The following is a 55,077-nucleotide window of genomic DNA, read 5'->3' on the forward strand; positions in this document are numbered from 1 at the left end:
GTTGCCAACCTTCGGCGTGAAGTCGACCCGTATGACGTGTACCGTGATGCCAAGCTGGCTTGGAAGTTATCCCGCGCACAGTTGGCGGTGTTGCGAGAATTATGTGCTTGGCGCGAGCGTGAGGCGAGATCCCGTAACCTGCCACGTAACCGCGTGGTCCGAGAGCACTCACTCTGGCCGTTGGCCAAGACCCAGCCGGACAACCTCTCTGCGCTGGCGAAAATCGAAGAAATTCACCCTAAAACCGTGCGCCAGGACGGTGAGTTTTTGATCGACTTGATCAAGACGTCTGCCTGCCTGCCGCCAGAGCAATGGCCAAGCGCGCTGCCCGAACCATTGCCCATCGAGGCGTCCGCTGTGTTGAAGACATTGCGCTTGATCGGTCAGCAGTACGCCGAGCAATTGAACATGGCTCCTGAACTCATGTTGCGTAAAAAGACCCTCGAAGCCTTGCTGAAAAGCGGCTACCCCGACGGTCCCTATAAATTGCCAGAATCGCTGCGTGGCTGGCGTCGCGAACTCATGGGCCAAGCGTTGCTTGACAGCCTGGCCGCTGCTGGAGAACAGTCTTGAAACGTATTTGCTCTATATATAAAAGTCCGCGAAAAAACGAGATGTATTTGTATGTCCTTAAAAGCGACGCACTCAAGAAAGTGCCCGCAGATCTGCTGATCGCTTTTGGGCCGCCGATGCATACTTTCGACCTGGTGCTCAGCCCTGAACGCAAGCTGTCCCGCGAGGACATTGATCAAGTGCTCAATAACCTTGATACGCAGGGTTATCACCTGCAAATGCCTCCGGCGGAGGATGAGTACATCGAGCATCTACCTGAAGAGCTGCTGCGCCGTAACGACCCCCTGTAAGCGGCGCTGGGCCAGAGCGCCGAAACACCTTGCGCGTCTGAAGTTTTTTGAGTGCGCCCAGCAACGGGATTATTCCTGTTGGCGGTGCATGATTTGTTTTTATAGGTTTTGAGCCATGCGCGTTCTGATTGCTGAACACGATTACCCGGTTTACACCCAACTGCTGCGCCAATGGGCACCCGATATTGAAGTCATGAGCACTGGCGATGGTGCCGAGCTCTCCCGGATGGCCGAACAATGTCCGGTCTGGCTGGGCGCGCCCGACCTCTTGGCCACCTTGCTGCGGCAAGGGCATACCCCGCAATGGTTGCAATCGACTTGGGCCGGTATCACGCCGTTACTCGCTGAAGGTTTGCCGCAAGCGTACCGACTCACCCGTGCGGTGGGCATCTTCGGCCAAGTGATGGCGGAGTTTGTGCTGACCTATATGCTGGGTCATGAACGTGAGGTACTGGCGCGACTGGTCAGCCAGGTCGAGCGAAAATGGGACAGCCGCTTGAGCCACAGCCTGTCGGGGCGCAAAGCATTAATTGTTGGCGCGGGCGATATTGGCCTTAGCGTTGCGCATTTTTTGCTGCCGTTCGGCGTTGAGTTGTACGGTATTGCATCTACGTCGCGAACCCAATCACCTTTCATCGAAGTGGGCGGTTTGGCTGATTTAGAACGTCTGGTAGGCGAAGTCGATTACGTTATCAACTTGCTGCCTAATACACCTGAAACCCAAGACCTGTATGACGCGAAGCTGTTTGCGAAATTCAAGCCCAGTGGTTTGTTCATCAACGTAGGACGTGGGGTGGCGGTGGTCGATGCTGATTTGGTTGAGGCGCTTAAGGACGGGCATTTGGCCGGCGCGGTCATCGATGTCTGTCGTCAGGAGCCGTTGCCGCAGCGTCATCCGTTTTGGACCGCGTGGGGCTTGTTGTTGACCGGGCACAGCTCGGCACCGACCTCCCCGGCAGCAATGGTGCGGTTGTTTCTCGAAAACGTGAAAGCGTTTGAAGCGGGAGAGACTTTGCGCGGCGAAGTGGATTTTTCTCGCGGTTATTGAACGATTGTCTCCGTCGTCGGGATCTGCTCTGGCGAGCTCAAGGCAGATCCCGATTCTCATTACAGGCTGAAATTGCCTTTCGCTGCCAGTTCTGACACCAACCGGCGAGGGCTTGGGCTTTCCGAGCCTGGAGGTACTCAGCCAAGGTCGATTTGTCGCCGAGCTTGCCAACCGTTTAGGCTGGCCTGCAACGCCAGGTATCCCCACGCCGAACCGGTGTCGAAGGTATGCCACAACGCTGGGCCTTCTTCGGTGGCGCCCGGTGCAGTGAGAGGGGCCTAGGCCGGAAGGCAGCGTCGAATTGGCTCATAAAGTTACGTTGCGGTTGCCGATATAACAAGTCCGCCCTTACCGACAGTCGCAAGCGCTTGGCCCACGTCTCGCGTGCCACTAGACTGGCGGCCTTTTCACTCTTTAATGCTGATTGCCCAACCCATGGCCGCTAAAGTCGAACCCTTCTGGAAACGCAAAACCCTCGAACAACTCGATCAGGACGAGTGGGAGTCCCTGTGTGATGGCTGTGGCCTTTGCTGTCTGCAAAAACTTGAGGATGAAGACGATAACAGCGTTTACTACACGCGCATCGCTTGCAAGTTGCTGGACCTTAAAACCTGTCAATGCACTGATTACAGCAACCGTAGAGCGACGGTGCCCGATTGCATTCAGCTAACACCTGGGCAAGCCGACGAATTCAAATGGCTGCCGCCCACCTGCGGCTACCGTTTGGTCAGTGAAGGCAAAGACCTACCGCTTTGGCACCACTTGGTGTGCGGCGATCGTGACGCCGTGCACAGGGAGCGCATTTCTCAATCCGGACGCATGCTCAGCGAAAACAGCGTGTCTGAAGACGACTGGGAAGAGCACCTGATATTTCGCGCTGGTTGACAAAGCCTGATTTTACGAGGAGCAGTAAATCTGTGCGTCTTTCGCTACCGTTATCACTGATGTTGATGCTGGTTGCCGGCCCCGTATGGGCCGCGAAAAAAGTCGATTTGGACTATCACGTTAAATTGCTGCCCGGCAGTGATCAGGCGCAAGTGAGTCTGACACTCGCGCAAGGTTCTGCGGTGCGCAGCTTCGACTTCGATTTAGGAAATCAGGGCGTTTACAGTGATTTCAAGGCGGACGGCGAGTGGCAAGCTCAGAGTGGTCGGGGTATCTGGCATCCCGCGAGCGGTAAGGCCAGCCTGACCTATCGGGTGCGTATCAGCCATGCGCATGGTTCGGCCTTAACGTCTCAATCCAAGGCGATCAACTACGATACGCGCATGACTGCTAAATGGGCGTTAATGCGCGGCGAAGACCTGGTACCCCGCGCGCGACTGGATCAGCAGGACGGCGTCGAGTTGGTCTCACGCCTGGAGTTTGAATTGCCGGTGGGCTGGAAGAGCGTCGAAACACCATGGCCACGCATCGGCAAAAATAGATTTCGCATCGACAATGTTTCACGGCTGTTTGATCGCCCGACCGGCTGGATGTTAGCGGGTACCCTGGGCAGCCGTCGCACGCGCCTTGGTGATACTGAGGTGACCGTAACGGCGCCACAGGGGCAGGGCCTGCACCGCATGGACGTGCTGACACTGTTGACTTTTGTCTGGCCCCAAATGCAGGCAGTATTCGCCCGCAATCCGCAGAAATTGTTGGTAGTGGCCGCCGCCGATCAGATGGCACATGGTGCGGTTTCGGCTAACGATTCGATCTACCTCAATAGCAATCGGCCTGTGGTCAGCGAAACTGGCGCCAGCCCGCTGCTGCGAGAATTGGTTCATGTGTTTAATCGGCTTAGCAGCAGTCACCACAGCGAATGGATTAGCGAGGGCATCGCCGAGTATTACGCCATTGAAGTGATGCGACGTGCCGGAGGCATGAGCGATGAGCGTTACCAGAATGTCCAACTGGGCCTGGCTAAAGCAAGTGCCAATGTCACGACCTTGCGCGGCGACCGGATAGATACGGCCACCGCAGCCCGGGCTGTGCTGTTATTGCGTGAATTAGACGAAGAAATCCGTCAACAGACCCACAATGAAAAATCTTTGGATGATGTGTGCCGTGCCTTGATGCGCCTCAATACGGTCAGCACCAAAATATTCATCCAACTCAGCGAAAGCGTCATAGGCGAGCCCTCTAAAGTGCTGGCGAGCAAGCTGTTGCAATAGCAACGCGATCTGTCGTGTGAAATACCGCGTTGCGCCTCCGGCTCATATACCCGTAACGGGGCTTTTGAGTGAGTCATTGCCGGTCACTGTCGCGGTTTCGGTGGCGATCTCTGCTTTGGTCTTCAATTGCCCCAACTCTGCGCCGACTCGCTCTATACGCGCACGGACCTTGTTCATTTCGTCGCGATTCTTTTCAACAAGGTTTTTTGCACCGCAATAACCGGTTATCCCGCGGGCCAGTACTGCTCCGCCAATCGCTAATTCAATCAGGCCAAAAAAGCCGCCACGGCGCAGACCTTTGCCGACCATCAACATGCCACCGGCCAACGAACCAGCGCGCTCCAAACCATGGACGTTTTGTTGGGGATGGGTCTGGAACGGGGTCGAGTCTATGGGTTCAACAACGAGAATATCGCTCATGTGTGTTCTCCGTGATGAGATGAGTACGTTCCTTAAGCTGACTGCCCACGTACAAAACTGTTCAATCACAAGCGCCGTCACTGGTCGCCAAGCGGGTTCCAAACTTCGGACCAGAACGGGTGTTGTTGCCTTTGGCCATACGGTCATACAGCACGACGTTGACCGTTGCGGCCAGGTTCATACAGCCGTTGGTGGGGACGTAAATAACGTCTTCGCACCAATCACGGATGCTTTTATCCAGCGAGCCGTCTTCCGGGCCGAAGATATAGATAGCACGGTCAGGGTGGGTGTATTCAGGCAGCGAACGCGCGCCTTCGACCAGTTCCACGGCCACAGGTACGCAGCCCAAAGGAAGAATCTTTTTCAAGTCATCAATGCCGATCAGCGGAATATCCTGATGGACTTTCTTGGTGTCGGTGATGAAGTCACGAGCTCGCTCATAACGGGTGCCGGTGTAAAACACTGACGCTACGCCATAACAGCCAGCCGCGCGCATGACCGAGCCGACGTTCTCCGGCGACTTGGGGTTATATAAACCAATGCAGCTGTACCGTTGATTTGCCACGTGCCGGTGCTCTTAAAGGAAGGGCAGCGATTATACGGCACATTGGGAACCAGGACGCCGGGCGCTGAGTGATGGGTTATTCGTCTTTCTTCATTAATCCAGCCAAGGCGGCAAATGGATTGTGCATCGCCTTGGCGATCTTGGGGCTGCTAGTCGAGCCTTCCGAGAAGTACTGTTGATCGGTATAACGTGAGTGCTCATTATCGTGGCAGTACAAACACAACAGCTCCCAATTGGAGCCGTCCTGCGGGTTATGGTCGTGGTTATGATCGCGGTGATGGACGGTTAATTCGCTCAATCGCTTACCGGCGAACTCTCGGGCGCAACGGCCGCAAACGTGGGGGTACATTTTCAGCGCCTTGTCGCGATAACCCATCTCACGGTCACGCTGGGCGTCGGCCAAAATGCGGTCCAGTTTGGCGGTGTGGGAGGGTGGGTTTGCCGTGCTCATGATGTCACCTGTTCAAGTATGCACCTGCGTGCATGTTCTTTAATGGGTCTAAGTCTAGCGCTTTGCGACGCAGTCAGCCTTCCAGTTTTGATGCTGATAATCACTACGTGGCGTCGGCATGGCAATAATAGGTGTGAAGCTACGGCATGAACGCTGCCAGGCCACGTGTTTGAAAAGTCGTGTTTTGGGGGTTAATAAAACTAACAAAGGTCTGCACCGCGCGATTTTCGCTCTATGCGACCGATACGTTTATGGCAAACTTTGGCTCTGAGTCAGCTTGGCTCATACGATTGAGATCAGAGGTTGCCATGCAAACACTTACGATTAACGGGGTTCCGCATGAAGTGGACGTCCCTGCCCAGATGCCTTTGCTTTGGGTTTTGCGTGATGTGCTAGGGATGACGGGCACCAAGTACGGTTGTGGTATTGCCCAATGCGGCGTTTGCACGGTTCACCTTGATGGTCGGGCGGTACGCTCATGTGTATTGCCGGTCAGTGCTGCGGTAGGCCATGCCGTGACCACCATCGAAGCCGTCGAATTGATTCCGGTCGGCCAGCAGGTACAAAAAGCCTGGCTCGAGCATGAGGTGGTTCAGTGCGGTTATTGCCAATCGGGGCAGATCATGTCAGCGGTGGCGTTACTGCAAGCCAACCCTCACGCAGATGATGAGCAGATTGTCACGGCTATGGCCGGAAATCTTTGCCGCTGCGCGACCTATACGCGAATTCTCGCCGCCGTTAAAAGCGTCAGCCAAGCCTGAGGAATCGATAATGTCCAAAGTAAATCGACCTGCCTCGACGGTCTCGCGCCGTGGCTTGCTCAAAGGCGGTGCGCTCTCGCTGGGTGGGCTGGTCATCAGCACTTGGCTGCCGCCGTTGATGGCGCGCAGTGCTGCCGCTCAGGCCACCGATGCAGCACGCCTGGGTGATAACGCGGGCAAAGGCTACGGCGCTTTCGTGCGTGTTGGTCACGATGGCCGGGTTACCGTTATTTCGCCAAAAATCGAGATGGGCCAAGGCATCCATACCGGTATCTCGATGATGGTGGCCGAAGAGCTTGAGGTTGGGCTGGACAAAATCGACCTTGAAGAAGCTCCGCCTGACGCCGCGTTGTACACCGACACGGTCTTGCAGTTTCAGGCCACCGGAGGCTCGTCCTCAACCCGCTACACTTGGGAGCCTCTGCGTCGCGCGGGTGCGAGCGCACGTATTTTGCTGGTGCAGGCTGCGGCGATGCGCTGGAATGTTGCGCCGAGCCTGTGCCGCGCCGAAAACGGTCGAGTCATGGGTCCGAACGGACAGACCGCCGATTATGGCGATTTGGTCGACGCCGCGTCCGCACTGCCGCTGCCGCAGAGTGTACCGCTCAAAGCTGTCAGTGATTTCAAGTTGTTAGGCACCCCGGCGCGGCGCGTCGACACCCCGGACAAGGTCAATGGCAAAGCGCTGTTCACCATCGACCTGCAACGTCCTGACATGTCTATCGCTTCAACCCTGACTTGCCCAGTATTTGGTGGCACTCTGCGCAATGTCGATGACAGCGCGGCGCGAAAGGTACCGGGTGTGCGCGATGTCATTCGCCTGAGTAACGCGGTTGCGGTGACTGGCAGCAATTTTTGGGCGTGCCAACAAGGTCTTAAAGCGCTGGTGATCGATTGGGATCTGGGCGAAAACGCAACATTCGATTCCGCCCGGTTGGACAAAGCATTGCTTGACGCCAGCGCGAAGGATGGCGTCGTTGCCAAGCGCACAGGCGATATCGAAAGCACCTTGAAGTCTGCGCCTCATCACTTCGAAGCCGTTTACGAGCAGCCCTTTCTCTCCCATTCGCCGTTGGAACCGATGACCTGCGTCGCCCATGTGCGCGCCGATGCATGTGAGTTGTGGGTTGGTTGTCAGGCACCAGGTTTCGCCCAGGCCGGTGCTGCCAAGATCAGCGGTATGCCACTTGAAAAAGTCATTATCCACAACCAGTTAATTGGCGGTGCGTTTGGCCGTCGTTTGGAATCGGACTTCATTTTTCAAGCCGTAGATATCGCCCGCCAGCTGAGCTACCCGATCAAGTTGATCTGGAGCCGTGAAGAGGACATGACCCACGACCGTTATCGTCCGCATTACGTTGACCGCATAAATGCCGCGTTGGGATCGGATATGCGCCCCATAGGGTGGGAGCATCGCATTGCCGGCGCCTCGGTCATCGCCGCTTATCTCGGAAAATTACCCGCCAGTGGGGTTGACGCCGACGCGGTCGAAGTCGCTATCGACCCGCTTTATGAGCTTGCTCATTTGCAGGTGCGCTACATCCAAGAAGAGCCGAAAACCATTCCGGTGTCTTGGTGGCGGGGTGTCGGCCCGCTACGTAGCACCTATGCGGTTGAGTGCTTTATCGACGAATTGGCCCATAACGCCAAGGCTGACCCAATTGAGTATCGAATGGGTTTGATGCAAGGCCAGCCGCGTGCGCAGGCCGTGCTGAAACAGGTAGCCGAACTCGCCGACTGGAAGACCCCGCTGCCCGCCGGACAAGGGCGTGGGGTGGCGGTCAGTGCGGTGTTTGGCAGCTTCATCGCTACGGTTGTGGAGCTTGAAATGCAAGGCGAACATGGGTTTCGGATCAAGCGCCTGACGTCGGTCATCGATTGTGGCTTTGTCACCAATCCGACTTCGGTCTTGGCCCAAGTTGAAGGCGGCACTTTGTTTGGCCTGTCGGCGGCACTGTTTAACGAGATCCTCATTGAAAAGGGGCAGGTGGTGCAAAACAACTTTAACCAGTATCGGCAGATTCGCATTAGCGACGCGCCACCGGTCCAAGTGCGCTTGATAAAAAGCCTCGAAAGTCCCGGAGGCGTCGGTGAAACGGGCGCCGTTCCCGCTGCGCCAGCGTTGATGAACGCGCTGTATGCAGCCTCGCAAGTTCGAGTGCGACGCTTGCCCTTGAGCCGCGCCGGCTATTTCACCGTCTGAGGAGCTGCCATGAACGTTGTTAATTATGCGTTTGCTTTCGTGGCAGCCGGGTTGGCGTTTTCTGCCAACGCTGCCGATTCTGCATTGATCAGCAAAGGCGAATACCTTACTCGCGCCGCCGATTGTGTGGCGTGCCACGTGGTGCCAGGCGGTAAACCCTTCGCAGGCGGCCTTGGTTTTAAATTGCCCTTCGGAACGTTGTACTCACCCAATATCACACCCGACAAGGAAACCGGGATTGGTAATTGGACAGACGACGAGTTCGTCAGTGCGTTACAGCAGGGCGTTGGCAAGGATGGGGAGCACTACTATCCGGCTTTCCCATACACGTCCTACACGTTGATGCCTCGTGAAGATATCTTGGCCATCAAGGCGTACTTGTTCAGCTTGGCCCCCGTCCATCAACCGACTCAGGAAAACGACCTGTCGTTTCCGTTCAATCAGCGTTGGGGCATGTTCTTCTGGAACATGGTGTTTAACGCCAATGAGCGCTTCACGCCCGATGCCAAACAATCGGCAGAGTGGAATCGCGGTGCTTATTTGGTCCAAGGACCGGGACACTGCGGTGAATGCCACTCGCCCCGCAATCTGTTCCAGGCCGTAAGTTCCAGCCACTCGCTGGCCGGCAATCTACTGGGCAATTGGCAGGCTTACAACATCAGTTCGGACGTAAAAAGAGGTATTGGCGCCTGGCCCAATGAAGCGCTAATCAGCTACATGGCGCAAGGTTATGCACCTGGTTATGGCGGTGCAGGCGGTCCGATGGCGGATGTGGTCGAGCACAGCTTGCAGTACCTGAGCCCAGCGGATTTGAAAGCGATAGCGGTTTACCTCAAATCTACAACGGCCAGAGCGGAAGGCGTGGCGCGTCCAGCGATTGCGATCAAGGCGGCGTCGATGGACAGCAGTCACGGTCTGGGCCAGAAGATTTTCAGTGACGCGTGCTCGGCTTGCCACCGTTTAGACGGAACTGGAAATCAGACCCCTGTCGCAACCCTGTCAGGACTCAAAACAGTCAATGACCCTGCTGGCACTAACTTGGTCGCGACATTGTTAAGCGGGCATAACCCTACTAAATCGTCTGTCGATCAAAAAATGCCGGATTTTGCACGGGCCTACAGCGACGTCGAGCTGGCGGCAGTCAGCACTTATGTATTGCGCCGTTTCGGGCAAAACGATGCGCAGATCAAGCCGGCGGATGTAGCAAAAAGCAGGGAAAGCGCCTTGCACTGATGGCTTAAACGCCTGGGATACCGGTTTTCCGGTAGACCAGGCAAGCGGTTTAACCTTTGAGTTTTTCCGCAATCCAAATGGTGTGCCGCGTGCCTTTGTTCCCATGGGCAAAAACTTGCACTTCTTCGGCTTTGAAACCGGCTTTGCGTAGCTTGTCGGAAAACTTCGCATCAGCACTGGCCGACCAAACGGCGAGTATCCCTTTGGGACGTAACGCGTGGGCGCACGCACTTAGACCCCCGGACGAATACAGCCAGCTGTTGGCTTTTTGCGTCAGGCCTTCCGGGCCGTTATCGACGTCAAGCATGATGGCGTCGAAGCCGTTGGGTTCGCGCTTCAGTACCTGTGCAACATCCTCAATGACGATTTTTGCCCGAGGGTCGAGGAGGGGGTTTCCGGCTTTTTCACCCAGCGCTCCGCGATTCCACTCGACCACGCCCGGAACCAATTCTGCCACTACCACTTCCGAGTTTTTGCCTAAATGCTTAAGCGCGGATGCCAAGGTAAAACCCATGCCTAGGCCGCCGATCAGCACGCGAGGGAGTACGCGGTGCGTGACTTTTTTGCAGGGAATTTCTGCCAGGGCGTCCTCAGAGCCGTGCATGCGGGTGTTCATCAACTGGCCACCATCGCCGCCCTGAATCTTGATAACAAAATCCTCGCCGTACTCAAACAGGCATAAGGCACCGCCGTTATCGGGAATCGGAGTGGTGTCGAGTAGAACGAAACGTTTCATGGAGAACTCATCGAAAGGGTGATATTTCAGAGGGCAACTTTGTCGCGCAAGGAGTAGCCTGAGCCGGACTAAAATAAGGCAGACATCGGAGGCCATACATGAAGGGTTCTATTCTAACGGCGATTGTCCTGATGACGCTCTCGGTAACTGCTATTGGTGCAGATAATCTGCAAACAGCCCCTGGTGTACCTGAGCTTGGCTCGCCTGGCACCGCTACACCGACACCCTATCCGCAAGTCGCGCCGCCGAGCGTTCCCCGCACCGGCAGTAATGAGGGTAATCCACCGCTGTTGCCGAAAATAGATATTCCGGGGCCACCCAGAGACCAACCTTTGCCGGGGCTACAAGACGACGTATCCAGCAACTCGGAAAAAGTTGGCCCGCCCAAGAGCCCTTAACGATCACTCCTGATGCGAAACCAATTGCCCGTCCGCCACGCGCAGCCGCCGGGACAGTGCGACGGCGATCGAACGGATTATTTTTGCGGCGGTCTTCGGAGCTTCATTTAACATCTTGTCCAGCGAGTCTTTGCCCAGATTTATTTTGAAGAAAAGGACAAACTGCGCTGGCGCGCGGCGAACGAGTAGGCGCTTACAGGAATTTAAATACTATTCTAAACGGCCTAATACCTTGAACAAAAAGGCATATTCCAGCGCCACATCGCGCAGGCCTTGATAGCGCCCGCTCATACCGCCATGCCCGGCGTCCAGCTCCGTTTTCAACAGCAGCAGGTTGTCATCCGTCTTTGTTGCACGCAGTTTAGCTACCCACTTGGCCGCTTCCCAATACTGCACACGGCTATCGTTATAGCCGGCAATCACTAGGGTTGCTGGATAACATTGAGCGCGGATATTTTCATACGGTGCGTAGCCCTTGATGCGTGCGTACACGTCTGCATCTTGAGGATTACCCCATTCGTCGTACTCAGTAACGGTCAGCGGCAGATCGGGATCCAGCATGGTGTTGAGCACATCGACAAATGGTACTTCCGCGATGGCCGCTTTAAATAATTCAGGGCGTTGGTTGAGGACGGCCCCGATCAACAACCCGCCGGCGCTGCCACCGCTAATCATCAATTGTTCAGCACTTGTAAGGCCGTTGTCGATCAGGTGTTCAGCACAGGCAATGAAGTCGCCGAAGGTGTTTTGTTTGTGTTCCTGCTTGCCGCCGCGGTACCACGCTTCGCCTAACTCGCCACCGCCACGCACATGCGCGATGGCAAACGCGATGCCACGATCCAGCAGGCTCAAGCGTGAATGAGAAAACCACGGATCAAGGCTTTCGCCGTATGCGCCATACCCGTAAAGGTACAGCGGCGTCGCCTGATCGAGTAATTCGCGTTTGACAACCAGGCTGATCGGCACTTGCGTACCATCGTCTGCCGTCGCCCATAAACGTTTGCTGACGTAGGCCTCGGGGTCGAACGGACCGAGCACCGGGGTTTCTTTGAGCACCAATTGCTCGCCGCTGGCCAGGGTCAACTGACGGACCTGCGACGGACGGTTGAGCGATTGGTAGCGCAGGCGAATCTTGCCGCTGGTGAACTCCAGCGTGTCCTGCACGTGCAAACTGTAGGCCGCGTCGGGCAATTGCACGCGATAAGCAGGCTGATTTTGTGGGTGTACTTCGATAATCGGTAACCCGCCTTCGCGCAGGCTCAAGGTCACGCCTTGAGCGTTCAAGCTAACGCCCTCAAGCATCACCGTGTTGCTGTGAGCCACAACGGTTTTCCACTGGTCGCGGGACGGCACGCCGCTGATTTGCTCTGCGGCTTGATATAAGGCGAAGTTGATACCGTCCTGATTGCTACGAATCAGCCACACCCAAACACCATCAATTTGTCCATGGTCCGGAGAATAATCGTGCCCCTCGACGCGGGGTGCGAGGCACACAAATGCATGATCCGGTTTTTCCGCGTCCAGCACCCAGGCCTCGCTCGTGGTTTTGCTGTTAAGCGAAAGCACCAATTGCCGTTGCGAACTGCTGCGGTAACAGTGCAGAAAAAAGCGACCGTCTGGCTCGTTGAAGACTAAATCGGCCGAATTGCTGCCCAAGCGATGACGATATAGCTTGTGTGGACGATGAGTTTCGTCCAGTTCGCCGAAGAACAGCGTCTGGCTGTCGTTGGCCCACGTCATGCTGCCATCGCAATCTTCGAAGGGCAGGCTTGTCACCTGACCAGTGCTCAACTCTTTAACAAACAGCTGATACACCTCTTCGCCGCTGGTATCGAGGCTGTAGGCCAACCGTTGATGATCGGGGCTGATGCTGAACGTGCCCAACGAAAAAAAGCCACCGGCGGCCAACACATTAGGGTCCAGCAGCAAAGCTTGCTGGCCCTCATCGATGTTCAGTGAATCGTCGGCAGGGCGTGGGCATCGGTAATGGCGTGCGTATTCATCACCTTGGACGGTGCGGGTGTAATAAAGGAAGGGCCCCCAGGGCGAGGGCAGCGACAGATCGGTTTCAAGAATGCGCGCCTTGATTTCCTGGAACAGCGATTCGCGCAAGGCTTCCTGGTCAGCAAGTTCGGCCTGTTGGTAATCGTTTTCCGCCTTGAGGTAATCGAGTACCTCTTCGGTGTCGCGATTTTGCAGCCAAGCATAGGGATCGTCGCCCTGGTCCTTGCGAGCAATCGGTGAGTTGGAGCGATTAATGGATGAAGACATGCTGAGCTCTCTATAAGGACAATCGGCCCCGGAAAACGCGGGAAGGCCAAGGCTTGGCCGGTTCTTACCTTGACGACAGCGATTACTGACGTCAGGGAAGCCGGGATAACGAAAAGCCGTTATCATAAGCGCCTCTTTGCCTGGCTTACCATGAACGTCATGAACGAGAACGACTACCTGATCGCCTGGGGCTTTTACGCTTTCGCTGCAGTTGGCTGCCTTTTGGTAGTGTTCAAGATGACCGGTTGGATGTGGCGCTTTTTACGCGAACCTCTGCGCGTACTGGTTGCGGTGCTGTTGTTCAGCCCCACCATCGTTGATCCGGTGAAAGAACAGTTTGCGCCTGCCGTTGCAATCACGGCGTTGGACCTAGCGTTCAAGGTTGGCACAAATATTTGGCGCGCTGTCTCGGATTTGGCCATGTACGCCATCATCGCCGCAGGTCTTTATATCATTTACATACTGATTCGCTGGCCCATAGAAAGGCGCCGCCGGGCCAGCCAGCCTAAGGCTCCCACCGCAAACGCAGCTTCTTTGCCGACCGATGACGAACCTTTTGCTGCTGTCGACGATGACCGATTCGCTCGCAAACCCGCAGCACCTCCCAGCGCAAGCAGCCGTGTACGGGTTGAGCCGCGCCTGTAGATATCGCTTCGTTGGCACCGCGCCTGACCGCCTCAGGCGCACCCCGCAGTGCTAAACGTATTGAAGCGAGAGTGAGCATGTGTGAACTATTAGGCATGAGCGCCAACGTCCCAACCGATATCGTGTTCAGCTTCACCGGGCTGATGCAGCGCGGCGGCCGAACCGGTCCGCATCGAGACGGTTGGGGCATCGCCTTTTACGAAGGCCGTGGTTTGCGTCTGTTTCAAGACCCAGCCGCCAGCAGCGAATCGCAAGTTGCGCAACTGGTGCAGCGTTATCCGATCAAAAGTGAAGTCGTGATTGGCCATATTCGCCAGGCCAATGTCGGCAAGGTCTGCTTGGCCAATACCCATCCGTTTGCCCGTGAGTTGTGGGGCCGCAATTGGTGCTTCGCGCACAACGGTCAGTTGGCGGACTTCAAACCTCGCGCTACTTTCTATCGACCGGTGGGCGATACCGACAGCGAAGCGGCGTTCTGCGACCTGCTCAATCGGGTGCGTGAGGCGTTCCCGGAACCGGTCGAGATCGAACAGTTGCTTCCCTCGCTGGTCGACGCTTGTGCTGACTACCGCAACAAAGGCGTATTCAATTGCCTGCTCAGCGACGGTGATTGGTTATTCTGTTTCTGCTCCACCAAACTGGCTCATATTACCCGCCGGGCACCCTTCGGTCCGGCGCGATTGAAAGACGTCGATGTGATCGTCGATTTCCAGGCTGAAACTACCGCCAACGACGTTGTCACAGTTATGGCGACTGAACCGCTGACCGAGAATGAAACCTGGACGCGGTATGAGCCGGGAGAGTGGAATTTATGGCGTCGCGGTGAACGCGTAGCCCACGGCAAAGCCTGAAGGAGAAGGACCTATGCTGCGAAGCTATCTGCGATTAGTGCTGTTCACTGCGGGCTTGTTGATGGGGGTGCAAATCCCGGGTTTTATCAGCGACTATACCAAGCGTGTCGAAGCGCACCTGATCGAGGCGCAACAAGGCCTCAAGGGTTACACAGACACGGCACAGCACTTTTTCAACGGTGATCTACAGGCGTTAGTTGCGCACTATCGTGCCAGCGATGACCCGGTCTTTCGCAGTGATGCCGACAGTCTTAATCAATTGTTAATGCGCAATCAGGCACTAGATCAAGAGTGGCAGGCGATGCAAGCCCCGTGGTACGCCCGTGCGTGGCATGTGGCGACATCTGCCAACCCGGACATTCGTCGGGAAACGTTTAAAGCTTATACCTACCAGGTGCTATTGGTCCCGGAAGTGATTGCCTGGGGTATCGTTTGCGCTTTACTGCTGGCTCTGGTCGTAGAAAGCTTCTTCTTGCTGATCGGCTGGGTGATCTTCGGCGGACGGCGCAAAACGCCGGTGCTGGAGCGGGATAGGTAGAGTGCAATCTAACCCGCTGTAGGCGTCAACTGTTGGCGAGGCAGGCAACGCGGTATATCCAAATAGCTGCAGCGCTGCCTTTATCGCCCGCAAATTGGCTCCTGAAGTGATCTTGGTAGCCACCTGAAACGTTCACCGCACACTGGAGATTTCCTTTGGGTCGCCTGTTATTGAATTGTGACATCGGTGAAAGCTACGGCGCCTGGACTATGGGTCTGGACGCTGAGGTTATGCCGTTCATCGACTGTGCCAATATCGCTTGCGGCTTCCACGCCGGTGATCCGAGTGTCATGCGAAAAACCGTTAGCCTGGCGTTGTCTCATAACGTGACTATTGGCGCGCACCCGGCTTATCCCGATTTGGTAGGTTTTGGCCGGCGGTCGATGGCCTGCAGCGCAGCTGAGCTCGAGGATCTCCTGCATTATCAGATCGGCGCGTTGGACGGCATTTGCCGGGCGCAGGGCAGTCGTGTGCAGTACGTCAAACCGCATGGGGCGATGTACAACGACATGATGGCCAAACCCGAGCAGTTGCGTACCGTCATCCAAGCCATCGCGCGCTACGACGTCCAATTGCCGCTAATGCTCCTGTCCACTCGCGACAACAGTACCGCGCAAGCGGTGGGCGATGAGTTCGGTGTGACGTTGTGGTTCGAAACCTTTGCTGACCGGGCCTACGACAGCTCGGGCCATTTGGTATCACGGCAACTGCCGGGCGCCGTTCATCACGACCCTGAAACGATAATTGCCCAGGCACTTACTCTGGCGCACGGCCAGCCTCTGCGTGCCTCAGATGGCAGCGACCTGCTACTGACCTCCGACACCTTGTGTGTGCATGGCGACAACGCCAGCTCGGTGGCTGCGGTGAAACGTATTCGACAGGCGTTGGGTGAGCACCTGTTGTCATGAAAGTGCGGATCGAAGTGGCGGCTATCGACTGCCTCATGGTGAGGCTGTTCGATGTCATCGACGAAGCTAACATGCCGTGGATGCTCGCTGCTGCGGCACGTTTGCGCGAGCATTTTGCGAGCGATTTGATCGATCTGGTGCCGTCTTACACCACGCTGATGATCCATTACGACCTGACCCAACTGAACCCGAATCAAGCCAGCGAGTTGATACACGGCGCGCTGGCTCACTTGGCGCCAGACCCTCACGCCACTGGCACGCACCATGTGTTGCCCGTCTGGTACGACCTGAGCGTCGGGCCGGAACTGGGTCTGCTTGCAAAACGCAGCGGGTTGAACATTCGTGATGTCATCGCCTGTCACAGTCATCGCGAGTATCAAGTGTTTGCCTTAGGCTTCGCCCCGGGCTTCGCCTTCATGGGGTTGGTCGAGGAAATCATTGCCGCACCGCGTTTAAACACCCCGCGCAAACGCGTCGCAGCGGGCAGCGTTGGGATCGCTGAACGTCAGACGGCTGCTTACCCAGTGGTGTCGCCCGGTGGCTGGAACTTGATTGGCCGCACGCCTAGCCTGCTGTTTGATCGGCAGCGCGAGGGATATAGCCTGATGCGGCCTGGGGATAGGGTGAGCTTCTCGTCTATCGACCACGCTGAGTTTATTCGCTTGGGTGGCGACGACACGCCATTGACGGGCCAGGCATGAGCGCGTTGTTGATCGAAACCAGTACGCCGCTGTGCCTGCTGCAAGACGCCGGTCGTTTCGGCGTGCGGCATTTGGGCGTAACCCAGGGCGGGGCGGCGGATTGGGTTTCGATGTCATGGGCCAATAAGCTGCTGGGCAACCCGCTGGACGCCGCCGTGATCGAAGTGACCCTGGGTGGTTTGTCCTTGCTCGCCGAGGAGGATTGCTGCCTGGCGTTGGCGGGCGCCGATCTCGACGCCATGCTCGACAACCGGCCACTTAAGCCATGGCGCAGTTTTTTTATGGGCAAAGGCCAGCGATTACGCTTTAACCGGCCCATCGTCGGTGCCCGTGCCTATTTGGCGGCACCGGGTGGTTTCACGGCGCCAGCGGTGTTGGGCAGTTGCTCGACCGTGGTACGCGAAGAACTTGGCGGCCTTGACGGCTTGGGTAAGCCGCTGGGCAAAGGTGACCGGCTAAGCTACTCCGGCGCCGCTTTCGTGCTGCGAGTGTTACCCAGCCAACAGATTCCAGATTTTGGTGTGAACACCTTGTTAGACGTCGTACTGGGCGCTCAAATTGGTCAATTCAGCGGATTAAGCCTGTTCGACGCCTTCAACAGCGACTGGACCCTCGACACCCGCGCCGACCGCATGGGCATTCGCTTACTCGGGCCGGAGTTGACCTATCTGGGTGCGCCGATGATTTCCGAAGGCATTCCGCTGGGCGCCCTACAAATCCCCCCGGACGGCCAACCCATCGTCCTGCTCAACGACCGACAAACCATCGGCGGATATCCCCGACTGGGCGCGTTGACACCGTTGTCGTTGGCGAGATTGGCGCAATGCCTGCCGGGCAGCGTTATCCGATTAAAGCCAATAGTGCAAAACACCGCGCATAAGCAACATGTGCGCTATTTGCAGGTGTTTAGCGGGCCACATTAATCTTCCTCGACTGTTTGTACGAGGCGGACTTTATTTCCTTTAAGGCCGCCGATACCGCGGTCCTCATTACCCTGAGAGTACATAAACCAATGGCCGGGGTGGAGAAACGAAGGGCGTAGCGGTCGGCGTCCCCCGAGACCTTATAGTTTCTTAGATAAGGGACACCGCCTCGCGAACAAGTTCACTCCTGCAAGGGGTTTTCATTTCACTTTGCCAAAAACCGCATCCCTTCTTCCAGCCCGCGTAACGTCAGTGGATACATCTGATCGTCGATCAAGTCTCGGACGATGTTGGTCGATGTGCTGTAGGCCCAAGTGTCTTTCGGGTACGGATTGATCCAGATGAGCTTTTTGTATTTCTCTTTGAAGCGTTGCATCCAAGCGTAGCCGGGCTCTTCATTCCAGTGTTCGACGCTGCCGCCAGCCTGAGTGATTTCGTAGGGTGCCATGGCGGCGTCGCCGATGAAGATTACCTTGTAATCGGCGCCGTATTTGTTCAGCAGATCCTGGGTGGCAGTGGATTCAGAGCTGCGGCGCAAGTTGTTCTTCCACACTGATTCATAAATGAAGTTGTGAAAATAAAAGTACTCCAAGTGTTTGAACTCGGTCTTGCACGCGGAAAACAGTTCTTCACAGGTTTTGACGTGAGCGTCCATTGAGCCGCCGATGTCGAACAACAATAGCAACTTGATAGTGTTACGGCGTTCCGGGCGCATTTGTATGTTTAACAAACCGGCGTCGCGGGCGGTGTGATCGATGGTGCCGTCAATATCCAGCTCTTCAGCGGCACCCTGGCGGGCAAATTTGCGCAGGCGGCGCAGGGCGATCTTGATGTTTCGAGTACCCAGCTCAACCGAATCGTCGAGGTTTTTATATTCGCGTTGCTCCCAGACTTTCACCGCTTTGCCTTGGCGTGCGCCCGCGTTGCCGACCCGGATGCCTTCCGGGTTATACCCGCCTGAACCGAAAGGGCTAGTGCCGCCTGTGCCGATCCATTTATTGCCACCGGCGTGACGTTCTTTTTGCTCTTCCAGGCGTTTCTTAAACTCCTCGATCAGCTTGTCCAGGCCGCCCAAGGTCTGGATCTGTGCCCGTTCTTCTTCACTCAGCGAACGCTCGAACTCCTTGCGCAGCCAATCTTCCGGAATCAACGCTTTTAGATGATCGTCGAGTTTTTCCAGGCCGTTGAAATAGGCGCCGAACGCACGGTCGAACTTGTCGAAGTGACGTTCATCCTTGACCAGAATCGTGCGGGCGAGAAAGTAGAACTCGTCCATGTCAGCGAAGGTGACCCGCTGTTTAAGGGCGTTAATCAGGTCGAGCAGCTCACGGACCGAGACCGGCACTTTGGCTGCACGCATTTCATTAAACAGGTTGAGCAGCATGACTGTCGCCCTTGATGTCGTGTGTCTGAACGCTGAGCGGTTTGGGCAGCGTGGTTCAATTCAGCGGTTGCCGCGACGGCTCATGAAAGCCAAGCGTTCGAGCAATTGCACGTCTTGCTCGTTCTTGACCAGCGCACCCGCCAGCGGCGGAATCGCTTTGGTGGGATCACGCTCACGCAATACCGCTTCGCCAATGTTGTCGGCCATCAACAACTTCAGCCAATCGACCAGTTCCGAGGTTGACGGCTTTTTCTTCAAACCAGGAACTTTGCGCACGTCGAAGAACACGTCCAAGGCTTCGCTAACTAACTCTTTTTTGATATTCGGATAATGCACGTCGACGATTTTTTGCAACGTGACGCGATCCGGGAAGGCAATGTAATGAAAGAAGCAGCGGCGCAAGAACGCGTCTGGCAGTTCCTTTTCATTGTTGGAGGTAATGATGATGATCGGACGGATTTTCGCTTTGATCGTCTCGTCGATCTCATAAACATAGAACTCCATCTTGTCGAGTTCTTGCAGCAGGTCGTTAGGGAATTCGATATCGGCCTTGTCGATTTCATCAATCAGCAAAATGACCCGTTCTTCTGCCTCAAAGGCTTCCCACAATTTGCCTTTCTTCAAGTAATTGCGCACGTCGTGGACTTTATCCACACCCAACTGCGAATCGCGCAGTCGGCTCACCGCGTCGTACTCGTAGAGGCCTTGATGGGCTTTGGTGGTGGACTTGATGTGCCAAGTAATTAGCCGGGCACCAAACGATTCGGCCAGTTGCTCGGCCAACATGGTTTTGCCGGTGCCAGGTTCGCCTTTGACCAGCAGGGGGCGTTCCAGAGTGATGGCTGCGTTGACCGCAAGCTTCAGGTCGTCAGTGGCGACGTAGGCGCTGGTGCCTTCAAACTTCATCTTGGAATCCTCAAACGGAGTCGCCGCGAAGGGCGTAAATAGGGGCAGCTCAATGTGGGGACTATAACGCGCAGTTCGGGCGACTGTGAACGCAGACGCGGCATTCAGTCTCTGAATGCCGCGTCACATTTTGACTCAGCGCTATCAAGGGTTTTTACCGTTGTCGTAATGGGTATTGAATGCCTGGATAAAGCCATTGTGCAGGATCTGCAAAAACGCCTGAAATGCGCTGATGTTCTGGTTATGCACACTGCCACTGAGGTCAACGCGTGTTGCAAACTGATTTTTTTTCTGGTTTTTCAGCACTGCTTGGCTGGCGCCCACCACGGCTTCCCAAACGGAGCGGAAAAAACCCTTGTTTTGGTTCGCTACATCCTGCTGCCAGTTGAACACCTCAACATTGCGCAGCAACGGTTTGATATAGCCGCTGAGTTGCCCTTTGACTGCCTTTGCCTGGATCACAAGGTCGCCGTTGCCCGCGTTGAAATCGAATTTTCCATAGGCAGACGCAAAATCGTTAAGGCTTTTCAATTCGATTCCAGTAGCGCGTAGGCGGAAATCGAAGTCTTCGAAATTACTGAACGGATCAAACGTTGCTGCAGTGTCCAACGGCGCCTTGCCCATCAACAACGCTTTTCCTGAAAACCGAGCCTCTCGCTGGCCTTTGGCGTCCGCCACGTTGGTCAAGTTGTAAAAACTTGCATTGACTTTATCGGCTTCGATTTTGACTTTCGGGGTTGAGGTGAAATTGTTGAAAGTGATTTTACCGTCACTGATGCGAACTTCGTTGAGGGTGATTGGCAATAGCTTATTCAACTGGGCGCGCCAGTCAGTACCTTGACCGGTTTGGGACGCTTCCTTGTTGTCGCCGCCGTCAACGAAGTTAAGCTCGGGATTGACAAAGCGCACGCGGGCAACCACAGCATGGTCGTACCACAACGAATGCCAGCTCACAGCCAGATCAATGATCGGAATTTTTACGAACGGAACAGGAACCTTGCCTGAGACTTTAACGATGTCGAGCCCGTTGATTTTATAAGCGCCGCGCCACAATGCCAGATCGACGTCGGTAACCTGGCCCCGGTAATCGCCCATGTCGGCGAGTTTTTCGTTCAGGTAGTTGCGCACCACATAAGGCAAGGCGATTTGCACCGCAACTAGCAAGACGACGATGCCAACAACAGTCCACAGCGCGACGCTATATCGACGTTTCATGATGAAAGCCTCCGTTTCCTTAAAACTGTTGACTGCCCGGTTTCGCATCCGTTCGCTGCACTGGACGCACACAAGTTCGCAGCATAGGCTTTGCCCATTCGATATCGCGCATAAGGACACTGCCATGAGCCGCATCTACGCTGACAACGCCCATTCCATAGGTAACACGCCGCTGGTGCAGATCAACCGCATTGCACCACGCGGGGTCACAATCCTGGCTAAGATCGAAGGAAGAAACCCCGGCTATTCGGTGAAGTGTCGCATTGGCGCCAGCATGATTTGGGCCGCTGAAAGCAGTGGCAAACTCAAGCCAGGCATGACCATCGTTGAGCCGACGTCAGGTAATACTGGCATCGGCCTGGCATTCGTCGCCGCCGCACGGGGTTATAAGTTGGTGCTAACGATGCCCGCGTCAATGAGTATCGAGCGCCGCAAGGTGCTCAAGGCGCTAGGCGCAGAGTTGGTTCTGACTGAAGCCGCCAAAGGGATGAAGGGGGCCATTGCGAAAGCCGAAGAATTACTTGCCAGCGATCCGTCCAAATACTTCATGCCGGGGCAGTTCGATAATGCGGCCAATCCTGATATTCACGAAAAAACCACCGGGCCGGAAATCTGGAACGATACCGATGGTGCCATTGATGTACTGGTCGCAGGCGTCGGCACGGGTGGCACGATTACCGGTATCTCGCGCTACATCAAGCACACTGCGGGCAAGCCGATTTTGTCGGTGGCAGTGGAACCCCGCGTATCGCCGATCATTACCCAGGCGATGGCCGGGGAGGTTATCACCCCAAGCCCTCACAAGATCCAGGGCATTGGCGCTGGTTTTATACCTGGCAATCTTGATCTTTCCATTGTTGATAGGGTCGAACTTGTCACGGACGACGAATCCAAGGCCATGGCTTTACGTTTGATGCGAGAAGAAGGGATTTTGTGCGGTATTTCATGCGGCGCTGCCATGGCCGCGGCGGTGCGGATGGCCGAAACTCCAGAAATGCAGGGCAAAACCATCGTAGTGATTTTGCCGGACTCGGGTGAACGATATCTTTCGAGCATGCTGTTCAGCGACCTGTTCACCGATCAAGAAAACCAGCAATAACGGTTCGTTGCTTACAGGCCGCTTTTTACCTGGCTCCTGAAGGCATATCATGGCGGGCTTCGAATCCTCTTCAGTGCGCATTTCGCGAAGACGGAATGTGGAAGGCGACTGCCATGGCAGCGCCCTCGGGATCACTAATCAGAACAGTGCCGCGTAGTGCAGTTATTTGCCTATTTTTCAGGAGTGTTTCATGACCTTTTCTTTTGCTGCCAAGGCATCGATTTTGATGCTCTTCCTGGGGAGCACACTGTACGTACACCTGCGCGGTAAGGCCCGGTTGCCGTTGCTGCGTCAGTTCGTCAACCATTCTGCGCTGTTCGCTCCCTACAACGCCTTGATGTATCTGTTCTCCGGCGTGGCCTCCAAGCCCTATCTGGATCGCAGCCAGTTTCCTGAAATGGATCTGCTCAAGGACAACTGGGAAATCATCCGCGACGAAGCCATGCATTTGTTCGACGAAGGCTATATACGCGCTGCCGCCAAGGACAACGACGCTGGCTTCGGTTCGTTCTTCAAGAAAGGCTGGAAGCGTTTTTACCTCAAGTGGTACGACAAAGCCCTGCCGTCTGCCGAGTTGCTGTGCCCGAAGACGGTGGAGTTGGTTAACCGGATACCCAACGTCAAGGGGGCGATGTTTGCCCTGTTGCCGGGTGACAGTCACCTCAACCCGCACCGCGACCCGTTCGCCGGTTCGCTGCGTTATCACTTGGGTCTTTCAACCCCGAACTCCGATGACTGCCGCATCTATGTGGACGGTCAAATCTACGCATGGCGCGATGGTCAAGACGTGATGTTCGACGAGACCTACGTACATTGGGTCAAGAACCAGACAGCGCAGACCCGGGTAATTTTGTTCTGTGACGTTGAGCGGCCCTTAAAATCGAAGTTCATGACCCGCATTAATCGTTCGATAAGCGCGTTTTTGGGCCGTGCCACCGCGCCACAGAATCTGGACGATGAACGGGTAGGTGGGATCAATCAGGCTTATGCCTACAGCAAGCGGTTCAGCACCAGCTTCAGCGGTGGCGTGAAAAAGCTAAAACGCCGTTACCCTAAGGGCTACCGCCTTATGCGCCCTGTGCTGGCGATTGTTGTGTTCACCTTGCTGGGTTACTGGCTGTTTGGCTAAATAGCTGATTACACAACGCACCGAACGCTGGCAATGGTCGGCGGCGGTGCTCATCAGTCACCACCTACCCCATATTTTTTTCACACGACGCTTTGGCCTCACTGGCCACGATCACCCTGTTTGTCGTGCCCCAGCCCCGCCGTTGCCTTTCTGCTGGTACGTTTCTCTTTGGCGCTGGTATGGCCGTTCTGATTTCGCTGCCGGGGTTCAGATCAGCAAATAAAATCTCGTGGGAGCGAATTTATTCCCTAAGAAGGCGGGGCAGTCTCCCGCTTTCCAATCCGCTGACTAAGCTCAACTTTTTGGATGTTTGCCGAGGTCTTTTATGCCCCCAAAATGGCCAGCCGCTGATATCGCGCAGAAGATTCTCGATGGCTTCGATGATTATCGGGATCATTTCCGGCAAATCGCCGACGGTGCTCGGGTGCGTTTCGAGCAAGCGCAGTGGCAGGAAGCCCAGCACGCCTCGGCAGCGCGGATCAGCCTGTACGAAGAGAAGGTCAGCGAGACCGGTAAGCGCCTAAGCGCTCAATTTGACGCCGAGCACCTATTGGACGTGGCGTGCTGGCCGCTGGTCAAAAGCGCTTATATCGACCTGATTGATCTGCGGTTCGACGACGAGTTGGCCGAAACCTGGTTCAATTCGATATTTTGCGGCCTGTTCAGCCATGACCTGATCAGCGACGGCTGCATGTTCATCCACACCACGCGTCCGTCACTGCATCATCAGGGCAAAGCCGCGCAAACCCGCACCTACAGACCCGAAGGCGATTTGTTGAAGATGCTCTCGGCGGTTTTTGCCGAGTACAGGTTTGATGTTCCGTTTGCTGATTTGCCGGGGGACTTGCAGCGCCTGGAACGCCAATTGCGTGAGAATTTACCCGATTGGGTATGCAAAGACCCGAGGCTCAGTGTTGAGTTATTTTCTTCGATTCTGTACCGCAACAAAGGTGCGTACCTGGTTGGCCGAATTTTCACCCTCGACGAGCAATGGCCGCTGGTGATTCCGTTGTTGCACCCTGAAGGCCAAGGTATTCAGATTGATGCGCTGATTACTGACGAAGCGGATGTGTCGATCATCTTCTCGTTCACGCGTTCGTATTTCATGGTCGATGTGCCGGTTCCAGCCGAATTCGTCGGCTTTCTCAAACGTATTTTGCCCGGCAAGCACATCGCTGAGCTGTACACCTCAATCGGCTTCTATAAACACGGTAAATCCGAGTTTTACCGGGCCTTGATCAATCACTTGGCCAGCACCGACGACCGCTTCACCATCGCGCCCGGCGTGCGCGGTATGGTCATGAGTGTGTTTACGCTGCCGGGATTTAACACCGTATTCAAGATCATCAAAGACCGTTTCTCACCTTCGAAAAACGTAGATCGGGCGACTGTGATCGAAAAGTATCGGCTGGTCAAAACGGTTGATCGCGTAGGGCGCATGGCCGATACCCAAGAGTTCGCCGATTTCCGTTTCCCGCTGAGTAAGTTTGCCCCGGAATGTCTTGCTGAACTTTTGGACGTCGCGGCCGGGACGGTCGAGGTGGACGGCGATAGCGTGTTGATCCGCCACTGCTGGACCGAACGGCGGATGATCCCGCTAAACCTGTATTTGGAAAATGCCAACGACGCTCAGGTGCAGGAGGCACTAGAGGATTATGGGCTGGCGATCAAACAACTGGCGGCGGCGAACATTTTTCCCGGCGACATGCTGTTGAAAAACTTCGGGGTCACCCGCCATGGACGCGTGGTGTTTTATGACTACGACGAAATCTGCTTTTTGACCGAAGCCAACTTCCGCCGAATACCGGAGCCTCGTACCCCCGAGGACGAAATGTCGTCAGAGCCTTGGTACTCCATTGGCCCGCTGGACGTATTCCCGGAAGAGTTTCCGCCATTTCTGTTCGCCGACATGGGCCAGCGTCGGCTGTTCGCCAAATTGCATGGCGAACTGTACGACGCTGACTACTGGAAAAGCCTCCAGCAAGCGATTAGAGATGGGAAGGTCATTGACGTGTTTCCGTATCGACGCAAAGGACGGGCGAGTCTTTAGCCGAGGCGGCGATAAATGTTCCTACTGTTCTGTGGCTGCCGGAGTCGCGACGGCGTTTGCTAACGCTGCGTCTCCTTCCTGCATCAACTCAAACTCGCCGGTCGACTCAGCAGCGCCCGCAACGCCGCCGGCTTGACCGGTTTGGACAGGTAATCAAGGCCAGCTGCATGAATTTGCGCCACCAGTTCAGGGCGGCCGTCGGCGCTGATAACGACCCCTGGCACGGGTTCACCCAAGCGGGTACGCAACCAGGCCATCAGAGCGGTGCCGGTTTCGCCTTCGTCCAGGTGGTAATCAACCAACACCCACTGTGGGCGTAGGCCCTCGCTCAAGATCTTTTCACACTCGCTGCGGTTTCGGGCTGTGCGCACCTGACAACCCCAACGTGTCAGCAGGCTGTTCATGCCGATCAAAATGCTGTCTTCATTATCGACGCACAGTATGTGGGTACCGCTCAGCGGCTCGCCTTTCGGTGTGGCAGGCATCACGATCGCTGCCGATTGATTACTGGCAAGCGGCACCGTTACGCTAAACACGCTGCCTTTGCCTGGCCATGAACGGACTTGCAAGTCATGCCCCAATACTCGGCACAAACCGTCAGCAATTGCCAAGCCAAGGCCGAGGCCTTTTTCAGCGCGGGTCTGGTGGCTGTCCAGGCGCTTGAATTCTTCGAAAATGACTTGGCGTTTCTCCTCGGGAATACCCGGCCCCCGATCCCACACCTCGAGACACAGTTGTCCTTTTTTGCGACGCACGCCGAGCAATATCGGCCCTTGCGCATAGCGGAAGGCGTTGGTCAGGAAGTTCTGGAGAATCCGCCGTAATAACTTCATGTCGCTGTCGATCCGCAACTGGGTGCCGCGTAAACGGAATTTCACGCCTTGCTCTTTAGCCAAGGCCTTAAATTCGGCGCCCAAGGTGTCAAACAGCGCATTGAGTGGGAATGGCTGAAGCATGGGAGTGATTTTGCCGTTTTCCAGGCGGGACATGTCTAGCAGATCACTGATCAGGTCTTCCGCCGAACGCAGCGAGGTGTCCATATGCTGTATCAACTGCTGAGCGTCTTCGGAAATCCCTTCGTCCTGATGAGACAGCGCAGCAGAAAAAAGCCGTGCGGCGTTCAGCGGCTGCATCAAGTCATGGCTAACCGCAGCAAGAAAGCGGGTTTTTGATTGGTTGGCGGTCTCTGCGGTGCCCTTGGCTTCGGTGAGCGCGACGTTCAATTGCGACAGCTCATGGGTACGTTCGGCGACGCGCTGTTCCAGGCTTTCGTTGGCGGCCTTGAGCGCGTGCTCGGCGTCGCGAAACGCCGTAATGTCGGTGAAGCTCATGACGAAGCCGCCGCCCGGCATCGGGTTACCAATCAGCTCAATCACTCGTCCGCTGGGGAATAATCGTTCAGAGGTATGTGCCCGGCCTTGACGCATCCAGTGTAGGCGACGCGCCACGTGCACTTCCGCCTCACCCGGACCACACAGGCCACGTTCGGCGTTATGACGAATGATGTCGGCAATCGGTCGACCCACACTGATCAGCCCTTCCGGGTAATTGAACACTTCCAGATAGCGGTGATTCCAGGCCACCAGTTTCAATGATTGATCGACCACGCTGATGCCTTGGGTGATGTTTTCAATCGCGCCCTGCAATAGCGCTCGGTTGAATTGCAGCACTTCCGACGCTTCGTCAGCGATACGCACCACGTCTTCAAGCTGCATGTCGCGGCCTTCGATGGCGGCTTTAACCACAGCTCGGGTCGACGAAGCGCCGAGCACGCCCGCCAGTAGCCGTTCGGTATGGGCGATCCATTCTCCGTCGGCGTTTTGATTGGGGTTGAAGCCTTTGCCCTGACGGTAAGCGAAACGGATAAAACTTTGCCGGGCGCGTTCTTCACCGACGAAGCGCGCCGACAGTGTCAGCAAGTCTTCGATCTGCACCGCCAGCAATGAACGGCTGCGCGGACGTGCGCTGATTTCTTGACCGATAAATCGCCCGGCTTGCCAGTGTTCGGAAACCCGAGTGCGAGATAACACCGAGACCCAGGCAAACAACGTGAAGTTGCCCGCCAGCGACAGCACCACGGCTTGCGTCAGCGGAGTAATGGGTAAATTGAACGGGTTGCCGTGCAGCCACTCCAACCCCGGAAAAGTGCTCAGCGACCAGCCTAGACTGTTGGCCGCAATGGGTAACACTAAGGTGTAGAACCAGAGGAACGTCCCGGCCGCCAGTCCGGCGAATACCCCCCGGCGATTTGCCTGCTTCCAGTACAACGCGCCGAGCATGGCGGGCGCCAACTGGGTAATCGCAGCGAAAGCGACCTGGCCAATGGTGGCCAGACTTGCCGTCGAGCCGAGCAGTCGGTAGCAGACATACGCCAGTAGCAGAATGACCACGATACTCACGCGGCGCACTGACAGCATCCACTGGCGAAACACCTCGAATGGGCGTTCGGCGGTTTGTCGGCGCAGCAGCCAGGGCAGCAGCATGTCGTTGGAGACCATGGTCGACAGGGAGACACTGGCGACAATGACCATGCCGGTGGCCGCTGACGCGCCGCCGATGAACGCCAACAGCGCCAGCGCTGGATGGGCTTGGGCCAGCGGCAAACTGATCACGAAAGAGTCAGGCAATACCGAGCTAGGCAACAGCATTTGCCCGGCCAAGGCGATGGGCACCACGAACAACGCCGCTAAGGCAAGGTAGGCCGGGAACACCCATTTGGCCACGCGTAGATCTTGGGGCTCGGTATTCTCCACCACAATGACGTGAAACTGCCGGGGCAGGCAGATCATTGCCATCATCGCCACGCCAGTCTGGACCACCATAGATGGCCAATTGACGGTTTCTTTCCAGTATTCTTCCAGACGCGGTGCGAGCATCGCCTGATTGAATAGGTCATCAAACCCGTCATACAGGCCGAACGTGACAAAGGCCCCCACGGCAAGAAATGCAAACAGCTTGACCAGTGCTTCAAAGGCAATGGCCAGCACCATGCCGCGGTGGTGTTCGGTGACGTCCAGGCTGCGCGTACCGAACAAAATGGTAAATAAGGCGAGGACCAGCGAAACGATCAGCGCAGTATCTTGAGCGCGGACGCCAGTGGATTCAGCAACCGCGCCGGTGAGCAGGTTCACGCCCAGCACAATGCCTTTGAGCTGCAACGCGATGTAGGGCAGCACTCCCACCATGCAGATCAGTGCAACTACCACCGCGAGCGATTGCGATTTACCGTAGCGGGCGGCGATAAAGTCAGCGATGGAGGTAATGTTCTCCTGCTTGCTGATCATCACCATCTTTTGCAGCACCCAAGGCGCTAGCATCAGTAGCAATATCGGTCCGAGATAAATGGGCAGAAATGACCAGAGTTGTTCCGCTGCCTGGCCCACGGCGCCGAAAAACGTCCAGCTGGTGCAATACACCGCCAGTGACAAGCTGTATACCCACGCCCGCAGCCTAGGCGACAACGGCTTGCTACGCCGATCCCCATAGAAGGCGATGGCGAACATAATGGCCATGTAAGCAACAGCGACCGCAGCGATAAGTCCGCTGGACAACGACATGTAGAGCTCCAAATAACGCCAGCACTTCGAACAGCCCTGGCGGGGTAGTCTCGCATGATGCCGGGGCTTCGTCAGTGACTACTAAGGGTGCGGCAGGGTTTGGTGCCACGCGTGTAGATGTGCATATAGGTAAAACAGATCACCTATAGCTAAATTACCCGTTATATAGATAGATCGTTGCGTTATAAGCTTTCGTTACCGCATCAGAGGACAGGAGCTCACCATGACAACCCTTTACCCCGTTCGTCCACTCAGCCGATTGAACCACCCACGTGATGTCATTCGCCAGTTCACCCCTAACTGGTTTGGCGCGACCATGGGTACCGGTGTTCTCGCCCTGACTTTGGCTCAGCTGCCCGTACAGATCCCAGGCGTGCGCCTGATTGCCGAAGCATTGTGGCTATTCAATATGGGTCTGTTCTTGTTGTTCGGCGTGTTGTATGCAATGCGCTGGGGGCTGTTCTTTGATGAAGCACGGCGGGTATTTGGTCATTCAACCGTCTCTATGTTTTTCGGCACCATTCCCATGGGGCTGGCAACTATCATCAATGGCTTTCTGTTGTTCGGCCTACCGCGTTGGGGCAATGCGGTGATCTCGGTCGCCGACGTGCTGTGGTGGCTGGATGTCACAATGGCCGTGGCGTGTGGCGTACTGATCCCGTTCATGATGTTCACCCGGCAGGAACACAGCATCGACCAGATGACCGCCGTGTGGCTGCTGCCAGTGGTGGCTGCCGAAGTGGCTGCGGCCAGCGGGGGATTGCTGGCACCGCATCTGGCGGATGCATCGTCGCAGTTCAGCATGTTGATCACCAGCTACGTGCTGTGGGCGTTCTCGGTGCCGGTGGCGTTTAGTATTTTGACCATTTTGCTGTTGCGCATGGCGCTGCATAAATTGCCCCACGAAAGTATGGCCGCGTCGAGCTGGCTGGCGTTGGGTCCGATTGGGACTGGCGCGTTGGGCATGCTGGTGATGGGCGCCGACGCTCCGGCGATATTCGCGGCCAACGGTTTGCCAGGCCTCGGTGAAATAGCCGACGGCATTGGTCTGGTGGCTGGCATTGCGCTGTGGGGTTTCGGTCTGTGGTGGATGCTGATTGCTGTACTGATCACTGGTCGCTACCTGCGCACCGGCATTCCATTTAACTTGGGCTGGTGGGGCTTTACTTTTCCACTTGGGGTCTATGCCTTGGCCACGTTGAAGTTGGCAGCGCGGCTTGATCTTGCGTTCTTTTCCGTGGTGGGTACGTTGCTAGTGTTGTGCCTGGCAGTGTTGTGGTTGATCGTCATGACCCGCACCGTTCGCGGCGCTTATCGGGGCGAGTTATTCGTTTCGCCGTGCATTGCTGGGTTGAGTAAATAACAGTGGTATACGGTTACAGGAAATAGACGGCAACAGAATCAGACGCATCCTATCGACATCCATGTGTTTAGCGTTTTCAATGTCGGCCACTGAAAGCCGGATAAGGCGTCATGGGGTGCGGGGTCTATGAGTCAACAATCGCAATTCAATCTGCTAGGGAAACGGCGCTTCCTGCCGTTTTTCATCACTCAGTCCCTAGGGGCGTTTAACGACAATGTACTCAAGCAGTCGTTGATTCTCGCCATACTCTACAAGCTCACGATTGAGGGCGATCGTTCGATCTGGGTCAACTTGTGTGCGTTGCTGTTCATTCTGCCGTTCTTCCTGTTCTCGGCCTTGGCGGGGCAGTTTGGTGAAAAGTATCCCAAGGACGCGTTGATCCGCCTTATCAAACTAGGTGAAATCGCGATCATGCTGGTGGCGGCAACGGGCTTTATGCTTAATCACTTGTGGATGATGCTGTTATCGCTATTCGCCATGGGCACTCACTCGGCGTTGTTTGGGCCAGTGAAATACTCAATCCTGCCGCAACACTTGCATGAGAATGAACTGGTTGGCGGCAACGGGCTGGTGGAAATGGGCACCTTCTTGTCGATTTTGGCCGGGACTATCTGCGCCGGGATCATGATGTCTTCTGCGCAGTACGCACCCCTCGTTGCTACGGTACTGTTGGTGGTTGCCGGTTTGGGTTACATCGCCAGCCGTGGCATTCCGCGTGCGGTTGCGGCCTCTCCGGAAATACGCCTGAACTGGAATATTTTCAGTGAGTCCTGGGCCACCGTGCGCTTGGGTCTTGGGCAAACGCCTGCGGTATCGCGTTCAATTGTCGGTAACTCCTGGTTCTGGTTTGTGGGTGCGATTTATCTGACGCAGATCCCGGCTTATGCCAAAGAGTGGCTGTACGGCGATGAGACCGTGGTTACGCTGATTCTCGCTGTGTTTTCCATCGGTATTGCCTCGGGTTCGATGCTCTGCGAGCGCTTGTCCGGGCGCAAAGTCGAAATCGGTCTGGTGCCCTTTGGTTCCATGGGGATGACGGTGTTCGGGCTGTTGCTGTGGTGGCATTCAGGGGGATTCGCGCAGAACGTTCAAGTTAATGACTGGTTGGCGGTGTTGTCTTATGGCCAAGCGTGGTGGGTCTTGGCAGATGTGCTGGGTATTGGCATTTTTGGCGGCTTTTATATCGTGCCGCTGTACGCATTGATTCAGTCGCGCACCGTGGAGAAAGAGCGGTCACGCGTCATCGCGGCCAACAACATCCTTAACGCGCTGTTCATGGTGGTTTCGGCGATTGTCTCGATTGTGCTGCTCAGCGTGGTCAAGCTATCGATCCCGCAGCTGTTTTTGGTGGTGTCGCTAATGAACATCGCCGTGAATGTTTATATTTTCAAGATTGTTCCCGAGTTCAGCATGCGTTTTCTGATTTGGCTCCTCAGCCATTCCCTCTACCGCGTTGAACACCGCCATCTTGACCGGATTCCTGACGAGGGTGCTGCGCTGCTGGTGTGCAACCATGTGTCGTTCGTTGATGCGCTGTTGATCGGCGGGGCAGTACGACGGCCGATCCGCTTCGTGACTTACTACAAGATCTACAACCTGCCGGTACTGAACTTCATCTTCCGCACGGCCGGCGCCATCCCGATTGCCGGGCGCAACGAAGACCTGCTGATTTACGATCAAGCGTTCAAGAAAATCGCCGAATACCTGAAAAACGGTGAATTGGTGTGCATCTTCCCCGAAGGCAAACTGACGACGGATGGCGAACTCAATGAGTTCAAGGGTGGCCTGACGCGCGTGTTAGAAGATTCCCCGGTGCCGGTGATACCGCTGGCGTTGCAAGGGTTGTGGGGCAGTTTTTTCAGCCGCGACCCGAACAAGGGCGTACTTCATCGGCTGTGGTCGCGCATTACCTTGGTCGCCGGCCCCGCAGTGACCGGCGATGCCGCGTTACCTGCCAGTTTGCAAGCCCAAGTGGCGGCGTTGAGAGGAGCGGTCAGGTAGCCGCAAACGGCTCAAGTACTCAGCTTCAACCCCACCAATCCACACAGAATCAGCCCAACACTGACCAGACGAAACAGCGCCATGGACTCGCCAAACAAAATGATTCCCGCGATCACTGTGCCAATTGCGCCAACGCCAGTCCAGATGGCATAGGCGGTACCCAGCGGCAATTCTTTCATGGCGAGGCCCAGCAAGCTGAGGCTGATGATGATCGCTGTGACGGTGAGGGCCGTGGGAATCGGGCGGGAGAAACCGTCGGTGTACTTCAGGCCGACGGCCCAACCGACTTCAAACAGACCGGCAAAAACCAAAATGATCCAAGACATGATGACCTCCAGCGTGAGGTCGTCCTCGGATGGGTTTTTCTGATGTAACGGTCAGGTCGTCCTGACTGTGGGCAGTATTTTGCACATTCTCGGCCCAAGGGCAAGCTTGCAAGCAGCCGGCCAGCACGTTGGCATCTACAGAGTGTTGGCCGCTTCCCGATCCGCCTTCTCACTCATGCGCCGGAAGTAAGTAGAAAGCAGCGCCCCGGAAATATTGTGCCAAACACTGAACAAGGCGCTTGGCACAGCAGCCAATGGCGTGAAGTGTGCGCTGGCCAGTGCGGCGCCGAGCCCGGAATTTTGCATGCCGACTTCCAGCGACAAGGATTTGCGTTGAGCCAAAGGCAGCTTGAACAACCTGCCAGTGAAGTAGCCCAGCACGAAGCCGAAGCTGTTGTGCAGGATGACCACGGCCATGATCAGCAACCCGGATTCAGCGATTTTCGCTTGGCTCGCGGCGACCACGGCGGCGACGATCATGACGATGCTGACCACAGACACCAGCGGCAATACCTCTTCTGCAGCTTTCACCCGTGGGCCGAGTACGCGTTGTGCAACGACGCCGAGAACGATAGGCAGTAGCACTAATTGCAGAATCGACCAGAACATATCCATGAAGGACACCGGCAGCCAGGCTGAGGCCAGTAACCAAATCAATGCCGGTGTCATCAATGGGGCGAGAAGAGTGGTCACGGCGGCAATCGCGACCGACAACGCCAAGTCGCCCCGGGCCAGCCAGGTCATGACATTGGAAGAGGTTCCGCTTGGGCAGCAGCCCACCAAAATCACACCGACGGCTATTTCTGGGGCCAAATGAAACACTCGGCATAACAACCAGGCCACTCCGGGCATGATCACGAAATGGGCGATAACGCCCAAGGCCACACGCCATGGATGGCGAGCGACTTCTGAAAAATCATCAACCTTGAGCGTCAGGCCCATGCCGAACATCACCAAGCCGAGTAACGGCACGATGGCGCTTTTCAACCCTATAAACCATTGGGGCAGCACAAACGCCAACACGGCAAACAACAGCACCCAATAAGCGAAAGTATTGCCCACAAAGCGACTCAACGCAGCCAGCGCACGCATGGTCTGATCCTGTTTTTATAGTGAGAAAGCGTGCGCTACCGCTGCCGGTAGCGCAAAACAGCGGAGTGGTATGACGCGTTAAATGCCCTGCGGCAGTTCTTCGCCTCCTAACGCTTCGAACAGCTCCGGCAGGAACTCACCGAAGGTCAGCATCATTAGGGTAAAGCTGGCATCCAACTGGCCAAGGGCTTCTTCGCCGCCGTCCTGTTCCGCCTGGTCTTGCAGCAAATCTTCGAACTTCAGGCGCTTGATCACCATCTTGTCGTCAAGCACAAACGACAGTTTGTCCTGCCAGGCCAGCGACAGTTGAGTGACCACTTTTCCGGTGCTCAAGTGCAGCTGGATTTCTTCGCTGGTCAGGTCTTGGCGCTTGCATCGAACAATGCCGCCATCTTCGTGGGTGTCACGCAGCTCACATTCATCAAGCACGAAGAAGTGGTCAGCCGCTTTTTGGGTTTTGACCCATTCAGTCATGGTCGCGCTTGGCGAGACTTTCACGGTCAGAGGGCGCACCGGTAATGAGCCGATCACTTCACGTAACGTAGACAGCAGGTCTTCTGCGCGTTTCGGGCTGGAAGCGTTGACCAGGATCAGACCCTGCTTCGGTGCGATGGCGGCAAAGGTCGAGCCGCGACGAATAAAGGCACGGGGCAAGAACGCCTGGATGATTTCGTCCTTGAGCTGATCGCGCTCCTTCTTATAGACCTTGCGCATTTGTTCGGCTTCGATCTCTTCGATCTTCTCTCTTACTGCGTCATTCACAACGCTGCTGGGCAGAATACGATCTTCTTTGCGCGCAGCTATCAGTAGGAAATCGCCGCTGACGTGGACAAGGGGTGCGTCCTCGCCTTTGCCGAACGGAGCCACGAAACCGTAAGTGGTCAACTCCTGGCTGGCACATGGGCGCGCGGGTTTGGTCGCCAATGCGGTTTCCAGCGCCTCAGCATCAAAAGGCAGATCTTGGGTCAGGCGATAGACAAGCAGGTTTTTGAACCACATGGGGTAAAGCTCTCCTTATGTGCAAAGGGGGGCATTATTCCCTCCTCAGCGTCTGCGGCCAACCCTGCGCTAAGCCTTTGGCGGCATTATAAAAGTATTTTAGAAAGTGCTTGCCAGAGGTAGGGTCGCTATATAGAATGCGCGCCACACCGAGAGTGAAGGGTGATTAGCTCAGCTGGGAGAGCAGCTGCCTTACAAGCAGCGGGTCGGCGGTTCGATCCCGTCATCACCCACCAATTCCTTCTTAGTGTTACGCGCAGCGGTAGTTCAGTCGGTTAGAATACCGGCCTGTCACGCCGGGGGTCGCGGGTTCGAGTCCCGTCCGCTGCGCCATATTACGTTTCAAGGCCCTTGAACTCCTTGAAGCAAAAAAAGCGACCTTAGGGTCGTTTTTTTTTGTGCGAAATTTACCGGTAGGAGGCCCTTTGCAGGGGCCAACTTATTGGCGAAGGTCTCTTTGACTGATCGCAGCCTTCGGCTCCTACTCCGTTGTGCGAACAGACGTTGCCGCCGCCAATTATTGTTCGGCGTTACGCGCATGGCGGTACTCGCTTACCGCGTCGTACACCGCTTTGCGCAGACGGTTGATACCACCAATCGGGCGGTGGTCAGTGATACCAAACCAGGGACTGAATGATTCGTTATCGCACGCCAGATTTAGCTCTGGGGTGTCGAAGTCTTGCGCTGGAATTTTCACTGAGGCGACCGTTTCGAACGGCGCGTCACTTTCCTTCCATTCAATGCTGGTGTCTTCGATGGGCATAAACTTGCTTGAGTCTTGCCGCTGGATCTGTAGAACAAAGCAAGCGGGCACTCTATCTGTCGACAATTGCTGAGTCAGTGCGCCGCGCAGGAAGTTTGGCATTTTCCGATTCTGGAGCGGCAGCGCGTAGTCGGGACAGTTTTGCGGGTCCGGCGCGACCCGGAACTTGGCATTGGCGGCGCCGAACTTGTAAGGCGATACCGAGTAGTAAGTGACCTGGGTCGGGCTATCAGGCGCCGGTGCCAGCGTGCCCAATGCAATGAACAGGTGGCGGATTTGCCAGGTTCTCGGGTCCCAGTTTGGGAAAAACGCCAGGCCGGTTTGACCGTTGGCCTGGGCAGCGATGTTCTGACGATATTCAGCGACATCGCTGACGAAAAAATTCGGATGACTGAACATCACGAAATCCTGCTCGCCGCGTCCTTGTTGGTTGGCTAACAACTGCGTGCCGGGTACATCCATCAATTTGATGGCCATGCCGCGCGCATCTTTGATGCTGTCAAACTGCGGGAAAGCGTTGCCGTTGGACAGGCGCATCGACGCTTGCCAGATTTTACCTGGCTCGGCGAACACGCCTTGGCGCAGTGCCGGAGCGAGATCGTTCAGCACTTGAACCTGTGCATTCACGCAGCCATGGGCTTTGGCATGGGCATCCCGCAGATAACGAGTACTTTCGCGGTGTTGATCGACGATCTGAATGGCGGTCTGGATGATGTCTTGGGACATCGCTGATTCCTCAGGCGGAATCTGCTCCTGCGCCGACACCGGCCCGCGGTAGTGCCATGCATACCAAGTGGTTGCCAGCAGCCATCCGATCAGGCCAAGTGCCAGCAACTTGAGCAAGGTCTTGCCCAGAAACGCGCCGAGGCGGACCCAGAGTTTGGTCAGCATGTGTTGATCCTTGTATCCGGCGCACTTACGCGCTTATGGCAGTTCTGATTCGAGTGGGCCACCTAGCACCTTCAGGTACTCCAACAGGGCCCAGCGTTCTTGGGGTTGCAGCTGCCTGCCAATTACACCGTTGCCACGGGGTCCGGCGCGAAACTCATGACCGCTGTTGTGGTTGCCGGACTTTTTTGTGTCGAATAAAAAGCCGCCAGCGAAGGCTTCTGTGCGGTAGCCCAGATGACTGGGATCGTATTCAAAACTACCGGTATAGAAAGTCGTGGCGCGTTCATCCTGTGGCGACAGCAATTGGTAGAGGTTAGGAACCGAGCCGTTGTGCAAAAACGGTGGGGTAGCCCAGACACCTTCCAGCGGCCGGGCGCGGTAAGCCCGCACTTCACGGACGCTGATCGGCAAGCCAAAGCCGTTCAGACGATGGCTTTCAGCAAGCGAAATTTTTAAGTCGCGGTACGCCCGGTTTTCGACGAATGCAGTGATATAAGCCAGCCCTTTGGCCATCGAGATCTGACTTGGGTCCACTGGGACATCAGATTCAGGAACCAGCTCGACGTCCAGCGCCGTTAGCGCTTGCGGATCCCATTTCAGCGCGCTCAAGTCGTAACGCTGATCGGCAATGTTATTGGCGGTATTGGGGTCGGTGCCAATCTCCGCGACAGGCAGCATTGTCAGCTCTAGTATCGGACGGTCATAGGATTGCTTCGTTGGCGGTACGTGACACCCGGCACAATTCTTCTGGAACAGTAGCTTTCCCTGCGCGGCAAGTGGGCGGTCAACAACGCCCAGCAACTCTTCAGGCCACCTCGGCGGTTTGAGCCGTTGCAGGGTGTCTTCTATTCGATGAAGGTCCTGAACCCTTGCACTCGAGGGATAGCGGGCGTCGCCGGTCAGAGCGTGACCTTCAACATTGAACAAATTCAACGTAGCGCCCACGCCAAGGGCTTCACCGATGTTACGTGCCATGGGTTGGCGAGCTGAACCGGTCCACTGCACCCAATCGAATTTCCAAATGTCCCAAAGCTGCGGGTAATCCACGGGCGCGTTGGCGATACGGTAGTTTTTCTCGGAAATCGCGTCGCCGAAGGCGGCATTGGCGATGCGCCCGAAAGCGTCTGCACGGCCTGGCCCTTCTTCGGTGGGATAAAGCCCACGGTGGGTGTCGTTCCAGGCCGCGTGTAAAAAGATATCCAGTGATTGTTTGAAGTCGGTGCGCAGACGCTCGCGTTGCGTGTCGTAGTTTTGACCAAGAACCTTGCGTGCGAAGCGTTCAAACTTCCAAGGGTTGTAATAAGTTGCAAACAGGCTGGCGACCAGCGCCTGACCGAAACTGCCACCGCGCAACGTCGGGACACTGGAAGGCAATACATGCTGAGCCGATCCACCGTCGATGCGCAGTGCCTGGCCTTTAAAGCGTAATTCCCCGGTGTGGCAAGCGGAGCAGGTGATCTCTAGATACTGCTCGCTGCTGCCAGGATTTTGATGCTGGGCAAAGCCCACAGGCAGGTTGCCCGGATTAATGGTCGTCGCCTTTTGTTTCGGGTCCACCAGAAAGCCAAAACGCGCCAAATACTCCGGCGTCGCGAAGCGTTTATCAGAGAAGGGCAGTTCTAGCGCGCTGAACCAGTCATAGCGCAGGTTTTTTACTTGAGTACCTTGGGGTGTGTAATAAAACGTTTGGCGGTCCTCTTCGCTCCATTGCTCAAGGTAATGCAGCTGTTGTGCGGGTACATAGAACGGCAGTTTTGGATTGGCGACGTAGTAGAGAACAACCGCCAAAGCCGCGCACAGCAAGACCGCAATCAGCAGAAAAACTCGGGAAATAAAGCGCAACGTGAAACCTCCTTGTTGAGTGATAGCCCCCTTATGCCTGAGCCAATGCGTTGATGGCAAGTAGCCATTTTCTCAGTAATATGGCCTACGTAATCACGCCATGCTCTGATTGAACAGGGCTTGCGAGAATAATTTTGATTTGACCGTATTGCCCAAAGGCCGCTGGCGAACGTGCTCCCAGAAGGCAAAAGGCCTCTTTGGTATAGCTGAACCGATGCTGTACGACTCACAGGCAAGCTAATAAAACGTTTGGATACCTGAACTTATCTGTCTTTGTCGCCTCTCATGCCGGTAGCCATTGATCGCGGCAGCCTGATAAGCTCGCGGCTTTACTCGTTTGCCCTATTGGCGCATGAACAAGGAATCAGTATGAAACAGCATCGGTTGGCGGCGGCGGTAGCCCTGGTTGGTCTGGTACTGGCGGGTTGTGACTCGCATACCAATGTAGAGCTGAAAACACCGGCACAGAAAGCTTCGTATGGCATCGGCTTGAACATGGGCAAAAGCCTGGCTCAAGAAGGCATGGATGATCTGGATTCCAAAGCCGTAGCCCAAGGCATCGAAGATGCCGTCGGCAAAAAAGAACAGAAGCTCAAGGACGACGAGCTGGTTGAAGCTTTTGCTGCCTTGCAGAAACGTGCTGAAGCGCGCATGGCCAAGATGAGCGAAGAGTCGGCCACTGCGGGCAAAAAGTTCCTTGAAGAAAACGGCAAGCGTAAGGAAGTAACCACTACGGCTTCTGGCTTGCAATACGAAATCATCAAAAAAGCCGATGGCCCTCAGCCTAAGCCGACCGACATAGTGACGGTTCATTACACCGGCAAGCTGACTGACGGGAAAGTTTTTGACAGTTCCGTTGAGCGTGGCAGCCCGATTGATTTGCCAGTAAGCGGCGTGATTCCAGGTTGGGTCGAAGGTCTGCAATTGATGCACGTTGGCGAAAAGGTCAAACTTTACATTCCTAGCGACCTGGCTTACGGCGCGCAGAGCCCAAGTCCTACGATTCCCGCCAACTCAGTATTGGTTTTCGATCTTGAACTGCTTGCCATCAAGGACCCTGCTGCTGCAGAAGCGCCTGACGTGCCAGCCGCCAAGTAATAGAGCTTCTCCGGTTTGACCGCAACGCCCCGTCTCGACGGGGCGTTGTCGTATCTGGTGTTCGTCGGCGAACAGATTAGTTTTAATGTAGTCGTAATAGCGTCTACAGGCGTGTTGATAGAGGCGTGATTGTAGGACGATTAACTCGGCTCCGGGTTAAGTAGTGGGGGTAGCTTCTGTCAGGTCTCAAGTCAACGAATTTATGCGATTTTTAATGTGAGTAAAAAACGCCCGATTTGAGCGTAAGCCCTGTAATCCGGGATTCTTAGGCCAGAAAAGTGGCTCTGTTCACAAGGTTATCCACAACTTGTGTGGATAACATTTATACGCCGTTAAAGTTGCTGATGACGCGCATCCGCTGAAGTCGAATTCCTACAGCAGGTCGCAATCATTCAACGGGAGTCATTATGAAAATGCCTTGGAATCTGCTTCGGTTTATCCCTATGGCTCAGCGCTTGATTACCGCTGGGCGTTTACCGGCGTTGCTGTTCGCGGTAGCGCGCAAGGGGGCGGCCGAAGGGAATCGGCTGGGCAAACTCAAAGACGATCTGCGGTTGTTGCAAGCGTTGTGCCTGGCGTATTGGCGCGGCGAGTACCGCGCGATCAGCCCCCAGGCTATGGTCTCGGTGGTGGCGGGACTGATGTATTTCCTAAGCCCCATCGATCTTATTCCTGATTGGATTCCAGTGATTGGCATGCTTGATGACATCGTGGTGTTAGGTTGGGTCATGAAGACCCTGGAGGCTGAACTTGATGCCTTTCGAGCTTGGCGTGCCATGCAGTCAGTTGAAAAACTTGCAGCAGTCGAGCGTCTGCCCGCGACGCCTGCGTTGCTTGAGCTTGAGCATCACAAGGAATGATGGGGCGTGCCAATAGAGTGAATTCGCGTAAATGAATAAAATCCAGGCGCATTGAGACTACGCACCTGCACTCTGTCCACTGTTAAGATGCCGACACACGGAAAAAGCCTACATGCAAAGTGTTGTAGTCCTACAGGGGGTTGTATGGATCTTCAAATAATTACACGTGATGGAGAGCCAGAGTACGCAGTATTGCCATGGGCCCAGTACCAGGCTTTGTTGAAAGCAGCGGGTGTTGGCGCTCCATCCACGCAAAAAGCTACAACGCCCTCTTCAGCCGTCCTAACGGGCGATCTTCCAAGCCTGGATCAACTGGGCGCCCTACGAGATGCCAAGGGTCTGGAGGTCGCGCAGTTGGCGCGCACAGTTGGAATCAGCCCGTCGTACCTGGATTTAATCGAAAGCGGTGAGCGGGTGCCGGATGCTGCTATTCGACGGAGTTTGGCTTGGGAGCTAGGCGTACCCGGTTGGCGAGGTGAATCATGAGTGTTCGCATTAGTCGTCAGCACTGGGAAGGGCTATTGGCGGAGTTAGATCAGGCTCGCCGACAACGCCATCTATTGACCTACCGCGCATTGCTCGAACGTCTTCAGCTACCCAGTCCCGCTATGCAAACACTTACCGCCGCACTTGAGCACCTGGCTGCATTGGACGCTCGTGCGGAGCAACCGCTACGCAGTTCACTGGTCATCAGCCAAGGTGCCAGCCGCTTGCCGCGCACTGGCTTTTTCGACTGTGTCGAACGGCTTGGGCGATTCTGCGGTCCATCGGACGGTATTGCGGCCGCTTCCTGGCACGCATCTGAAGTGGTGCGGGTTTTTGAATATAGCTATCCGGAGATAGCATGATTCGACCTTTATGGTATTTGCGGGCACGAATGACCTACCTGCTGGCCCGCCGATTGTTTCATTGGCATTGGTTTGTCGAGCGACCTAAAAGCTGGCAATGGTTAGAAGGTCAGTTCTCGCGTATGGCCAATCTTGGCGATGTCGATGCTCAAAGCTTTTACGGGCATATCCTGCTGTTTCGGGGCCAGGGCTTGGGCGCGCGGGAAGAAGGTCTGCGTTTATTGCGTCTGGCCGCACATGGTGGAGACAGCAAGGCTGCGTACCAACTGGGTGTGGTTAGTTTGGCGGGAGACACCCGTAACGCTCCAGATGCGGCAGAGACCGCGCGCTTTTGGGAAATGGCCGTTAAAGCCGGTCACCCGTTAGCGCCGATCAAGTTGTCGCAGCTATACAACAAGGGTGGGCCTGGCCTAACGGCTGACCCCGAGCGCGCAAAACAGTTTGAGGGTATGGGAAAGCCGCATGGGTTTTAGGCAAACATTGCATAGCCTTTGAGTGCAAAAAAACACCCTGTCGAGCTTGTTCTCTAACTGACAACGCGGCGTCGGAGAGGCGGAGTAGCCCCTACGGGTCGTTGTTCAATCTTTCACGGTTACCGAGTCCAGGCTGTCGATCACATGCACGCTGGCTCCGGTCACACTTTTGGCAAAATGCTTGGCTTGCGATGCCAACTCGGCCAATTGACTGGCATCTAGATGTGCGCAGGCTTCGGGGCGTAGGTGAACCACACCGATGGACAGCGACAGCAGCGAGAATTCTTGACGCTGGCCTTGGCGATTCAACCCCGTGAAACAACCGCACTCCAGGTGCTCGGCCCGATAGAAGCGACGGCACTGGTTCTGAAAATCCTCCAGCAGCAGATTTAAGCGCTTACGCCAATCTTCTGAGCCCAGCACCATCAAGAAGTCATCACCACCGATATGCCCGACAAAGTCTCGGCTTGGGTCGATGCGGTCGTTCAGGCATTGCGCGAGGCACAGCAGCACTTCATCGCCCCTGCCATAGCCGTAGATGTCGTTGAATGGTTTGAAGTTGTCGATATCCACGTAACAAATCATCGACTCCTGACCTTGTTGCAGCAGTCGCGTGAGGCATTGCTGGATGGGCACGTTGCCGGGTAATAAAGTTAATGGGTTAGCGTAGCGCGCTTGCTGGATTTTCAGTTCGGTAATCAGTTTCAGCACGTCAATTACCCGGCCCAGTCCCAGATAGTTACCGTTCAGGGTGATGATAAAGTCTTCTTCGATGCGCTGTCGGGCTCGGCTGGTCAACAGACGGCTTACCTGTTGCAGCGATTGGCTGAGCTCCACCGCAAGAAAATCGGTGTTCATTAAGCGGCTGATGGGTTTGCGGGCGAACAGGTCGGTGGCGAAGGGCTTAAGCAACGCGTCCGAAAGCGAATGTCGATGGACGATGCCGCAGGGCTGCAACAACTCGTCAAGCACCGCCAGCGAGTTCAAGTTTGCTTGCTTGCGGAAGCACTCAAGTACGCTTGCTGTCGGCGCGGCCTTATTAACCGCCGGTTGCTCAATCAGCAATGCGCGCAAGTCCGGGGCGTCTTCATTTAGCGCGGGAGCCGCCGGGTTAAGTTTGGGCAGCAAAGCATGGGCATCGCGCGGGGGGTATTCTTGCGGACGGCAGAGCAAATAGCCCTGAACCAAATCCACCCCCATGTCGATGAGTACGGCCAGTTCTTCCTGCAACTCAATGCCTTCGGCAATCACCAGCGCACGGGACGCTTTGGCCATTTGCAGCATGGAGCCAACGAACTCACGTTTGACCGCATCTTGATGAATGCCGTCGATGAAATGTCGATCGATTTTGACGTAGTCCGGGCGAAGTTCTGACCACAAACGCAGACTTGAATAGCCCGCACCGAGATCATCCAGTGCGATGGAAAAACCCATGTCGCGGTAGTGATGCAGTGCCTTGTACAGCAGATCGAAATCTTCTGTGGGAGTTTGCTCGGTCAGCTCAATGACCACCTGGCTCGGTGCGATGCCGTAAGTCTGCAGCAGCTCCAGAGTGCGGCCCGGGGGGTGGGTAGGTTCCAGCAAGGATTCAGGTGAGACATTGAGAAAAAGCTTTCCGTCGAGTTTCTGGTCGTTGAAACGTCGGCAAGCGGACTCGCGTGCAGCCATCTCCAATTCACTCAATCGACCCGCTTGACGGGCGATGGCAAACAGGGTGATGGGGGAGTGTAGCGGGCTGTTTGACGGCCCTCTTGTCAAGGCTTCGTAGCCTAAAATTCGGCGATCCGACAGTGAGACTATCGGTTGGAACAAGCTGTGTAGATCGCGTTGAGCCAAAATTGAGCTCAAGGCACCCAGCTGTTCAATGGCGGTCATGGCAATCTCGGAATAAGAAAAAGGGGCTGAGCACATTTGCGCTCAGCCCCTATATTTCACGACAGATTCATGACTGTTTGATGACCAAATGCTACTAACTAGTCGTATTGGCCATCATTTTTACGTCAATATTGTGCGTGATTACTTCTTTGCCACCGCCGCGTTTAAGTTCAGGTAGTCGATCAGGATGCGCCCGGTCTCCGACAGGTAAGCGTCGTCCTCGGGTTTGGTCTTGTCGTCTTCTGCGGGCAGCGCGTCTTCGTCTTCTTTCTTCAGCTCTTTGAGCGGGTCTTGACCTTTAGCCTTGCGACGGGCGTTTTCCAGCGCCAGTTGCTTGCCTTCAATGTCAGTGTGTTGAGCACGACGTTCGGCTTCGTTCAGGCTGACGGTTTTTTCGAGCATCAACTTCTGAGCAAGAGCCAGACGGTCTTCAATGAAGACAAACTCAGGGTCTTTCGACGAACGCGCATCGTGGCGTGCCTTCAACTGCTCAAGGAACGGTTTGAACGGGTCCACCACGGGTTTGATCGCAGGCTTAATGGTGTCGTAGGCCATTGATTCCGGAAGCGCGCTTTCGCCGATTTCCTTGGTATCAATGATCGAGGGGTACGCGATGTCCGGCAACACGCCTTGATGTTGAGTGCTCTGACCGGAGACCCGGTAGAACTTGGCCAGTGTCAGTTTCAGTTCGCCATGGTTCAGCGGCTGAATGGTCTGCACGGTGCCTTTACCGAAGGTCTGACCGCCAATGATCAATGCGCGGTGATAGTCCTGCAGTGCGCCGGCAAAAATCTCCGAAGCGGAAGCAGACAAGCGGTTGACCAGCAGCGCCATCGGGCCTTTGTAGAAAGCACCAGTGGCTTCATCTTCAAGCACATCAACCTTACCGTCGGCGTTACGCACCAGCACGGTAGGGCCTTTGTCGATGAATAGACTGGTCAGCTCGGTGGCTTCCTGCAATGAGCCGCCGCCGTTGTTACGCAGATCAATCACGACGCCATCGACTTTCTCGGCCATCAGTTCGGTCAGCAGTTTTTTCACGTCCCGGGTGGTGCTCTTGTATTCCGGATCGCCAGCACGGTAGGCCTTGAAGTCCAGATAGAACGCCGGGATTTCAATCACGCCGAGTGTGTAGTCATGGCCGTTTTGCTTGAGGTGGAGGATCGACTTTTTCGCCGCCTGTTCTTCAAGTTTTACTGCTTCACGAGTAATGGCCACGATTTTGCTGGTGTTGTCGTTCGGCGCGTTGGTGTGCGGAATGATTTCCAGGCGCACTACTGAGCCTTTGGCACCGCGAATCAGTTTGACCACTTCGTCCAGACGCCAGCCGATCACGTCGACCATCTCTTTGTCGCCTTGGGCGACGCCGATAATTTTGTCTGAAGGCGCCACTTGTTTGGTTTTGGCGGCAGGTCCGGCCGGAACCAGACGCACGACTTTCACGTTGTCGTTATCGCTTTGCAACACCGCGCCAATGCCTTCCAGCGAGAGGCTCATGTTGATGTCGAAGTTTTCCGCGCTGTCCGGGGACAGGTAGTTGGTGTGCGGGTCATAGGACATGGCGAAGTTGTTGATGTAGGCCTGAAACACATCTTCGCTGCGGGTCTGCTCCAGTCGCGCCAACTGATTCTTGTAGCGCTTGGTCAGTAGTTCTTGGATGGCCTTGGGTTCTTTGCCAGCGATCTTTAATCGCAGCACTTCATCCTCGACCCGCTTGCGCCACAAGTCATTCAGCTCAGCGTCAGACTTGGCCCATGGGCTGTCCTTGCGGTCGATCAGCAAGGTTTCCTTGGTGGTGAAGTCGAACTTGTCGACGCCCTTTCCCAGCTCTGCCAATGCAAAGTCCAGACGCGATTTAACGCGATCCAGATAGCGCTTATAAATGATGAAGCCAGCGTTCAGGTCACCACTTTTCAGAAAGTCGTCGAACTGCACCTTCCACTTGTCAAACTCGGCGATATCGCTGGCCAAGAAATAGCTGCGCGAGGGGTCGAGCAGTTTGAGGTAGCTTTCATAGATGATGACAGAACGCTTGTCGTCTAAAGGAGGCTTGCTGTAGTGGTGCCTTTTGAGCAGCTCTACGATGTTCAGGCTCGCAATGACCTCTTCGCGGTCAGGCTGAAGGTTATCCCAGCTGTTGGCTGCAAACACAGGGGTGGACATGGGCAAGGCACTCAGGCCAATCAATAAGGCGAGTGCGGTGCTAGGGAGATAATGCTTCATGCTGATTCGACGCGGGGGCAATTGATAACGCATATTAGGCCGTCTTTGAGATCGCCGGTTCCGTCGGATCCGGTCGCATAATGCAAAAAGCCCGTGCGTCTATAGCACCGGCTCAGTCCAGAGTCACTATGGAGGCACCGTGAAAGCATTGCAAGGCGTTGAAGGACATGTGGAATGGCTTGAACAGCCCGACTTGACGTGTGACGTGGGACAAGTTCGTATTCGTGTTGCGGCGGCAGGGCTCAATCGCGCTGATTTACTCCAGCGGTCCGGACTTTATCCACCGCCGCCGGGCGCGAGCCAGACCCTTGGAATGGAGTGTTCCGGGGTCATCAGTGAGGTAGGCGCGGGCTCGTCCTGGCAGGTCGGCGACCGGGTTTGCGCACTGTTGGCGGGCGGCGGCATGGCTGAAGAAGTGGTGGTCGATGGTCACCACGTATTGCCGGTTCCCGACGGAATGTCATTGTCCGAAGCTGCCGGTATCCCTGAGGTGTACGCCACCGCTTGGTTGAACTTGTTTCAGCTTGCAGCGCTGAAACCCGGTGAAAAAGTCTTGTTGCACGCCGGCGCAAGTGGTGTTGGTTCAGCCGGTATTCAGCTTTGCAAAGCCTTTGGCAACCCGGTGTGGGTCAGCGTGGGTTCCGCTGAGCGCCTGGCCTATTGCCAGGCGCTAGGTGCCCAAGGCGGGGTGGTGCGCAGCGACAACCTGGACAGCCTGAAAGACCTCGGCCCGTTCGACGTGATCCTTGACCCGGTCGGCGGCAACTACGCGGCGCTGAATGTGAAGGTGCTGAACGTTGATGGACGCCTGGTGCTGATCGGCTTGATGGGTGGCCGCGAGGCGCAACTGGATCTGGCACAGGTATTGAGCAAGCGCGTAAATATCCTCGGATCAACCCTGCGCAGCCGTAGCGATCAGTTCAAAGCTGACCTGCTTCGCGATCTGGGGCAGCACGTATGGCCTTTGTTTAGCGAAGGGCGCCTGAAGCCGCAATTGGCCAAAACATTCCCGATTACGGAAGCCGAAGAAGCCTTCGCGGAACTGGCGACCAATCAGGTGTCGGGGAAGGTGGTGTTGGTGATCGACGCGAGCCTGGTATAGGGACTTGGCGTAGGGGACAGATGATTTTCGGTAAATCGCCTAAAACAATCAGTCCCTTGCGGTTCATCTTTGCTCCGCCGACAAACGGTCGAATTATCGGCCAAAACCTGTCATTTGTGACAGTACCCCTCCTGCACTAATTAGCGTTGAATGAAGTGACAGTTCAACAAGATCGAACGTGGCAACCCGGACGTACGTCGCTGATCGATATGAATTCCATGGAGGGATTTCGCAATGGCTGGCCCTGTAGGATCGCGCCCTGTTGGCGGCACGCAACGCATTGACATCACTCAGGTCGACTATCTGGCGCCTGACGTACCCTCGATCATCAAAGACGGTAACGGCGACCAACATGCACAAGGATTGGTGCCTCGCAGCGCCGTGGATCAGGACCTTGAACTTATTGTTCCGCCTTGGGACTTCTCCATGGATCCCGTATTGACCGATTTCATTGACATCGGCTGGCGGCTTGCGGGTGCGCCCTTTGTCTCCGTAAAGCAGTATCGGTTTGACCCGCCAATCGCTCCAGGCCCCAAGACGTGCACGGTGCCTGTGGATAAGTTAGTGCATGGCGTTTATGACCTCTCCTACACCAAAACAACCGGAGGCAATGCAAAGGAATCTTTAAAAATAACGGTCACGGTTGACCGGGAAGCCCCCAACGATAACCAGGACCCCTTTGCGCTGATATTTCCCCCGGAGTTGAACGGCGTTATCACCGATGACTACTTGACCCAGTACGGCGAAGTCCGTGCTCAGGTGCCTCGCTACACCGGACCGCAGGCCCAGGATCGGGCCGTTTATTACTGGACCGACAAGAACCTGCCACCGGATGATGAAGCGGCGATTCGCGAGCAAGAGTTCAGTCAGGAAGATATCGATAACAATCAGATGGCGATCGTTTTTTATGAAGCCGACATTCGCAACGCAGGCCAGGGCCGACGTTATGCCTACTATCGGCTCAGGGACCTGGCGGGCAACCGAGGGCCACGGTCGACCTTGTCGTCGATCCTGGTCGATCTGACCCCCGCGCCGGAAAACCTCAAGCCGCCGCGTATTCCGTTGTCAGCCCGAGGCTTGATCGACCGTGAACAGGCCCGTGAAGGCGCCAACAATGAAGGGGGCGTGACGGTTGAAATCGATCAATACGATAACGCCGACAGTACTCAGAAGATCCTAATCAACTGGGACGGTACGCAACTCAACGAACTGGACGTCGACCCGGCGGCATTCCCGCTTCGCGCTTATGTGCCATGGCCGGTATTAAGGGCGAAGGGATTAGGCCCATTGACGGCCGAGGTGGATTACGTCGTGCGTCGGGGCACGTTAGAGACACCCTCCTCACCGCAGGCCACCGCGCCGGTCAACTTGACCATTGCCGGCCAGGACCATGCCAATGCCCCGGCGCTGCTCAATATCAGCCTGGCGAAACTGGACGTTCGCGGGAAAATCTCGGACATCCCTAATACGCTAACTGCGTTGGATTATGGACTGGACGCCACGGCGACCTTGGCGCTGTATGACAACCCCCAGCCCCTTGAGGTCATTGAGGTGTTTTGGGGCTCTATCAGCCAAGCTGCCGCCCGCTACAGCGTTCAAAGTGGCGATGTCGGTGGTCAACTCATCAGCGTGGAAATCCCGTGGGCAGTGATCGAGCCGGAGCTGAACAACCGCGCATTACCGGTGTATTACACCACCAGCAATGGCGTTAACCAGCAGCAGGCGCGCATCACCGAGGTCGATGTTTCGATTGTGCTGATTGAAGGGTTGCCGGCGCCAGAGTTTCCCCATGCCAATCTGTTTGGTTATCTAAATTGCTGCGCGGTGCCCAGGCTTTGGGAAGGCGTAACGGTCAGGGTCGCAGGCCATGCCGAGTTCAGCGCCAATGATCGAGTCGAGCTGACGTGGCAGGGCTGTAACTCCTTGAACGGTAGTAATCCTATTCCTGGGGTGATCCAAACCTTTATCAAGACATTAAGCGCCAGCGAGGCGGCTGACGGTTTTGACATTGTGGTAGTGCCCTACGACACCTTGATTGAACCCATGGAGGACAACGGCTCGGCGACGGCTCAGTACGCACTTTATAAAACCAGCGGCGGGTTTGGCCGCTCGGACATGGATTTTGTAAAAATCACCCGCAAGATGCCCAGTGGCGAGTCGTGTTCTCCGGACCTGGATCTTTGTGAGGATTGATTAACATGAGCCGCTGCCATCATCGCAATGATGACGCGCTGTTCCTGCGCAATACGGTGGGTATCTGATACACGCTTCTCTGTTATCCACCCTCTATCGGCGAAGTTCGGCCTATGTACGCACGTCGTCAGTGACAGTAAGTGTACGAAGTGGAACCGTGCTGCGCGAAAACTTCATGGACTTGAAGTTCATCGCGGACACACAGCTTAACTACCATGAGGGACTATGAAATGTTAACCACTGATAAGGGTTTAACGCCAAAGCAAAAAGCCGCGGCCCATGCCCGCAAATACGCGAGGGAAATACAGGCCAACGCGCCTAAACTGATACTTCCGGCACCGGCAATGAGTCCACTTAACCCGTTGCTGCCCGATACAGCAGACGATGAGAAAAACCAGTTGCCGCAACCTCACGGGGTGTCCTTAGCGGTTAATATCCCTATCTTTGAACGGCCAGGTTCGGATGCAGATGGCACTCCTTATTATGTGCAGTTGCTTTGGAGCGGGGTGCCCGTCGGCCCACGATACTCCGGCAGCTTGCCCATTCTGGACGCCGCTTTCCCGATTGAGTTGGAACTGCCCGCGAGTCAAACGGTCAATGCAGGGCGCTATAGTTTGACCTATGGATTTAACGTGGGCGGAAATCCTAACTATTCTGATGAACTATCGATCAATATCGATAACCTCGCCCCCAATTCGGGCAACGCAGGGAATGTGGTAATTGTACCGGCTGAAGTCGACCGCGATGGGATTACCAAAGAATATCTCGATGCGAATGGATTTGTTGCAGTGACGATTCCTGAGTATGGGGATGCCAAAATAGACGACGTCATCAGAGTGTATTATGGCGTCAGTCAAGTCACGGCCCGGTTGTTTGCAGAGTTCACTCGCCCTGACCTTAATAACGTGGTAACTGTTGAATTAACAACCGCTGATATCGGTACGGTGGAGGGCGAACATGGCATTTATTACACACTGGCTGACCGCGTGGGTAATGTGGGGCCTGCGTCGGGATTCAAACACCTGAATGTAAGACTGAACCCTGCGCCCGCCAACCTGCGGCCGCCCACGGTTCCCTTGGCTGATGACGGGTTGATCGACCTGGCAGATGCGTATCAGGGGGTTGCCGTTGTACTCGAAGACGAATATGACAACTTTCAAGCGGGGCAGGACCAGTTCGCGGTGACCTGGGACGGGCTTGCTCAGCCCCCAGTGACTATTCCGGGATTCCCGGTGTTCGTTAACATTCCATTCTCTGCGGTGAAAAATGGTAATGACGGACCCAAGACGGTGCATGTCAGCTACGCCATTCTACGAGGCACCGATCGCTTCCCTGAAACCGTGGGCGCGGACCCTCAGGTTGATTTGAGAAAACCCGGGCCCGACAACCCCGACCCTGATCCAGGTACCGAAAACCCGGCATTGGCACTGGTGGATGTTCAGGGTGCCGTCACTACGGTGCCCAACAAACTGGAACTGGTCGATGCGGGTCAAGATGCAACCGCAGAGGTTATTATTTACGAAAAATACAAGGCCGGTGACGTCGTTCAGTTGTACTGGAAGGGCGTGGCCGTACCCGCGCCCGGAGGCGAATATAGGGTTATCGGTACTGAGGCCGATGACTTTTTGGTTCCCTTTACCATCCCTTGGGCAGCTATCGACACCGGCGGCAATGATCCTGAACTGCCGGTGCATTACACCATTGCGCATCCCAGTGTGAATGACAACGTAGACACTTCTCGGCCCAGACTGGTTGATGTGCTCATCAAAACAGCGAGCATTCCCAATCCGTTGTTCCAGAACCTGGATACTGATTTCACCGACTGGTTCAATTGCAGCTCGTTGCGTAACGTAGCACCCTTTGGAGTGGTAGCCGTCATTGCAGTGCCTGGCGGCGAACCACAACTAGCGGATCAGGAGCTTGTATTTACCTACCAGGGCTGGAGAGACGCGGCAGGGTCGACATTGATACCCAGCACCACTGCTACGATCCGTTTTACGCCGACGACCAACGAGGCGGCCAACGGGTTTCTCGTCTATGTCCCGTACGAACCGGCAATGTTGGCATCCAGTCCCAACTGGGGCTCTATTGAGTACACCGCCACGATTGATGGCCGTCCAGTGACGTCGCAACGGCATATCGTCAAGACATTCTTTGAAATAGGCGGGGGTGACACCTGTCGTATTCCATTGCCATAGGCTGCTGTTAAAGGAAGGGAAATACCGGTGGCATTTCCCTTCTTCATAATCATTATTTCTTCTGGCTATAACAACTTCAGTGCTCACGTTTAAGCACAAAATAATCACTGTTTTTTGTCTTTTCTCGCTGCTTTCTTTTAAATCGAACTATACCCAAACAGGCAAACTGGAGTTTTGCAGTGTGTTTGTCAGTGGAACAGCGCGTGTTCTGCAACGACGCGTGCCCTTGTTTGACCGTTGAGTGCCTGTAGGAAATTTCCGAGCAATCCTAGGAAATGTCCTACATAAACTCCGGAGGAGGGTCTGTATCGTTCGCCGCCATCAAACTCATGCGTCCACTAACGAACGCACTTCCACAAAGGAGATGAACGGCCTATGAACACGAAATCAACACCTTACTTTAGTAGTTATTCGCGACACCTGCTTGGCCTAAGTGTTGTAGTCCCAGCCTTGTTGGCGAGCCCAACACTTCTCGCTGCAATCGTCGGCAACGGGCAAACGCTGAATATCAATGGTACGACAGCATCGGACTTTTATGTTGTAACAGGTGCCAGTACACTAAATAGTAATGGAGCAACAACGGAAGCAATTCAGATTGCATCCGGCTCGACGCTGAATATGACCGGCGGCACGACGACCGCCCCAGGAGGGGATGGCATATTCGTTACCGACAGTACGGCGACGATCTCAGGTGGGGCCACTATCAACGGTGAGTACTTGGGCCTTTCTGTCAATAGAACAGGTGGTACAACTACCGGCGGATCGAATGTCACGTTTACAGGGAGTAACGCCAGTGGTGGTGACGCCGGTGCAGAAATTACGGGTTTGAGCAGGTTGGTGCTTAACAACTCAACCGTGACCGGCACCGGTGCAAGCAGCACCGGTTTGAACATCATCGGCGGCGATGTTGAAGCCAACAGCGGAACAACGATCACCGGCAACGTCAACGGTGCACGGTTTTCCCGTGATCAGCAGAACGTCGGCGACAACCGCCTGGTGCTGAATAACGCCAGCCTGCAAGGCGTTACGGGGGCGGCGATTCGAGTCAGTTCCAGCACGATGCCCGCAGTCATCAACGTCAACAACGGCTCGACCCTGAGCGGCGGCAACGGCAACTTGCTGGAAGTTCAAGGCGGCTCGACCGCCACCATGACCGTTGCCAATAGCACGCTCACCGGCAATGTTCAGGTGCAAGGGGGCAGCACCGGCAATCTGATCTTCAACCAGGGCCAGATGACCGGTGACCTGAATGTCGAGGCTGGCAGTACTGGCGCACTGACCTTGAATGACCGCTCGACTTTCACCGGCAGTCTGACCAACGTCGGCAACGTGGCCATTAACAACCAGTCAAACTGGAACATGACGGCCGATAATACCATTGGTGCGCTGAACATGAACGGCGGCCGGGTGACGATGGGCCCGGCCGGCCAGTTCTATCAGTTAAACGTAGGCACCTTGGCGGGTAACGGCACCTTCGCCATGAATGTGGACTTCGCGCAGAACCTGCACGACACCTTGAACGTGACCGGCACGGCAACCGGCGACCACAGCCTGCTGGTCACCAGTTCCGGTCGTGATCCGCTGACGGCAGACCCCGTGACACTGGTTCACACCGCAGCCGGAGACGCGAAGTTTTCGCTGCTGAACGGTCCGGTCGACGTCGGTGCATTCTCCTATGCCCTGACCTCGGCGGTGAACGGTTCAGGCGGCACCGACTGGTTCCTCGACCCGTCGTCGAAAATCATCAGCCCAGGTACCCAGTCAGTGTTGGCGCTGTTCAACACCGCCCCGACCGTCTGGTACGGGGAGCTGACGTCGCTGCGTACGCGCATGGGTGAATTGCGCTTCAATGGCGGTAAGGCCGGCGGTTGGGTTCGCACCTACGGCAACAAATACAACGTGGCCGATGCCAACGGTCTGGGGTATCAGCAAAACCAGCAAGGTTTCTCGCTGGGTGCTGATGCACCCTTGCCGATGGGCGATGGGCACTGGCTGGTGGGGGTACTCGCCGGGTATAGCGAGTCTGATCTGGACCTTAGCCGCGGCACCACTGGCGCGGTCAAGAGTTCGTATGTAGGGGGCTATACCACCTGGCTTGACCCAGACAGCGGCTATTACTTTGATGGCGTGGTCAAGGTCAACCACTTCAGGAACAACGCGAACGTCACCATGAGCGATGGCGAGCGTGCAAAGGGCAACTACAGCAACATCGGTCTGGGGGGCTCGGTAGAATTCGGTCGCCATATCAAGCTTGATAACGAGTACTTCATCGAACCCTTTACCCAACTCTCCGCCGTGGCGATTCAGGGCGCGAATTACGACCTGAATAACGGCATGGACGCCAACGGCGACCACGCCCGTTCACTGTTGGGCAAAGTCGGTATGACCGTCGGCCGCAACTTCACCCTGGCAAGTGGTAGCGTCGTACAGCCTTACATTCGTGGCGCCATGGCCCATGAGTTTGTCAACGCCAATGAGGTAAACGTCAACGGCAACCGCTTCAACAACGACCTGTCCGGCTCGCGCGGAGAACTGGGCGCCGGTGTTGCCGTCAGCATGTCGGAGCGTTTGCAGTTGCATGCGGACTTCGATTACTCCAACGGCGAACATATCGAACAGCCGTTTGGGGCGAATGTTGGGGTTCGGTATAGCTGGTAAACAATATCAGGCGTAACGCATCTAGTAAGACAGGCCCCGTGAATCAGCCACGAGGCCTTTTCTTATGGTGAAGATGCTCAGGAAGCAATGTACTCATTCATGATAATTTTCCCTAAGGGCTTCATCTATAAACCGACAATGACGCATAAGCAAAGGCTTTCAGGGTAAAAAACGCACTACCACTCGGTATAGTGACGACCAGGGCGTCAGCGCCCTTAACGTCAGAAGACCACCAACCCCGCTCTCCATGGGGCCATGATGCTCCGTAATGGGTACGAATTTGCTGGTTTTCATCTCCACTCGGTAAGTGTCCACCAGGGCGTTGATACTCTAAAGCTCCACGATGAATAAAGTCACCGATGTATTCGATTATCCATGCATCGGTAACCGTTACTTGATAGCTCAGCTCGGTCCCGCTGGAATCTCTGACTGTTATGGTGGCTGCGCCATTCTTGAGCGCTCGCACTAGCCCTGATGTTGCATTGATCGAGACTGCTGTTGTGGAGGCTCGGTATGTATACGGAGGAATACCTCCGCTAGCAGACCGTTGAATGGATGTCCCTGCCGCAGGCGCGGCTGGCAACGGTTTGCCATCGTTCCAAATGTACGCCCTGCCACCTAGCGTGACTGGCGAGGTATCAATAACAAAAGGCGGCGTTGCTGGCTGAACCGTAAACGTCCTTACACCAGACTCCGGATTGCTACCATAAAGCCCGCGAGCCTTGATGCTGTAGGACATGACTGTTGTCGACATTGTATACGTCCAATTAATACCAGCCGCCGTTACCGTGCCTAGTGAGCTGGCGCCGTCGAGAATCTGCACCTGTTGGTTGGCAGATGCTGTACCGGTGATTGTTACCTGGGTGTCCCTGGTCGTACCGCCAGCGGGAATCTCGACACCTTTGGAATCCTTGACACTGGCGATGGTTGGCGCGGTGGCGACGGCGACCGTAAAGGTGCGCGCGGCGGACACCGGATTGCTGCCATATACGGCCTTGGCGGTGATGCTGTGGCTGGCCACTGTCAGGGCCGTGAGGGCGAGGGTCCAGTCGCCACTGGCATTGACCGTCGCGGTGCCTTTTGACGTGGTGCCATCGAAGATCTCGACCTTTTGGCTGGGGGCAGCCTTGCCCGCCAGCGTCACGCTGGTGTCAAAGGTGGTACCGCCAGCGGGGATCTCGGTGCCTTTGGAATCCTTGACACTGGCGATGGTTGGCGCGGTGGCGACGGCGACCGTAAAGGTGCGCGCGGCGGACACCGG

At 55.7% G+C, this 55,077-nt stretch carries 45 protein-coding genes, 2 tRNA genes and 3 pseudogenes (1 of these 50 running past the window's edge); 31 read left to right on the plus strand and 19 right to left on the minus strand.

The features are described from left to right. The 3 genes from rnd to QN378_RS18105 form a co-directional block, all read left to right on the plus strand. Positions 1 to 573, plus strand: partial view of a ribonuclease D gene (rnd, locus tag QN378_RS18095; protein ID WP_323547300.1) — the 3' portion only. Its footprint begins 561 nt before the window's first position; the window shows 573 of its 1,134 coding nt (coding positions 562–1,134); its start codon lies beyond the left edge, outside the window; the stop codon is at positions 571 to 573. After that, positions 570 to 863: a YcgL domain-containing protein gene (locus tag QN378_RS18100; RefSeq protein ID WP_322204799.1), complete on the plus strand. Its 294-nt coding sequence runs from the start codon at positions 570 to 572 to the stop codon at positions 861 to 863. The genes rnd and QN378_RS18100 overlap by 4 nt, the downstream gene beginning before the upstream one ends. A 115-nt stretch (positions 864 to 978) precedes the next feature. Then, entirely contained in the window at positions 979 to 1,911 is a 933-nt protein-coding gene (locus QN378_RS18105; RefSeq protein WP_322204798.1) for a D-2-hydroxyacid dehydrogenase, read from the plus strand. A gap of 59 nt (positions 1,912 to 1,970) precedes the next feature. On the opposite strand, the pseudogene QN378_RS18110 reads toward QN378_RS18105, so the two are convergent. Beyond that, a pseudogene (locus tag QN378_RS18110) lies at positions 1,971 to 2,180 on the minus strand (nitroreductase family protein); the annotation flags it as partial. A 166-nt stretch (positions 2,181 to 2,346) separates the two neighbouring features. On the opposite strand from QN378_RS18110, the gene QN378_RS18115 reads away from it, so the two are divergent. Both QN378_RS18115 and QN378_RS18120 read left to right on the plus strand, forming a co-directional pair. Next, on the plus strand, positions 2,347 to 2,796 hold the full coding sequence (locus QN378_RS18115) for a YcgN family cysteine cluster protein (RefSeq protein ID WP_322204797.1): 450 nt from the start codon (positions 2,347 to 2,349) through the stop codon (positions 2,794 to 2,796). Between the two features lie 59 nt (positions 2,797 to 2,855). Beyond that, positions 2,856 to 4,067, plus strand: coding sequence for a hypothetical protein (locus tag QN378_RS18120; RefSeq protein ID WP_323547333.1), 1,212 nt, complete (start codon positions 2,856 to 2,858; stop codon positions 4,065 to 4,067). 42 nt (positions 4,068 to 4,109) lie between these two features. Here QN378_RS18120 and QN378_RS18125 read toward each other — a convergent pair whose 3' ends face one another. From QN378_RS18125 to QN378_RS18135, 3 genes are all read right to left on the minus strand, one after another. Further along, on the minus strand, positions 4,110 to 4,487 hold the full coding sequence (locus QN378_RS18125; protein ID WP_322204796.1) for a DUF2892 domain-containing protein: 378 nt from the start codon (positions 4,485 to 4,487) through the stop codon (positions 4,110 to 4,112). A gap of 61 nt (positions 4,488 to 4,548) precedes the next feature. Next, positions 4,549 to 5,052 (minus strand): RNA methyltransferase, encoded by a 504-nt coding sequence (locus tag QN378_RS18130; protein WP_322204795.1) that lies wholly within the window; start codon positions 5,050 to 5,052, stop codon positions 4,549 to 4,551. Positions 5,053 to 5,128: 76 nt separating this feature from the next. Continuing rightward, positions 5,129 to 5,503, minus strand: coding sequence for a YajD family HNH nuclease (locus tag QN378_RS18135; protein ID WP_322204794.1), 375 nt, complete (start codon positions 5,501 to 5,503; stop codon positions 5,129 to 5,131). 308 nt (positions 5,504 to 5,811) lie between these two features. Between QN378_RS18135 and QN378_RS18140 the strand changes: the two genes are divergently transcribed. From QN378_RS18140 to QN378_RS18150, 3 genes are read left to right on the plus strand one after another with little or no spacing between them, the layout of a single operon-like run. Next, positions 5,812 to 6,264, plus strand: a complete 453-nt coding sequence (locus tag QN378_RS18140; RefSeq protein ID WP_322204793.1) for a (2Fe-2S)-binding protein — start codon at positions 5,812 to 5,814, stop codon at positions 6,262 to 6,264. 10 nt (positions 6,265 to 6,274) lie between these two features. Further along, the gene (locus QN378_RS18145) at positions 6,275 to 8,467 is read left to right on the plus strand and encodes a xanthine dehydrogenase family protein molybdopterin-binding subunit (RefSeq protein ID WP_323547297.1); all 2,193 of its coding nucleotides are present in this window, start codon (positions 6,275 to 6,277) and stop codon (positions 8,465 to 8,467) included. 9 nt (positions 8,468 to 8,476) lie between these two features. Next, positions 8,477 to 9,700, plus strand: a complete 1,224-nt coding sequence (locus tag QN378_RS18150; protein WP_322204791.1) for a cytochrome c — start codon at positions 8,477 to 8,479, stop codon at positions 9,698 to 9,700. A 49-nt stretch (positions 9,701 to 9,749) separates the two neighbouring features. Here QN378_RS18150 and QN378_RS18155 read toward each other — a convergent pair whose 3' ends face one another. Continuing rightward, positions 9,750 to 10,436, minus strand: a complete 687-nt coding sequence (locus QN378_RS18155) for an MnmC family methyltransferase (protein WP_322204790.1) — start codon at positions 10,434 to 10,436, stop codon at positions 9,750 to 9,752. A gap of 98 nt (positions 10,437 to 10,534) precedes the next feature. Here QN378_RS18155 and QN378_RS18160 point away from each other — a divergent pair, with 98 nt between their 5' ends. Then, the gene (locus QN378_RS18160) at positions 10,535 to 10,834 is read left to right on the plus strand and encodes a hypothetical protein (protein ID WP_322204789.1); all 300 of its coding nucleotides are present in this window, start codon (positions 10,535 to 10,537) and stop codon (positions 10,832 to 10,834) included. 3 nt (positions 10,835 to 10,837) lie between these two features. Here the strand turns inward: QN378_RS18160 and QN378_RS18165 are convergent. Together QN378_RS18165 and QN378_RS18170 are read right to left on the minus strand one after the other, a co-directional pair. Next, positions 10,838 to 10,978, minus strand: a pseudogene (locus tag QN378_RS18165) (cyclic nucleotide-binding domain-containing protein); the annotation flags it as partial. Between the two features lie 66 nt (positions 10,979 to 11,044). After that, positions 11,045 to 13,105 carry a S9 family peptidase gene (locus QN378_RS18170; protein WP_323547295.1) on the minus strand — a complete coding sequence of 687 codons (2,061 nt, stop codon included), beginning with the start codon at positions 13,103 to 13,105 and terminating at the stop codon, positions 11,045 to 11,047. A 150-nt stretch (positions 13,106 to 13,255) separates the two neighbouring features. Between QN378_RS18170 and QN378_RS18175 the strand changes: the two genes are divergently transcribed. The 6 genes from QN378_RS18175 to QN378_RS18200 all read left to right on the plus strand — a co-directional run bounded on the left by QN378_RS18175 (position 13,256) and on the right by QN378_RS18200 (position 17,671). Then, entirely contained in the window at positions 13,256 to 13,750 is a 495-nt protein-coding gene (locus tag QN378_RS18175) for an MFS transporter (protein WP_322204787.1), read from the plus strand. 77 nt (positions 13,751 to 13,827) lie between these two features. After that, a complete protein-coding gene (locus QN378_RS18180; protein WP_322204786.1) occupies positions 13,828 to 14,601 on the plus strand; it encodes a class II glutamine amidotransferase in 774 nt (257 codons plus the stop codon). A gap of 13 nt (positions 14,602 to 14,614) precedes the next feature. Then, positions 14,615 to 15,139, plus strand: coding sequence for a DUF2937 family protein (locus QN378_RS18185; protein WP_322204785.1), 525 nt, complete (start codon positions 14,615 to 14,617; stop codon positions 15,137 to 15,139). Between the two features lie 155 nt (positions 15,140 to 15,294). Continuing rightward, positions 15,295 to 16,047, plus strand: coding sequence for a 5-oxoprolinase subunit PxpA (locus tag QN378_RS18190; RefSeq protein ID WP_322204784.1), 753 nt, complete (start codon positions 15,295 to 15,297; stop codon positions 16,045 to 16,047). After that, entirely contained in the window at positions 16,044 to 16,748 is a 705-nt protein-coding gene (locus QN378_RS18195; RefSeq protein WP_323547293.1) for an allophanate hydrolase subunit 1, read from the plus strand. The genes QN378_RS18190 and QN378_RS18195 overlap by 4 nt, the downstream gene beginning before the upstream one ends. Then, positions 16,745 to 17,671 (plus strand): biotin-dependent carboxyltransferase family protein, encoded by a 927-nt coding sequence (locus QN378_RS18200; RefSeq protein ID WP_323547291.1) that lies wholly within the window; start codon positions 16,745 to 16,747, stop codon positions 17,669 to 17,671. The genes QN378_RS18195 and QN378_RS18200 overlap by 4 nt, the downstream gene beginning before the upstream one ends. Before the next feature lie 205 nt (positions 17,672 to 17,876). Here the strand turns inward: QN378_RS18200 and QN378_RS18205 are convergent, their stop codons facing one another. The 3 genes from QN378_RS18205 to QN378_RS18215 all read right to left on the minus strand — a co-directional run bounded on the left by QN378_RS18205 (position 17,877) and on the right by QN378_RS18215 (position 21,176). Next, positions 17,877 to 19,055, minus strand: a complete 1,179-nt coding sequence (locus QN378_RS18205; protein ID WP_322204781.1) for a VWA domain-containing protein — start codon at positions 19,053 to 19,055, stop codon at positions 17,877 to 17,879. Positions 19,056 to 19,115: 60 nt separating this feature from the next. Next, a complete protein-coding gene (locus QN378_RS18210; protein WP_299831843.1) occupies positions 19,116 to 19,961 on the minus strand; it encodes an AAA family ATPase in 846 nt (281 codons plus the stop codon). A 144-nt stretch (positions 19,962 to 20,105) separates the two neighbouring features. Next, positions 20,106 to 21,176: a DUF748 domain-containing protein gene (locus QN378_RS18215; protein WP_322204780.1), complete on the minus strand. Its 1,071-nt coding sequence runs from the start codon at positions 21,174 to 21,176 to the stop codon at positions 20,106 to 20,108. Positions 21,177 to 21,300: 124 nt separating this feature from the next. Here QN378_RS18215 and cysK point away from each other — a divergent pair, with 124 nt between their 5' ends. The 3 genes from cysK (at position 21,301) to aceK (ending at position 25,454) form a co-directional block, all read left to right on the plus strand. After that, positions 21,301 to 22,275 carry a cysteine synthase A gene (gene cysK / locus QN378_RS18220; protein WP_322204779.1) on the plus strand — a complete coding sequence of 325 codons (975 nt, stop codon included), beginning with the start codon at positions 21,301 to 21,303 and terminating at the stop codon, positions 22,273 to 22,275. 190 nt (positions 22,276 to 22,465) lie between these two features. Next, complete coding sequence (locus tag QN378_RS18225; protein WP_322204778.1) at positions 22,466 to 23,404, plus strand: aspartyl/asparaginyl beta-hydroxylase domain-containing protein; 939 nt, start codon at positions 22,466 to 22,468, stop codon at positions 23,402 to 23,404. Between the two features lie 325 nt (positions 23,405 to 23,729). Continuing rightward, positions 23,730 to 25,454, plus strand: a complete 1,725-nt coding sequence (aceK, locus tag QN378_RS18230; RefSeq protein ID WP_323547288.1) for a bifunctional isocitrate dehydrogenase kinase/phosphatase — start codon at positions 23,730 to 23,732, stop codon at positions 25,452 to 25,454. 83 nt (positions 25,455 to 25,537) lie between these two features. Here the strand turns inward: aceK and QN378_RS18235 are convergent, their stop codons facing one another. Next, positions 25,538 to 29,011, minus strand: coding sequence for a PAS domain-containing hybrid sensor histidine kinase/response regulator (locus QN378_RS18235; protein ID WP_323547286.1), 3,474 nt, complete (start codon positions 29,009 to 29,011; stop codon positions 25,538 to 25,540). A 223-nt stretch (positions 29,012 to 29,234) separates the two neighbouring features. Between QN378_RS18235 and QN378_RS18240 the strand changes: the two genes are divergently transcribed. After that, positions 29,235 to 30,374 (plus strand): TDT family transporter, encoded by a 1,140-nt coding sequence (locus QN378_RS18240; RefSeq protein WP_322204775.1) that lies wholly within the window; start codon positions 29,235 to 29,237, stop codon positions 30,372 to 30,374. A 126-nt stretch (positions 30,375 to 30,500) separates the two neighbouring features. Continuing rightward, positions 30,501 to 32,375 carry an MFS transporter gene (locus tag QN378_RS18245; RefSeq protein ID WP_323547284.1) on the plus strand — a complete coding sequence of 625 codons (1,875 nt, stop codon included), beginning with the start codon at positions 30,501 to 30,503 and terminating at the stop codon, positions 32,373 to 32,375. Between the two features lie 11 nt (positions 32,376 to 32,386). On the opposite strand, the gene sugE is transcribed toward QN378_RS18245, so the two are convergent. From sugE to rdgC, 3 genes are all read right to left on the minus strand, one after another. Then, a complete protein-coding gene (sugE, locus tag QN378_RS18250) occupies positions 32,387 to 32,701 on the minus strand; it encodes a quaternary ammonium compound efflux SMR transporter SugE (protein WP_322204773.1) in 315 nt (104 codons plus the stop codon). 135 nt (positions 32,702 to 32,836) lie between these two features. Beyond that, positions 32,837 to 33,793 (minus strand): bile acid:sodium symporter family protein, encoded by a 957-nt coding sequence (locus tag QN378_RS18255; RefSeq protein WP_322204772.1) that lies wholly within the window; start codon positions 33,791 to 33,793, stop codon positions 32,837 to 32,839. A 78-nt stretch (positions 33,794 to 33,871) separates the two neighbouring features. Continuing rightward, positions 33,872 to 34,792: a recombination-associated protein RdgC gene (rdgC, locus tag QN378_RS18260; protein ID WP_322204771.1), complete on the minus strand. Its 921-nt coding sequence runs from the start codon at positions 34,790 to 34,792 to the stop codon at positions 33,872 to 33,874. A gap of 160 nt (positions 34,793 to 34,952) precedes the next feature. On the opposite strand from rdgC, the gene QN378_RS18265 reads away from it, so the two are divergent. Both QN378_RS18265 and QN378_RS18270 read left to right on the plus strand, forming a co-directional pair. After that, positions 34,953 to 35,028, plus strand: a tRNA-Val gene (locus QN378_RS18265). 20 nt (positions 35,029 to 35,048) lie between these two features. Then, a tRNA-Asp gene (locus tag QN378_RS18270) sits at positions 35,049 to 35,125 on the plus strand. A gap of 184 nt (positions 35,126 to 35,309) precedes the next feature. Here the strand turns inward: QN378_RS18270 and QN378_RS18275 are convergent. Continuing rightward, entirely contained in the window at positions 35,310 to 36,446 is a 1,137-nt protein-coding gene (locus QN378_RS18275; protein WP_322204770.1) for a catalase family protein, read from the minus strand. A gap of 33 nt (positions 36,447 to 36,479) precedes the next feature. Then, complete coding sequence (locus QN378_RS18280) at positions 36,480 to 38,288, minus strand: di-heme-cytochrome C peroxidase (RefSeq protein WP_322204769.1); 1,809 nt, start codon at positions 38,286 to 38,288, stop codon at positions 36,480 to 36,482. A 369-nt stretch (positions 38,289 to 38,657) separates the two neighbouring features. On the opposite strand from QN378_RS18280, the gene QN378_RS18285 reads away from it, so the two are divergent. The 5 genes from QN378_RS18285 (at position 38,658) to QN378_RS18305 (ending at position 41,567) form a co-directional block, all read left to right on the plus strand. Continuing rightward, a complete protein-coding gene (locus tag QN378_RS18285; RefSeq protein ID WP_322204768.1) occupies positions 38,658 to 39,386 on the plus strand; it encodes an FKBP-type peptidyl-prolyl cis-trans isomerase in 729 nt (242 codons plus the stop codon). 407 nt (positions 39,387 to 39,793) lie between these two features. Continuing rightward, the gene (locus QN378_RS18290) at positions 39,794 to 40,246 is read left to right on the plus strand and encodes a YkvA family protein (RefSeq protein ID WP_322204767.1); all 453 of its coding nucleotides are present in this window, start codon (positions 39,794 to 39,796) and stop codon (positions 40,244 to 40,246) included. A gap of 144 nt (positions 40,247 to 40,390) precedes the next feature. After that, complete coding sequence (locus QN378_RS18295; protein WP_322204766.1) at positions 40,391 to 40,732, plus strand: helix-turn-helix transcriptional regulator; 342 nt, start codon at positions 40,391 to 40,393, stop codon at positions 40,730 to 40,732. Continuing rightward, a complete protein-coding gene (locus QN378_RS18300; protein ID WP_322204765.1) occupies positions 40,729 to 41,094 on the plus strand; it encodes a hypothetical protein in 366 nt (121 codons plus the stop codon). The genes QN378_RS18295 and QN378_RS18300 overlap by 4 nt, the downstream gene beginning before the upstream one ends. Beyond that, positions 41,091 to 41,567: a sel1 repeat family protein gene (locus QN378_RS18305; protein ID WP_323547280.1), complete on the plus strand. Its 477-nt coding sequence runs from the start codon at positions 41,091 to 41,093 to the stop codon at positions 41,565 to 41,567. The genes QN378_RS18300 and QN378_RS18305 overlap by 4 nt, the downstream gene beginning before the upstream one ends. A gap of 105 nt (positions 41,568 to 41,672) precedes the next feature. On the opposite strand, the gene QN378_RS18310 is transcribed toward QN378_RS18305, so the two are convergent. Beyond that, on the minus strand, positions 41,673 to 43,442 hold the full coding sequence (locus QN378_RS18310; protein WP_323547278.1) for a bifunctional diguanylate cyclase/phosphodiesterase: 1,770 nt from the start codon (positions 43,440 to 43,442) through the stop codon (positions 41,673 to 41,675). Positions 43,443 to 43,583: 141 nt separating this feature from the next. Further along, on the minus strand, positions 43,584 to 45,665 hold the full coding sequence (locus tag QN378_RS18315) for a carboxy terminal-processing peptidase (protein ID WP_322204762.1): 2,082 nt from the start codon (positions 45,663 to 45,665) through the stop codon (positions 43,584 to 43,586). A 139-nt stretch (positions 45,666 to 45,804) separates the two neighbouring features. On the opposite strand from QN378_RS18315, the gene QN378_RS18320 reads away from it, so the two are divergent. From QN378_RS18320 to QN378_RS18335, 4 genes are all read left to right on the plus strand, one after another. Then, a complete protein-coding gene (locus QN378_RS18320) occupies positions 45,805 to 46,767 on the plus strand; it encodes a zinc-binding dehydrogenase (protein ID WP_323547276.1) in 963 nt (320 codons plus the stop codon). A gap of 234 nt (positions 46,768 to 47,001) precedes the next feature. Continuing rightward, the gene (locus QN378_RS18325; RefSeq protein ID WP_323547274.1) at positions 47,002 to 48,960 is read left to right on the plus strand and encodes a hypothetical protein; all 1,959 of its coding nucleotides are present in this window, start codon (positions 47,002 to 47,004) and stop codon (positions 48,958 to 48,960) included. 344 nt (positions 48,961 to 49,304) lie between these two features. Continuing rightward, complete coding sequence (locus QN378_RS18330) at positions 49,305 to 51,158, plus strand: hypothetical protein (RefSeq protein ID WP_322204758.1); 1,854 nt, start codon at positions 49,305 to 49,307, stop codon at positions 51,156 to 51,158. Positions 51,159 to 51,533: 375 nt separating this feature from the next. Then, positions 51,534 to 53,816, plus strand: coding sequence for an autotransporter outer membrane beta-barrel domain-containing protein (locus QN378_RS18335; protein WP_322204757.1), 2,283 nt, complete (start codon positions 51,534 to 51,536; stop codon positions 53,814 to 53,816). Positions 53,817 to 53,937: 121 nt separating this feature from the next. Here the strand turns inward: QN378_RS18335 and QN378_RS18340 are convergent. After that, positions 53,938 to 55,077 (minus strand): annotated as a pseudogene (locus QN378_RS18340) (hypothetical protein); the annotation flags it as partial.

The organism is Pseudomonas sp. 10S5 (assembly GCF_035019745.1).
Taxonomy (GTDB): Bacteria; Pseudomonadota; Gammaproteobacteria; order Pseudomonadales; family Pseudomonadaceae; genus Aquipseudomonas.

Excerpts from the sequence above, each read along its gene's own strand:
- QN378_RS18200 (WP_323547291.1), top strand. The coding sequence starts at position 16,745 with ATGAGCGCGTTGTTGATCGAAACCAGTACGCCGCTGTGCCTGCTGCAA.
- QN378_RS18240 (WP_322204775.1), top strand. The coding sequence starts at position 29,235 with ATGACAACCCTTTACCCCGTTCGTCCACTCAGCCGATTGAACCACCCA.
- QN378_RS18180 (WP_322204786.1), top strand. The coding sequence starts at position 13,828 with ATGTGTGAACTATTAGGCATGAGCGCCAACGTCCCAACCGATATCGTG.
- QN378_RS18195 (WP_323547293.1), top strand. The coding sequence starts at position 16,044 with ATGAAAGTGCGGATCGAAGTGGCGGCTATCGACTGCCTCATGGTGAGG.
- QN378_RS18155 (WP_322204790.1), bottom strand. The coding sequence starts at position 10,436 with ATGAAACGTTTCGTTCTACTCGACACCACTCCGATTCCCGATAACGGC.
- QN378_RS18300 (WP_322204765.1), top strand. The coding sequence starts at position 40,729 with ATGAGTGTTCGCATTAGTCGTCAGCACTGGGAAGGGCTATTGGCGGAG.
- QN378_RS18135 (WP_322204794.1), bottom strand. The coding sequence starts at position 5,503 with ATGAGCACGGCAAACCCACCCTCCCACACCGCCAAACTGGACCGCATT.
- QN378_RS18150 (WP_322204791.1), top strand. The coding sequence starts at position 8,477 with ATGAACGTTGTTAATTATGCGTTTGCTTTCGTGGCAGCCGGGTTGGCG.
- QN378_RS18255 (WP_322204772.1), bottom strand. The coding sequence starts at position 33,793 with ATGCGTGCGCTGGCTGCGTTGAGTCGCTTTGTGGGCAATACTTTCGCT.
- QN378_RS18210 (WP_299831843.1), bottom strand. The coding sequence starts at position 19,961 with ATGAAGTTTGAAGGCACCAGCGCCTACGTCGCCACTGACGACCTGAAG.
- QN378_RS18140 (WP_322204793.1), top strand. The coding sequence starts at position 5,812 with ATGCAAACACTTACGATTAACGGGGTTCCGCATGAAGTGGACGTCCCT.
- QN378_RS18170 (WP_323547295.1), bottom strand. The coding sequence starts at position 13,105 with ATGTCTTCATCCATTAATCGCTCCAACTCACCGATTGCTCGCAAGGAC.
- QN378_RS18125 (WP_322204796.1), bottom strand. The coding sequence starts at position 4,487 with ATGAGCGATATTCTCGTTGTTGAACCCATAGACTCGACCCCGTTCCAG.
- QN378_RS18305 (WP_323547280.1), top strand. The coding sequence starts at position 41,091 with ATGATTCGACCTTTATGGTATTTGCGGGCACGAATGACCTACCTGCTG.
- QN378_RS18330 (WP_322204758.1), top strand. The coding sequence starts at position 49,305 with ATGAGTCCACTTAACCCGTTGCTGCCCGATACAGCAGACGATGAGAAA.
- rdgC (WP_322204771.1), bottom strand. The coding sequence starts at position 34,792 with ATGTGGTTCAAAAACCTGCTTGTCTATCGCCTGACCCAAGATCTGCCT.
- QN378_RS18325 (WP_323547274.1), top strand. The coding sequence starts at position 47,002 with ATGGCTGGCCCTGTAGGATCGCGCCCTGTTGGCGGCACGCAACGCATT.
- QN378_RS18215 (WP_322204780.1), bottom strand. The coding sequence starts at position 21,176 with ATGAAACGTCGATATAGCGTCGCGCTGTGGACTGTTGTTGGCATCGTC.
- QN378_RS18315 (WP_322204762.1), bottom strand. The coding sequence starts at position 45,665 with ATGAAGCATTATCTCCCTAGCACCGCACTCGCCTTATTGATTGGCCTG.
- QN378_RS18235 (WP_323547286.1), bottom strand. The coding sequence starts at position 29,011 with ATGTCGTTGTCCAGCGGACTTATCGCTGCGGTCGCTGTTGCTTACATG.
- QN378_RS18310 (WP_323547278.1), bottom strand. The coding sequence starts at position 43,442 with ATGACCGCCATTGAACAGCTGGGTGCCTTGAGCTCAATTTTGGCTCAA.
- QN378_RS18205 (WP_322204781.1), bottom strand. The coding sequence starts at position 19,055 with ATGCTGCTCAACCTGTTTAATGAAATGCGTGCAGCCAAAGTGCCGGTC.
- QN378_RS18175 (WP_322204787.1), top strand. The coding sequence starts at position 13,256 with ATGAACGTCATGAACGAGAACGACTACCTGATCGCCTGGGGCTTTTAC.
- QN378_RS18105 (WP_322204798.1), top strand. The coding sequence starts at position 979 with ATGCGCGTTCTGATTGCTGAACACGATTACCCGGTTTACACCCAACTG.
- QN378_RS18225 (WP_322204778.1), top strand. The coding sequence starts at position 22,466 with ATGACCTTTTCTTTTGCTGCCAAGGCATCGATTTTGATGCTCTTCCTG.
- QN378_RS18245 (WP_323547284.1), top strand. The coding sequence starts at position 30,501 with ATGAGTCAACAATCGCAATTCAATCTGCTAGGGAAACGGCGCTTCCTG.
- aceK (WP_323547288.1), top strand. The coding sequence starts at position 23,730 with ATGCCCCCAAAATGGCCAGCCGCTGATATCGCGCAGAAGATTCTCGAT.
- QN378_RS18335 (WP_322204757.1), top strand. The coding sequence starts at position 51,534 with ATGAACACGAAATCAACACCTTACTTTAGTAGTTATTCGCGACACCTG.
- QN378_RS18285 (WP_322204768.1), top strand. The coding sequence starts at position 38,658 with ATGAAACAGCATCGGTTGGCGGCGGCGGTAGCCCTGGTTGGTCTGGTA.
- QN378_RS18160 (WP_322204789.1), top strand. The coding sequence starts at position 10,535 with ATGAAGGGTTCTATTCTAACGGCGATTGTCCTGATGACGCTCTCGGTA.
- QN378_RS18275 (WP_322204770.1), bottom strand. The coding sequence starts at position 36,446 with ATGCTGACCAAACTCTGGGTCCGCCTCGGCGCGTTTCTGGGCAAGACC.
- cysK (WP_322204779.1), top strand. The coding sequence starts at position 21,301 with ATGAGCCGCATCTACGCTGACAACGCCCATTCCATAGGTAACACGCCG.
- QN378_RS18290 (WP_322204767.1), top strand. The coding sequence starts at position 39,794 with ATGAAAATGCCTTGGAATCTGCTTCGGTTTATCCCTATGGCTCAGCGC.
- sugE (WP_322204773.1), bottom strand. The coding sequence starts at position 32,701 with ATGTCTTGGATCATTTTGGTTTTTGCCGGTCTGTTTGAAGTCGGTTGG.
- QN378_RS18115 (WP_322204797.1), top strand. The coding sequence starts at position 2,347 with ATGGCCGCTAAAGTCGAACCCTTCTGGAAACGCAAAACCCTCGAACAA.
- QN378_RS18295 (WP_322204766.1), top strand. The coding sequence starts at position 40,391 with ATGGATCTTCAAATAATTACACGTGATGGAGAGCCAGAGTACGCAGTA.
- QN378_RS18185 (WP_322204785.1), top strand. The coding sequence starts at position 14,615 with ATGCTGCGAAGCTATCTGCGATTAGTGCTGTTCACTGCGGGCTTGTTG.
- QN378_RS18145 (WP_323547297.1), top strand. The coding sequence starts at position 6,275 with ATGTCCAAAGTAAATCGACCTGCCTCGACGGTCTCGCGCCGTGGCTTG.
- QN378_RS18120 (WP_323547333.1), top strand. The coding sequence starts at position 2,856 with ATGTTGATGCTGGTTGCCGGCCCCGTATGGGCCGCGAAAAAAGTCGAT.